This window comes from Fibrobacter sp. UWR2, assembly GCF_002210285.1.
In the GTDB taxonomy this organism is placed as follows: Bacteria; Fibrobacterota; Fibrobacteria; order Fibrobacterales; family Fibrobacteraceae; genus Fibrobacter.
Window position 1 is genome coordinate 1 of sequence record NZ_MWQE01000006.1, and the last position, 57,671, is coordinate 57,671.

The window sequence follows — 57,671 nt, forward strand, 5'->3', positions numbered from 1 at the left end:
CTTCGCCGATGGTACCTGGCCCCCGGGCCCGGGAGAGTAGGGCGCCGCTGGATTCACGCCCCGCTTGCCGTAAACGGCGAGCGGGGCTTTTTTTTTATACCCCCGACAATCCCGCGGGCTTTTTGTCCATTAATGTCCACACTAGCGTGATTATTCCTGTCTTTTTACTTCGTAAAAAGGTAGTTTCGATGCATGGCTATTGCGTTCTCATCAACGCTTTTGGCTACAGTCCCGCTTTTCTGGGGGTATTTCAATTAACATTATATATATTAACTTTAGTTAATTGATGTCTGCGCTAAAGGAGTTGGTATGAAGCGCGTGTGTTTGGGTGTTTTGGCTGTTTTTTTGCTCGGTTCCATCGCATGGGCCGACCTTACGTTGCATTTCCAGTCGCCTTGGCGGGACGATGCGACAAGAAGTGACTATGTGCCGCATGTTCTGGGTGGTGCGGGCGGCGATTACAACCCGCATTTCGATGCAACTTCCACGACGATGATGAAGGCCGATGGCGACGGTTGGTTCACCTACACGTGGGTTGGCAAGTCGCTGGCAGATTTCCAGGAATGGATGAGCTTCAATATCAAGGGGTGCCCGAATACTGCCGACTACAACTACAACCAGAACAATTGCGTTCCATGGGGTTCTAATGAGTTCAGGATGGGCGAGTTCTTCGGCACCGAAACGGAACTATGGCTCTATACGAAGGCGGATGGATCTTACGAGAAGTCGTTCATGGCTCCAGGCTCGAAAATCGTGTGGTTCAAGAGTCCGTGGGGCAACAAGTCGCTGCCGCAGATGATTTTCGGTGCGGATTCCGTGCTGATGCGCTTTATTCCCGGCGAAGCTTCCAAGTGCGGCTGGTTCTACGGTTCTGTGACTCCGACGATGATGTCGTCGAATCCGGTCCAGAGCGCTTACTTTATTCGGTATAAGTCTCCGTGGTATGCCGTGCCTGCAGATTCCGATGCGGCCATAGACCTCTCGGTGGCGCTTGCTGCAAGTGATACTATCTATGTGGATGGTACTTCGGCTGCTCCCGAGGCCTCGCTCACGATGGGCACGAAGGGTGAATGCTTCGACCCGACGCGCGTGCTCCATGTTTACCACCCGTGGCGTAGCAACACGAGTTACCGTGACAGCGCCTTCTACATCACGATTGGCAACAACATCCTGAACCAGCCGACGCCGCTTGCTGCCGATGGAAAGTACAAGTACTGGCGCGAGATTAGCTTTGACGATACGCTAGTGAGTTCCCCGAAGTGGAATTCCACCATGGCTCAAGTCCAGCTTTTGCGTGGCCAGAACGAATGGCCTCAGCACCCGTACTTCGAGGAGGCTGACCGTCCGCTCGCATCGGACCTTTTCCCTGCCGGCATTTACGAGACATGGATGTTCGCGAGCACGTCGATGGGCGTGAAGGATTTTGTCTACTATCCGCTTGAACCGAAGGTTGTCCGCCTGCTTTCGCCGTGGGACGACATGTCGCCCTCGATGCTGATTGTATCGATGGACGATACGGTAAAGATGGGCCCCCTGCCGATGGACCGCCAGAAGGATACCTGCGGCTGGTACGAAGGAACCTACTACAAGCATACTGACGAGTGGAAAGTGTATTTCAAGCAGACGTTCGGCATGGATTACTACTCGATGTCGGGTATAGTGGGCGAGAACAAGCCCGCGGGTGAGGCCGTGTATCTGGATTCCGTGCTCAAGGTGCGCGATACGGTGTGGGTGCATCCTTATCCTGTCTCGAGCAGTGCGCCCCTCCTGGATGTCGCGTTCCCGAATCACCTGGGGCGTTGCCCGGAGATGAAGATTTCGGCGATGGTGCTGGACTGGGCCGGCGAATCGTACCCGGACAATATCGACGTAGACTTTGGCGGCATCTATAACGGCAATCCGTATACGACCATCTGGGGGAAGAACCAGAATGGCGAAATGGATTCGCTCAAAACTTGTGGTGGGCATGTGCTGGGAATGGTGCTGCCGACGCTCGTAAACGGGCTCCCTGCTCGCGTGGATTCGCTGGATTATCCGTGGTACCAGTGTTCTGCCGCGCACGAGATTGAGAAGTGGTTTGTGCCGCAGGTTGTGGCGACCGATGCCGCGGGCAAGGAATACACGAACGCTACATGCCGCGATATCGATCTCACGCTTGACGAGGAAGGTTTCTGGCTCGCGGATTTCACGAACGAGGACGACTGTAACGACACGATTAATCCGGGATTCTACCCGGTGGACGATTTCGAGTACCTGGATTCGGCGAAGACGGTGAAGAACCCGAAGTTCGACTGGAACGTGAACGGGTGTAGGCACAACTACAGCTTCGCGATGAAGATCTCGGCACAGTTCCAGTACATTCCCGGCCAGTACTTCGAGTTCCGCGGTGACGATGACGTATGGGTGTTTATCGACAACCGCCTTGCGGTAGATATCGGCGGGTGCCATAGTCCGGTGGAAGGTGCGGTGAACCTTGATACGATGGGGCTCGAGGAAGGAAAGATATACCCGTTCCACATATTCTTCTCTGAACGCAACGCGACGGGTTCGAACTTCAAGATGCGAACCTCCATCAACCTGCAGACGGAAAAGCGCTACTTCCCGGTCGAGGAACCGACGAGCGATGGTACGATTGAGTATACGATTCTGCAGATTCTTACGGAAGAGAACCTGACCTGCGACATATCGAGCGTGGGCAAGGTGGATACGACGCTTGCGGAATCCGTGTTCATTCTGTACGGGCAGAACGCGGTGAAGGACGGCGAGACGCTCAAGCCTGGGCTGAACTACGGTGGTATCAATATCAGCGAGAACATGGCGGGCTTCGTTATCGATACGGCTGCAATAGTGCGTGCGCGTGCGCTGCCGCCGGGAATGTATGTGCTGCGGTTCTACCTTGTGGCGGACCCGAGCCAGAGTTCGGAAGTCTACTTTGAGGTGCCTGAGTACCCGTTGCCCGATATCGCGTTTGCCGATGCGGCTGGCGAACCGTTTGACCCGACTGGATACAACCTGCTCCTGGAACGGATGGGGCTCCCCGAGAACAACGGCTCGAAGGATACGCTCATGGCGTTTGTATCTTACCCGGTGACGATAATGGTGACATACATCGGGCAGGTCTGCGCGGATTGTATTATCACGGTAGACCTCTCTACGACGGATTCGCTTTCGTTCCTGGATGCGAACGGTCAGCCGATTACAAGTGTCACGACCGATTCAACAGGGTATGCGACATTCTACGTGATGGGATATGCGGCGGTGAATGATGCCTCGTTCACGGTTTCGGGTAGCGAGGTTGCGAACAAGCTTGTGTGGGGCGGCATCAACATGATGGAACCGCCGGTACCCTATGCGGGCAAGGGCTACATGTACGACCGCGATGGCGACGGCATTGCCGACAGCCTGTACATACCGTTCAGCGAGCCGTTCGATACCGATATTCCCGATACGCTGGCGTGGTCGTTCGGGGATTCCGCATGGCATGTGACAACGCCGGTAGAGAACGTGAGGAGCCTGATCCAGAATGGGTCGGACCTCGTAATCACGGCGGACAATCTTGTGGAAAAGGTATTTACTGGCGGCAACAAGGACGTGTACCAGGGTGGCCTGCATTACCATTACACCTATTGGGACGAGGACAAGGGCGACTCGATTTCGCTTTCGATGAACGGCACCGTCGAGGACCGCATCGGGCCTGTGCTGCTCAGCGCCATTGTTACGCCGGGTAAGGATAAATTGACGACACTGACCCTGTTGCTGAGCGAGGCGACGCTAGATACGAGCCTGGGTGCTATTGACATGTTCGACTTTACGATTTGGCGCATGGGTGAGGAAGTCTCCCAGCAGATGGTTGTCCCGCGCATGACGAGGATGCAGAACGGTGTTCGCTACGACTTGTATTTCTATGGCGATGAGACGGCGGTGTTGCCTGCCGTGGGTGATTCCGTGAGGCTTATGCCGGGCGTGATTCGCGACCTGAACGGGAACGTTCCGCACATCGCGAACCCCTGGGTGAGGATTATCGGTGGGCAGCGTCTGTTGGTAGATGTGCCGGGGCTCGTGACCTTGACCGAGGAGCGCGCCATAGAGACGGCCCAGTGGGAAAGCAGCGTGACTCCTATGGCGATTCCTCCGGAGCAGTCGCTGAAGGACGCTATCGAACAGACGGGACTTCCTGGCCAGATGCTCAATTACGACTTGCAGGAACTTGGCCTTACGGCGAGCGATACGGTCTCCATCGATTCCATAAGGATTGTATGGAACGTGAGCTACTTCTCGACGCTCGGGCAGTTCGTGAACAAGGCCAAGGGTTCGATCGCCTGCTCGGATCCCGTGATATTTAACGGGGACTGCCGCACTAACCCTGCTAAGGTGTTCCTGGCATGGAATGGCCGCAGCGACAAGGGAAGGCTCGTCGGGACGGGCGCATACATCTCGAAGCTTGACTGGAAGGTGATGGCGGGCCGCAAGGCGGTCGGCAAGCGCGACGACACCTTCACGATGGGCGTGCGCCGCGGAAAATAGCCGATTATTGCGTGTAAAATAAAGTTTACGCAGTGCTGAATTCTGCATTAATTCTAAATGCAGAATTTTTCTGTATACTACATGCTTGACATTGCAACCTTATTTCTGTAGGTTTAGGGTAACATTTTTGTAACAACGTCAAAAAGGACGGCTTTCCATGAAAAAGGGTTTTCATGTGTTTTCGTGTTTATGCTTATCGCCGTGTTCGCCGCGATAGCAAACGCCGGTCAAGTTTCGCTGCAGACGGGCGATGATGGCCAGTACATCAATATGCCGACCTCCGGGACGGATACACTCGTTATCCCCTCGGGCGTGACGTCGTTCAAGGTGTATGATGATGGCCTTGGCGAGGACGATAATGGTAATCTAGGAAATTATAGCAATAGTGCGAACGGGTATCTTGTGCTGAAGGCCCCTGCTGGAAATCTTCTGAAGATTACGGGTTCCATAAGCACAGAAAGCGGATGGGACTATCTGTATGTTTACGATGGAGATGTTGGTAGTGATATTCTTTTGAATGGGGAGAGTGGTGTATATAATTTAGATGAACTATCAAGCACGAATGCTTTTGCTACGCTGTATTTCCATTCGGATGAGAGTGTGACTAATTCCGGTCTGGAATTGACTATATCGCTTATTGAAGCGTCTACTCAACATACAATATCGTTAAATAGCGTTTCGGGAGGATCCGTTAGCAGCGATAAGTTGACAGCGAAAGTTGGTGAAACAGTGACGTTGTCGCTGACTCCAGGCGAAAACAATGTGTCAAACGGCGCTATGGTTGTTGCTGAGGGCGGAAAATCTGTGCCGGTTTCTGGAGGTGTTTGGTACGCAGGTAACACGGCGACATTTGTTATGCCCAATAGTAGTGTTGAGGTAACGCCTTCGTTTGTCGGTAAAGACGATGCCTTTATCAATATGCCAGTATCGGGAATAGCATCTTTCAAAATTCCTGCGGGCGTAACTTCGTTCAAAGTGTATGATGATGGTGGTTCGGATGGAAACTACGGTAATGGTGCTTGGGGATATCTTGTTTTGCAGGCTCCGGAAGGATTGTCTTTGATGGTATCTGGGAAAGTGAAAACAGAACAGGGGTATGACTATCTTACGGTATACAGCGGTTATATGGATGCGGCTTCTTCATGCGACCAGGGTTGTTACAAACTGATCGAGAGAGTGGAGGGTGCGAATATTTCCGTTGGGCCTGTTGTCAGTTTTGGAAATGTTATGACACTTTACTTTCATTCGGATGGTGGCGTTTCTGATGACGGTCTTGACTTGACCGTATCTATTGTTGATGCGTCGACTCCGCATGCGGTATCGGTTAGCGATGCATCGGGTGGATCTGTCAGCAGTGATAAGGCGACAGCTTATGTTGGGGATCTTGTGACATTGACTTTGACTCCAGATGAAAACAAATTTATAAGTGGCGTTTCCGTTGTCGATGAGGATGGAAAACCAGTGGAGGTAACGGGAGGAACTTGGTATTCTGGAAATACAGTAACATTTGTGATGCCTTTAAGCAATGTTACGGTGAATGCCGTATTTGCCGAAAGTATCACGGCGGAAAGCGGAGCTTTTATCAATATGCCGGTATCGGGGAAAGAGTATCTCTCCATTCCTGCAGGCGTAACTTCGTTCAAGGTTTATGATGATGGTGGTAAGAATGGAAATCACAGCGATTATACAGACGGATATTTGGAACTTTCCGCTCCGATGGGGTATTCTTTGGCTGTGTCGGGGACTGTGAATTCTAGTGACGGATGTGGTTATGTTACGGTGTATGATGGCGTTAGTGCCAATTACATAATTTTGGATGAAAAGACAGGCTTGAATGAGGATGTTGGGCCGGTTGTCAGCACGGAAAATGTGATGACAATTAGATTCTCTTCAAGTTATTGCTCTGTACAAGCGGGCCTTGACTTGACAGTCACTCTTGTGGACAAGACTGCTCCTCATACGATTACTCTGAATACTGCTGAAGCAGGGACTATTGCTAGCGACAAGGAATCTGCGGCCTTAGGGGAAGAAGTTACGTTGACATTAACGCCAAACAGCGGCAAGTTTATAGGAGGTGTTTCTGTTGTTGATGAAAACGGAAATGCTGTGAAAACATCGGATGTCGTGTGGTACGCTAATGACAATACGGTGAAGTTTATTATGCCTTATAGTAATGTTGTTGTAACGCCGATATTTGTAGATCTCATTACAGCAGAGGGTGGGGCGTATGTTAATATGCCTGTTGACGGAACTATGGAAATAACAATTCCTGCGGGTGTTGCTTCATTCAATGTTTATGACGATGGTGGTAAAAATGAGAATTATAGCGATGGTGCCAATGGTTCTATTGTACTGACTGCGCCAGAAAACTACACGTTCTTGGTTACAGGGACGATTAATACAGAACGTGGTTGGGATTATCTGAATATTTATGAAGACAAAAATACTCTTTTAGATGATTTGAGCGGAAGTACTGATATTGGAAACATTGCTAGTGAAGAACGTACCATAACTATTAATTTCCGTTCCGATGGAGGTTCTAATTATTCCGGTCTTGATTTGAAAGTTTCATTGGTAAACTATTCTACACAACATAATATTGATATCGCGAATTTGCAAGGCGGAACGGTTACTAGCAATAAGGCTACAGCCATGTTGGGAGAAACCGTTGAACTGGACGTGGACTTGAATGCGAATACTTGGCTGAACAGAATCGATGTTGCTGATGAGAATGGATCCGCAATCAGTGTCCAAGGTGGAACATGGTATACAAGCAGCGCTGCCACATTTACAATGCCTTATTCAGATGTGACTGTTACGCCTGATTATGCGACAACACCTTCTGCGGCGGGAGGGCTTTATGTCAATATGCCCGCAAATGGTTCAGAACAAATAACGATTCCGAGTGGGGTTTCTTCGTTCAAATTATACGATGATGGCGGTAGAGATGGAAATTATACTGGTGCCAGCGGATGGTTGGAATTGATTGCGCCCGAAGGAAAAGTTCTCCAAGTAATGGGTTATGGGCAAATGTATGATAATGGAAAGGATGGCGATGGTTAACTTACCATTTACAATGGCGACGATAGCGGTGAAAGACTTTTGGACAGATGGTATCGTTCGACATGGACTGCTATTGACCCCGTTCAAAGCATCGGAAATGTAGTGACAATAGAGTTTGAAGCCAATTATGGAACTGCCGCGGGCTTTGAATTGACTGTGTCTGTCCTTGATGCTCCGCCACCTCTTACGATAACATATCTCCCGACAACGGGAGGAACATTGACTGGGCCGACATCTGCGCAATATCGTGAAACTGTGGAAATGGATGTGTCGACTGAAACGGGTTATCTGTTGAGCCGTGTTGATGTTGTTGGAACAGATGACAATTCCCCGGTTGAAGTAAATGGTGGACATTGGTATTCTGGCAACGAGGTTAGTTTTGTTATGCCTAACAAGGATGTCTCCGTGACGGCGCGATTTACAGATAACCTCACTGTGGCGGGGGGACTTTATGTGGTTATGCCAACGGACAACAGCAGATTAAAAGTGTTTGTCCCCAATGGAGTGTCGTCATTCAAGATATATCGTGATAATTTTAACGACTATTGGGGTCGCGGCTGGATAGAATTGCAGGCCCCAGATGGGTATGTCCTTCAAGTAAGTGGGTTGACGGATGACCTTTCTGGGATTTTGTCAATAGAAGAAAACGGTGAGTATGGAGATTATTGTGCCTGGGGTTATTGCGGTACAGACAAGGAAACGATTGTCTCTCAATATTCACAGATTAAACTGAGATATGAATCTGATGATCCCAACGATGATCTTGATTTAACAGTGACGCTTATAGATGCAACTACGTCGCATTCTGTTAGAATTGCAGAAAATATTGTTGGCGGAACTATTGAAAGCGATCCTACATCTGCTACCGTTCGGGAATGGATTCATTTGACGGCAACGCCTAACGATGGTTATTTGCTTTCGTCCGTTGATGTGACGGATTCACTTGGAAATTCTGTAGAGGTCGAAAATGGCAAGTGGTATTCGGAAAATCAGGCCGGATTCTATATGCCTGCCATGTATGTGACGGTTTCTCCGACATTTACAAATGACTTTACCGGATTGTCGGTAAACATGCCTGTATGGAATGACTTAAATGTCGTTGTTCCTGCCGGCGTGACCTCATTCAAGGTTTACGATGATGGCGGTGCGGACGGCGAATATACTAAAGAGGGTGGAACCGGATATCTTGTGATGACTGCTCCCGAAGGATATGTATTCCGTGTGTCGGGTACGGTATCTACTGGTTCGGACAATGATTATCTGCGTATTATTGACGGAGATAAATCTGGTGAAATCCTTTTGAATAGCTTGAGCGGGTACGAGAAAGATGTAGGAACGTATTATAGCACGGGCCGTGTCATGACATTGATGTTCAATACAAGTTATAGTGGAACTGCGTTTGAAGGTTTAGACTTGACTGTAGAACTTGTGGATGCCTCTATAGAGCATGCAATAGCACTTACCTATAATAACCTAAGGGGAACCGTTTCTTCGGATAAGTCAACTGCGGCTACGGGTGAAACTGTTACATTGACCGCGGTTCCAAGGAGCGACTATTTGCTAAAGGAAATACGTGTTACGGATGCAAATGGAAATTCCAAGAAGGTGACCGGCGGTACATGGGCGACATCGAATACGGCGACATTTACGATGCCTTATTCGGATGTTAATGCGGAGGCTATCTTTACAGATAACTGGACCTCGTCTGTGCTGTTTGTCAATATGCCTGCGTCGGGGGATATGACCGTAGATATACCTGAAGGTGTATCCTCGTTCAAGGTCTATGATGATGGTGGATTGAATGCGAGCAGTGTCTTGGGTGCGGATGGACATCTTGTATTGAGGGCGCCCATTGGGTATAGATTGCAGGCTTTGGGTTCAATAACTGGTCGTTATATGGCGATAGCGAGACTGTCTATTCACGATGGCGATGCTTCTGCATCTGTAATTAGTGCGGTTAATTCTGAATATATGGGCGGAACGAAGAATGTTACGACTGTGACGAGTTCTGGAAATGTGATGACTCTAGATTTTTCATGTAGCTCTATGATGGGAAAGGACTTTGGAAATCCGGCAGATATGCAGTTGGTTGTGACGCTTGTTGCGGCTGAGGCACACGAGGTCGCTTTGGGCAATTATGCTGGTGGAACAGCCTCCATCGACAAGGCAACAGCTTATCCTGGTGAAACGGTGACATTGACGGCTCATTCGGCGACGGGCTACATTCTTACCGGAGTCAATGTTGTGGACTCGGAAAATAGTCCTGTAAAGACGAGCGAGCCAACGTGGGATGCGGATAATACCGTAACGTTTGTCATGCCGAACGATGCTGTTACGGTGACGCCCCAGTTTACGGATAACCTGACTGCCGAAGGCGGGCTTTATATAAGGATGCCGTCTGGCGGAAATGCGATGCAGTTTACTGTGCCCGAAGGGGTGACTTCGTTCAAGCTCTATGCAGCCGATGTGGATGAATATCATTGCACAAGCGATTATAGTGATAATATCATTGAACTTGCTTCTACTAACGGAAGTGGATTCTTGATTGCGGGAAGTATTTCTTCGGATTCGTACTTGAATATCCATGACGGACAGATAGAATGGACGGAATATCCTCCGCAGGATAGATACTATTGGGGCTATCAGTCAACAGATATAGGGCAGTATCAGAGTACCGGCGACACGGTAACGATATCCTACAACCGCTGCGAAGATCTTGATTTGAAGGTGACTGTTGGCGGTGTTGCTACGAAATATACGGTTACGATTGCTGATGCTGTTGGAGGAACTGTTTCTAGCGATAAGGAAGAAGCTATTGCCGGGCAGACCATTGGCCTTGAAATTCGCCCCGATGCGACCCACATTTTGGAAGGCATCCGTGTTGAGGATACTGATGGCAATTCCGTTGTAGAGCTTGGAGCGACATGGTACAATTACGGTAATCCGTCGTTTACCATGCCTTCGACCAATATTACGGTTATCCCGGCATTTACGGATAATCTTACTGCAGAGGATGGCTTGTTTATCAATATGCCGCGCAACGAATGGAATAGCTTGTATGCATCAATTCCTGGTAATGTCAAGTCGTTCAAGATATACGATGATGGTGGTAGTGATGGCAATTATATTACGCCTGTTAACGGAGAACTCTATATGCATGCTCCCGATGGATACGCCTTTAAGCTGACGGGTTCCATGACGGCATCAGCGGGTGGTCGCCTTGTAGTTGAAGTTGGAAGTAATGGAGATTATACTACTCATGAGATAGCCAGTGCGGGAGAAGGCCTCGCAACTGATGTCGGTACCATTATGGGCGATTACATGCAATTGAGGTTCCGGGGATGCGATAATGATAAGGAGTGCTATAGCGCCTAGACATACTCCGGTCTCGATTTGACTATGTCGCTCGTGAAGTCGGTTCATTATGCGGCTGTCGGCGTCAAAGAAGACGAAGAGGGTAAAATGGTGGCGACAATTGACGGCAACTATGATGATTATGACGATATTGACATCCCGATGGAGATTCCGGTCGATACGGTCGTGCTGAATCGCGAGTTCCGCGTCAGTGGCAATTCCGCGTATTCGACGCTTACCCTGCCCTTCGGCATTGCTCGCAACAAGATTGATGGCTTGGCCGATGTAGCTGAGTTTGGCGGTATTGAAATTAATCCGGAAACAGGCAAGAAACAGGTTGTGATGTATCGAGTGGATGATGAACTACAGGCGAATACTCCCTATCTTGTGCAGCTGTCTGCAACGTCACTTGTATTCCATGGCGCTGTAGTGCTACAGCCGACTGTGGAACCCGTTACCAAGGTCGGAGAATGGGAATTCCGTGGAACCTTGGGTAGGATAGAGTGGTACGATGGCCATGAGGATCTTGGCAAGGTTTACGGATTTGCTGCGGGTAGCGGCGAAGGGGTCTCTCCGGGGCAGTTTGTGAAGGTCGCGTCGGGTGCGTGGATTAGGGCCTTGCGTGCCTATATCATCAAGAATCCTGCATCGTATGCAAGGGGCCTGGGTGCGGCTGCAACGCCTGCTGCCGTAGATGCGTCTATTCCGAACGAGATGGAAGTTGTGATTGTCGACCGTCCGAAGGATGGTGGCGAAGAACAGACAACGGTTATTGGCCGCATAAATACCCGCACGGGCGAATTTACGATGGAACGTAATTACGACCTGAAGGGCCGCAAGCTGAATGGCAAGCCGGCTGCACGCGGCATGTACTACGGTAAAAAGAAGATTGTAAAGTAAGGGAGGATTGAAAATGGAAAACGAAATGAAACAGAAAAAAGAATATGTGGCTCCAGAAATGGAAGAAATCCGTCTTAATTTTGGCGCATGCCTGTTGCAAAATAGCGAAGAATCGGACGAGCCGAATTCGTGGGGTGGCGAGTTGGACTAGCATAATCTGACTTGCAAAAGAAAGGCGCCTCGTGTAAACGGGGCGCTTTTTGTATAAAAAATATTTAATCTATATCGGGTATTTATCTTTCGCGGCTTCGAGTTCGGCGCTGGGGACCCTGTCTTCATAATCATCGAGAGTGTCTAGGAGGCTCTCGATGGTTTCTTATTTGAAAATAAATGTTGACGGATACTTGACTTTCCTTTTTGATTGCTATAGATTTATTATGATGTTTGCAAAAGCAGCCTATTTAAAAAAGGTAGGTCGGACATGAAAACAAGATTTCATGTGTTTTTCCTGTTATGCCTGTTTTTTGCTCTCGTTGTGACGGCGAGTGCAAGGCAACTGACTTTACTGACGGATTCGGAGTCCGGCAAAAAGTATGTCAAAATGCCTGTAACAGGGACCGACACTCTTATTCTCGATGAAGCCGTCTCGTTCCAGGTGTACGACGACGGTGGAAAAGACGAAGAGTACAGTAATGATGCGGACGCTTATCTTGTCTTGATTGCTCCTACAGGGAAGAAGTTCGAGTTAAACGGTTCGCTTACATCGGAGAGCGGCTATGACTACCTGACTATTTACGAAGGCGACCTGGAAACGGGAAACCGTCTTCTGGACAGTGCGGACGGTTTCGTGGAGTTTGGGCCGCTTTCCAGTACGGGTAACGAGATAAAGCTGTATTTTCATTCGGACGGGGGCAGTACCAATTCGGGTATAGATATTGTTGTCGATTTTCCGGATCCGAGCGTGCCGCATTCCCTGGAGGTTCTTGCTGCCGACGGGGGAAGCCTAGTTAGCAACAAGAGTTCGGCTCTACGGGGTGATACCGTCCTGTTGACTGCGACTCCGGATTCGAGATATGTCCTTTGGAATGTGAATGCAACTAATGCGTGGGGAAAATCCGTAAAGGTCAATGGCGGAAAATGGTATTCGGGCAACACTGCTACTTTGACGATGCCCTATTCGGATGTTTCCGTGACGCCGGAGTTTGCACTAATAAACGATGTCGCGTACGACCTCTCTCTAAACATGCCTAAAGAAGGAACGTTCACGGCCTTTATCCCGGCAGAAGTAGATTCGTTCTGGGTCTACGACGATGGTGGCGAGTACGATTACTACTCTGAGGATGCAAACGGAAATATCGTATTGAAGGCTCCCGAAAATCACGCCCTGCTGCTGACGGGTTATGTCTGGCTCAATCCGAACTGTGCCGGGTTCACGGTATACGATGGTGCTGCTTTGGTGGGAAAGGTCTTGTTTGAGTCTAATACGAGCTATTCCTATGATATAGAGGCGTTGGCAAGTTCTTCAAACTCGATGACGATCCATTTCCATTCGGGTGAATGCTGGACAGATGGTGGATTGAATTTTAGAATCCTGAATCTGAATTTGAAAAAGAAGTTTGCGGTTCAGGTCAACGAGGCCGAAAATGGAACTGTCTCGACGAACAAGGCTACCGCGGCATTCAGCGAGAGCGTTACCCTGACGGCGACACCGGAAACGGGCTATCTCCTATGGAACATGGAGGTGACAGGCGCATCGGAATTCCCGGTCAAGATGGATGGTGGAAAGTGGTACTCGAATAATTCCGCGACAGTCTCGATGCCCTATGCCGATATTGAGGTTTCGCCCGAGTTCGTGAGCAAGACTACGGCCGAAGACGGGCTCTTTATAAATATGCCGAAGAATGGAACCCTCCAGGCGACTATCCCGAATGGCGTGACCTCGTTCAAGGTTTTTGGCGATAAAGGCGAAGATAATTACACTTCTAGGGACGCGAACGGCAATCTCGTTTTGAAAGCTCCCGAAAACCACGTGCTGCTGGTGACCGGTTCTGCGTATCTCAGTTCGGAATGCGGCGAGTTGCTCTTCTACGAGGGCGAAGGGACGGGTGGCAAGATTCTGGAGAGCCAGGAGGAGGGCTCCGGGATAGGAACCGTAGCCAGTTCTGCAAACGTGATGACGGTGCATTTCGATGCGGGCTCGTGCTATGACTATTCTGAACTCAACTTGCTGGTGAGGAGCATTAACCTTGCCTTGCCGCATACTATCCTGGCGATTGAAGTTGAAGGCGGGACTATAAGCACGAACAAGGCAAGCGCAAAGCATGGCGAGGTGGTAACCTTGACAGCAAGGCCGGAGTCGGGCTACATATTCAGCGGGTTGAGTGCTGTCGACAGTTACGGGTCAAAGGTGAAGTTCTCGTTTGACGGGAACATAGCGACGTTCGAGATGCCGCTTTCCGATGTGACCATCCAGCCGATATTCTCTGACAAGCTCTCTGCTGGCGATGGGCTCTTTATCAATATGCCCACGCTGGGAACGAAGACCGTTACCATTCCTGACGCAGTGACGTCTTTCCGCGTGTATGACGATGGCGGCGAAAGCAACAACTACAGCAATTCTTCCGCTGGATACCTTACCATAACGGTTCCCGAAAATCGTATACTGCGCATGTCGGGCGATTTCATTGCAGAGGCGATGAAGGATTCGCTGTTTATCTATGATGGGGAAAGAACCGGCAAGCTCCTGTGGAAAAATTACGTGGAGGAAAATGCCCGTATAAGGGAAATTGCTACTTCGGGCAATACGGTCACGCTCTACTTCAGGTCGAACGAAAGAAAAACGCATAGTGGACTCAGCTTGTATGTCGAAATCGTTGACGCGAAGGAATTGCGCGAGATATCTGTTTCTGATGACGAGAATGGAACTATCTCTAGCGACAAGACTGAGGCTAGGTATGGCGAGACCGTTACGCTGACTGCGACGCCGCAGGCGGGCTATTTTGTATGGTATACGAATGTCACGAACTGGTCGACGGACGAGTACTTGGATGTCTCCATGAATGGAAACAAGGCGACCTTCAAGATGCCCTATTCTGATGTGTATGCGTGGCCGACATTCACGAACAAGCGCTCGATACAGGAAGGTCTCTATGTCGATATGCCGAATTTTGGAATGAGGACAATAAGTATTCCTGACGGCGTGACGTCTTTCAAGGTGTATGACGATGGCGGGAAGGACAGTGACTATGGCTATAACGCCGATGGATATCTGGCCTTGACTGCCCCGCAGGGCTATGTCCTGTTGGTGAAGGGCACGATTGATGCCTATGGCCCGTACGATGCTTTGACAATCTTGGACGGAGCGGGTAGAGATGGCGAGGCCCTTCTGTATAGGGCCAGCGGGAACGGCACGGAGATCGATCCGGTTGCCAGCACCGGCAGGAGCATGACGCTTTACTTCCACTCGGACGGCTCTTCGGTGACATCCGGATTGGATTTGGATGTGGAAGTCTTCGAGGCGACTACGGAGCATACGATAACGGTTGCTACGGTAGAGGGCGGAACAATGGTGGCCAGCGCCAAGAAGTCCGTCGCGGGCAAGACGATTACGTTGACCGCTTCTCCGGCAGACAATTATCTTCTGGATAGGGTGGCGGTTGTCGATGCGGACGGTGATTCTGTCTGGATGAGTGGCGGCCGGTGGTATCTGGGCAATGTCGCTACGATGGTGATGCCTTCCAAGAATGTCTCGGTGACGCCCGTGTTCACGGACAAGCTGACGAGCGAAGGGAACCTCCATATCGATATGCCTAGGAAGGGTATGGTCAAGGCGACCATCCCGGCCAATGTCTCGTCGTTCAAGGTCTATGATGACGGCGGTAAAGACGGGCCGTATAGCATCGGTGCCAAAGGAACTCTCGAATTGACGGCTCCCGAAGGTAAGGTCTTTGCGTTGACGGGAACCGTGACAAAGGACCACTATTGTTACCTTGGCGTTTTTGACGGGGATACCAATAAGACGGTGCTTATATATGACTCGGAGCGGAATCAGGCGGTTAGTGTCGGGCCGGTTGTATCTACGGGCAACGTGCTGACTGTCCAGTTCCAGGTCGATAGCGAAGTCGCCCTGGATGGCCTTGACCTGACTGTTTCCGTCATCGATCCTCCGGTAGAACATTCCATAATGGTTGCCTCCGCAGAAGGGGGTGTCCTGGAATGTTACGAGGAAAAGGCCCTGATGGGCGAAAAAATACATCTCTATGCGTATCCCCAGGAAGGGTATGTTCTGGATAGCATCAAGGTGGAAGGCTCTAGCGGAGGTCTCGTAGAGGCGGAAAATGACTACTGGTATTCGGACAACAATTCCACCCGTTTCACGATGCCGGATGAAAATGTTGTGCTGACTCCGGTGTTCTCGAAGAAGACTTCTGCGGAAGACGGGCTGTATATCAACCTGCCGCTGGAGGGGGGGTTGGAGGCGGTAATTCCCTATAGCGTGACTTCGTTCATGGTATATGACGATGGCGGCAAGAGCGGCAACTATGGAGACCGGGCTTACGGTTCTCTTGTCATGGTAGCATATGGCAGGCTGTTTGAAATCTCCGGTTCCATGGATACCCAGGCCTCTCACGATTCCGTGAAGATCTGCGATGCGGAATACGATTATAACTGTATTTTTGAAGGCTCTGGCAAACAGACCGATATCGGAACGTATTTCGGGACCAATTATTACATGAAGGTTGCCTTCCGTTCCGATGAAAGCGAAAACCGTTCGGGCTTCGCTTTCAGGGTGAACGTCCATGACGCCTCGGTTATGCATGCGATAACGGTGGTCAACACGACTGGCGGTAGCGTAGAGTGCGATGTTGACAGTTCCCTGCAGAATACGGATATTGCCCTGTCCATAGTTCCCGAGGACGGATATATCCTGGATAGCCTTGCGGTTGTAAGCGGCTTGGGGGATACATTGCAATTGCAGGGAGGGCACTGGTATTCTGGCGATACGGCCTGGTTCAGGATGCCCTATGCCGATGTGACGGTCACGCCGAGTTTCAAGAAGAAACATACCGCGGAAGACGGCCTTTTCATCGATATGGTTGAAAATATGTGGACGGAGGTCATTATTCCCAAGTGTGTCACCTCGTTCAAGGTTTATGACCATGGCGGCAAGGATGGCGATTATGGTAATTTGAGTTATTCGACTTTCGACGCCCTTAGGTTGATTGCCGCCGAAGGATATGTCATGCAGGTGACGGGAAGCATGAATACCGCGCAGAACAGTGACTACCTGTACATTTACGATGGCGGTGACAATGTCGAGGAGAATCTCTTGCTGCAAACGAGCGGTGAATCTACCGATATCGGTTCATATTCGACGACAAATCATACCATGCTCATTACTATTGAATCGCAATATTCAGTTAAGCCCGGTTTTGAACTGACGGTGAATGTCGAAGAAGCGAAGAAGCATTCCATAACCATTGCCGGTGTTACTGGAGGCTCGGTGGAGAGCGACAAGGCCGAGGCCATAATTGGGGATACGATTCATTTGACGGCCTCGCCGCTTGAGGGTTACCTGCTGAACAGGATAAGCGTGGTGGACGCCCAAGGGAAAAGGATAAATGTGACCGGAGGTTCCTGGATTACGGACATGACGGCTTCGTTTGTCATGCCTGCAGAAGATGTGGTGGTGACCTGTGATTATACCAACAAGTGGACTGCCGCGGGCGGGCTCTTCGCCGAGATGCCGTTAAAGGGCGAAGTGTCCTTTGAAATTCCGGAAGGCGTGACATCGTTCAAGCTCTACGACAATGGCGGCAAGGATTGGGATTACAGCAGGAGTGTCGACGGAACGTTAGAATTGATTGCACCTGAAGGCTATGTGTTTAAGGTGTCCGGTTCCTGGTCCCTGGGATACTATTCCAGCTTCTATATCGAGGATGATGGCTATACCATTATGTATGGAAACTTCTATGCCGATGAGAATGAAGGGGCGCAGACCACCTTGTCCAATAAACTCAAGGTGCATTTCTATGCGGGTTCGTCTGTCGGCGAGGGCCTGGACTTTACCGTATCGGTCCTTCCGCAGAACGTGATAATAGCGAGATCTTATGACGGGATGGTTGATTGCGACAATGTCTCTGCTACAGAGGGTGCCGAGGTATCCCTGACGGCGGAACCGGATGGCGACTATATACTCCACCATATCAGTGTGACGGGCCTGGATGGGGAAACTATAGAAATGAATGGTGGCAACTGGTATTCCAATAATTTTGCTACCTTCGCCATGCCTTCGCAGAAGGTGAATGTCGTGCCGAGCTTCGCTTATATCTATGACGATGATGTCGTCTATGAGATTGTAATGCCCAAGACCGGTACGATCAATGCTACGATACCCGATGGGATAAAGTCGTTCAAGGTCTATGACGACGGTGGCAGGGATGGCGATTACAGCAACGGTGCTGCAGGATTCCTTGTAATGAGTGCTCCGGAGGGCTATGTTTTCGAGGTGACGGGAAGCGTGGTCACGGAGCGTGACGGGGATGTCTTTGTCGCCTATGATGGCGACCGCGACGGAAAGGAACTTTTCAGGGCGAGCGGGGAACAGTCGGATGTGGGTTTCCATATCAGCAGCGGCAATGTCATGACATTCTCGTTTGCTTCCAATACGAGCGAGAGCCTCGAGGGACTTAACCTGAATGTGGCGGTAGTCAAGGCAAGCACGATTACAAAGTATGCCGCGGTTACTGTTGTCCAGACGATTGATTCGACTATCGCTATTATCGATGGTGCATACCTTGGTGATGATACTATTGCAATTCCTGATGATATCGATGTCGATGCGGTCGTGTACAATCGTTCGTTCTCGACCAGCGGGTATTCCACTATCACCCTGCCGTTCGATATTGATGGGTATAATGTCGGTGGCTGGAGTGCGGTGCTTGAGTTTGTGGGCATTGGCCTTGACGAAAGGGGTAACAAGATGGTGCGCATGAAGTATGCGTGGTGCGATACGTGCTATTCACTTGATGGCTCGCTCAAGGCTTACACTCCCTACATAGTCCGTCTAACCGGTGAAAATCTTTCGTTCTATGGTTCGACAACCCTGAAAGCGACCGAGGAGCCGATTGTCCGTCAAGGCGATTGGGAATTCCGCGGCACACTGTCGAAGACGCAGTGGAATGTGGGCGATCCCGAACTTGGGTATATCTGGGGATTCTCGGCAGACAAGACGCAGTCTATCAATATAGGCGACTTTGTACGGGCTGTTGATGGAACGATGGTTCGCCCGCTACGTGGCTATCTAGTTGAGAAAGCCTCCAACAAGTCTAGAAGATACGCGATTGATATGTATCGCGACCTGGGCGCGAAACCTGTAGAAGATACGCCTTACGAGCGGATGAAGGTTGTGCTTGTGGAAGATGGCGATGATGGCGTGGAACGCACGACTGTCATCGGGCATATCAATACCCGTACCGGCGAATTCAAGACGGAGCACACCTACGACCTCAAGGGGCGTAAGGTGAATGGCAGGCCGACGGCCCGCGGTGCTTATTACGGGAAAAGGCGCTAGCGCAGTTTACGGCTCTGGAATTCTTTGGGCATGGTCTCGAGTACCCACTCGCCGCCCTGACAGATCTCGTAGCCGACTGAAGGTACGACCCTGGTTGCACCTTCATTTTCTGCAGTGCATTCCAGCACGGCTTCTTGCCAGCCGTTGCTGGTGCATTGTAGGGGGATTGTCCAGCCGATTATTACGCCGATATTGTCGGCGGAACATTCCATAATGTTCTCGAGCATCCATAGGCCTTTTGAGCAATTCAGAAGCTCGATGACGTTTTCCGAGATGTACTCGACCTTATGGGCGTTTTCTGTACAAACGGGTTGCGCGCTGGAACTGGACGACTCGATGCTGCTGGATGATTTTGCGCTGGAACTTGACTTCGCGGAGCTGGAGGAAAGTACGATGCTGGACGAGGAGGGTGTCTTTGAACTGGAAGAAAGTGCCTTGCTAGACGACGACTTGGCGCTGGACGAGGATTTCGCACTACTCGAAGACCTTGCGCTGGAACTAGATTTTGCCTTGCTGGAGCTGGAAACGGATTTTTTTGAACTGGAGGAAATCGTCTTTGTGGAACTGGAAGAACCCTTCCTTGAACTGGAGGACGATACCTTGCTGGAACTGGATGAGACCTTTTGGGAGGAGGAGGTTAATCCTTCGTGTTCGTCGGGGCCGGCGCCCGTGCTGCTGTCATCGCAGGCAGAGAATGTAAGCCCCAATAGGGCGGACATGGTCAAGGCAGTTACGATTTTCTTGATATGCATGGGGACACCTTTGGGGTTGATATCAATAAATATATATTAATCGCCCCAAAAAGCAAAGAAAATAGTGATAGAGTTTTTTTTGCGAAAAAGCGTGTGTCCCAGATGACGAACGAACGGTCTACAGTGAGCAAAAAGCGCCTCGTCTTAACGAGGCGTGTTTGCGAGAGTGAGCGCATGCCGGAGTAATTTAACACCGGGGTGTAGCGCGAACGGTCTAAATCGGGTATTTATCCTTGGCGGCTTCGAGTTCGGCACTAGTCCGCTCCCATTCCGCATAGAGGCTGTCAACAAGGTTCTTGTTGTCGTCCATCTCTTTGGCGATGGAGGTGATGGCGTTCCCGTCGCCGGATTCCGAGGCGGTCACGAGTTTTGCTTCGAGTTCGCCGCCGAGGGCTTCTGCCTTCGCGATGTCTTCTTCGAGTTTTGCAAGTTTCTTTTCGAGGGGCTTGATGACCTTGCTGCGCTCGGCGATGTAGTCGGCGCGTGCCTTGCGGTCTTCCTTGGCGCGGGGCGCAGCATTCTCTGCGTCAGTTTTCACGTCGATATTCGAGACCTTGATGTTTGCGGATTCGCTACCGCCGGGCTTCTTTTCGGATGCCCAACCCACCTTCTCGAGGAAGTCCGCGTAGGTGCCTTCGAATATGCGGCACTTTCCGCCATCGAATACCACAAGCCTGGTGGCGAACGCGTGCAGGAGTTCTTCGTCGTGGGTCACCACCATCGCGGTGCCTTCGTAATCTTCCAGCGCGTCGATGAGGCTCTCGATGCTTTCCATGTCCAGGTGGTTCGTCGGTTCGTCGAGTAGCAGCATGTTGCAGGCGCTTGCGAGAATCTTCCCGAGGAGCACGCGGCTCCGCTCGCCACCACTGAGTACCTTCACCTTCTTGAGGGCGGCATCGCCGCTGAACATCATGAGGCCGGCAAGCCCGCGGGCACGGCTCTTTTGCGAGACTTCCGCGATGGCGGTTGCGATTTCTTCTTCGACGGTGTTGTCGAGGTTCAGTCGGTTGATATTTGTCTGCCCGAAATAGTTTATCTGTAGGTTAGGGTTGTGGCTGATTTCGCCGGCGGTGGGTTGCAGTTCTTTTGCAATCAGGTTCAAGAGCGTCGTTTTACCGCGGCCGTTCGGGCCTATGACGGCAATGCGGTCACCCTTGAAAACTTCCATCGTCAAATCGGTGATGAGTTCCGGACCGCCATCATACGCAAACGAGAGTCCCTTGATCTGCAGCATTCTCTTGCCAGGGAAGGGTGCTTCGGTAAAGCTGAAATCCAGGTTGCGTTCGTGGGTGAGGCGCTCGCCGTTCGCAAGCTTTGCGGCGGCCTTGATCTTGGACTGCACCATGGCGGCCTTTGCTGCCTTGTAGCGGAATCGCTCGATAACCTTCTCGAGCTGTTCCTTCTTCTTTGCCTCGTTCTCTTGCGTGCGCTGCGCGACTTCCTCTTCTTCGGCAATCGTCTCGCGCAGCTTTTCTACTGTACCCTTCACCTTGCGGATTTTGTGGCGGTGAATGCCGGCGGTGTGCGTGCAGACCTCGTCCATAAAGTGATGGTCGTGCGTAATCAACAGCACTTCGCCCTTCCAGTTGCGCAGGAACCTGCTGAGCCAGCGCATCGACACGATATCGAGGTAGTTCGTCGGTTCGTCGAGCAACAGCATGTCGGGCTCGCTCGCCAAGACTTTTGCGAGGTTCAGGCGGATCTGGAAACCGCCCGAAAGGAGCATCGGGCTCTTGTGCATGGATTCCTCGTCGAACCCGAGGCCGAACAGAATCGCTTCTACCTTGTGTTCTTCCAGCCAGCCGTCTTCGTTGGGCTTCAGTACACTGCAGGCCTCCTCGTGCACGGTCGCGTGCGTGAAGTTCAGGTGCTGCTGCAAGTAGCCGAGTGTGTATTTCTTGGGAATATCGATGGAACCGCCGTCGAGGCATTCCTGCCCGAGAATCATCTTGAACAGCGTAGACTTGCCGCAGCCGTTACGACCCACGAGACCCACGCGCTCATGGTCGCCCACGAGCAGGCTCGCACCGTCCAAAAGGACTTGCACGCCGAATGATTTGGAGACGTTCTGGATTTGAATCACGGATGCAAAGATAGAAAAATGCCGGAACCGTTGCCGGGGTATTTTTTTATTATTCTTGCAGTATGATTTGCAAGAAGTGTGGCCAGGAATTTCCGGATGATATGTCCAATTGCCTCTGGTGCGGTGCACCAAACGAGGATTTTGGAAAGGAACCTGTTCCCCCTGACTGGGGCGAAGAAAAAGACGACGATGATCCGGATGCTCTCGGAGGCGACCAACACCCTGCCGGCAACTTCATGTGGAGCGCGGCTCTCGGCGGACCCATTTTTTCGACCATTGTGCATTACAGGAAATTGAAGAGCCTTCGCTTCTTTTTAGAATTGGCTCTCGCCAATGTCGCGATAAAGTTCTTGTTTAGAGTCCTGGATAATAGCATTGATTGGACTGAGTTCCCTCTTTTGGCTCCACCTGCGGTTATCTTCTCATGGGTGATACATGTTTGCGTCATGGGGAAACTCGGTGCCTGGAGAATAAAGGCCTATATACCCAAATACAATGTAAACGAATACCGCCGTCGCGAAAAGATAGGCGTCATTCTCGGCTTGATCTTTTTTATTGTTATGGTCACCCTGGAAATTTTGTTTACCCTGTGGAAGTTGCGATGAAGTTTGTATGTGTGCTTGCGCTTCTGGCCTCGCTCGCGATGGCGCAGAGTGAGGATCCGCTTCTCGGACAACCTTTTACAATCTATTCCTTCGAGGCGGGAGACAGCGCGCAGTACCATGCGACGGTTGTGCGATATGTAGGCCCGCAGACGGAAAATGTTCGCAAGGCGGCCGTGCTTTATATCCATGGATTCAATGATTATTTCTTCCAGCGAAACCTTGCCGAAAAGATGGATTCGGCGGGCTATGCCTTCTATGCAATAGACCTGCACAAGTACGGACGCTCGTATCGCGATGGTGAAGTGATGGGAGAACTTCGCGATATCCGGGAATACTATGCTGAGCTTGATACGGCAATTGCGTTTGTTCGTAATACAGAGGGGGATTCGGTACCGCTCGTGATGCTGGGGCACAGTACCGGCGGACTTATCGCGTGCCTTTACGCGGCAGACCGCGACAACGGTGCTGGCCTTGCGGCCATCGTGCTCAACAGTCCGTTTCTGGAGATGAACTACGGCTGGCCGATGCGTAAGATTGTCGTTCCCGTGTTTTCTGCAGTGGGCGCGTTGCTGCCGGGTTTGGGAATCCCGCGAAGCGTTAACGAGAACTACGACAAGAGTCTTCTGAAATCTGATTTTGGCGAGTGGGAGTACGACTCGAAATTGAAAGTGCGCGGGAGCCTCCCGATAGACTTTGGCTGGCTCCGTGCCATCCATCAGGGGCATGCGCGTGTGCAGGCCGGCTTGCGGCTTGTGCCTCCGGTGCTAGTGATGCATAGCGGCTGCAGTTACCGCGATGACGACTGGAGTGAAGAATACTCCCATTGCGATGGCGTGCTGAACGTGGAGCATATCCGCGAATATGGCCGGAATCTCGGGTCGAGCGTGCAGCTCGAAGAAATCGAGGGCGGCCTTCACGACCTGTTCCTTTCGCATTTGCCGGCCCGCGACAATGCCTACACGAAGATGTTCGAATTCTTGGATAGCAGGCTCTGATTTGCGTACTTTGAAATGCTATAATTCATAGTGCTTTCAGGTGAAAGACGAGGTTACGATGATTATCGATTTGAAAGGCATGGAAACGACGGTGCTGCCGAACTTCAAGGGCGGCGAGAAGGAATACAAGGCAAAGATGTACTTTGACGGGACGACTCGCATTATGCACGGGACGCTCGAGCAGGGTGCATCCATCGGTTTCCACAAGCACGAGACCAACAGCGAGATTATGTTCTTTGTAAGCGGCAAGGGCAAGGTGCTCTTTGACGACGGCGTGGAATATGTGGAAGCGGGCCAGTGCCATTTTTGCCCGAAGGGCCATAGCCACAGTCTGATTAACGAGAGCGAGGAACCGCTCGTGTTCTACGCGTGCGTCCCGGAACTCGGATAGGTTTAAAAACGGAGTATACAAGATGTCAAAACTGATGCGTTCTATTTCGGGTATCCGCGGTATCGTGGGCGATACCCTCACCCCGCAGGTGCTCAAGAGCCATGTGCGCGCCTTCCTCGAGATTACAAAGGCGAAGCGTGTCGTTATCGGGCGCGACAGCCGCCCCACCGGCGATGCCATCGTGCAGTTTGTCGCGGGCATCTGCCGCCTCTCTGGCGTAGATGTTGTGGACGTGGGCCTTTCGACGACGCCTTCGGTGGAACTCCTGACGGTGCATTTCAAGGCGGATGCGGGTATCATCATTACCGCAAGCCACAACCCGCTCGAATGGAACGCACTCAAGTTCCTCAACAGCAAGGGGCTTTTCCTCGGGCCCGACGACGTGAAGAAACTTTTTGAACTCGCCGATGCGGACAACTTCAGCTATCCCGACTACCGCACGATGGGCAAGTACGAGGTGGCGCCCGATGCCGACGGCATCCACATCGACGGGACGCTCAAGATTCCGTTCGTGGACGTGGAGGCGATTCGCGCGAAGAAATTCAAGGTGGCCGTAGATGCCGTGAACGGTGCGGGTAGCTACATTGTGCCGCGCCTCTTGGAACAGCTCGGCTGCGAGGTGGTGCGTGTGCATTGCGAACCCGATGGCACGTTCCCGCGCGGTGCGGAACCGATTCCGGAAAACTTGGGTGACCTGCGTGAAGCCGTGAAGAAGAATGGCTGTGCTCTCGGTTTTGCGGTGGATCCGGATGCGGACCGCTGCGCCCTCGTGGACGGTTTAGGACAAAGTATTGGCGAGGAGTATACGCTCGCGATTGCAACTGAAGAAGTGCTTAGCCAGAAGAAGGGTAGCGTCTGCGTGAACCTTTCGACGAGCCGCATGAACGAAGATGTTGCCACGAAGTACGGTTGTGCTTTCAGCCGCGCGAAGGTGGGCGAGATCAACGTGAGCCTGCAGATGATTGAAAACGGTTGCATCATCGGCGGCGAAGGCAACGGCGGCGTGATTCTGCCGGCGCTCCACTACGGGCGTGATTCCCTGGTGGCAGCGGCTCTCGTGCTCAGTTGGATGGCGCACCATGACGGCGGCCCCGAGAAGTTCGTGGCCGAAAACCCCGCCTACGTGATGCCGAAGAAGAAGTTCGAACTCGGCGACAAGAAGGTGGCGGACATTTTGCCTAAGGTGAAGGCTGAATTTGCCGGCTGGAAGAGCGACGAACGCGACGGCCTGTGGCTCGGGAGCGAAAAGTCCTGGGTGCACGTACGCGCGAGCAATACTGAGCCTGTTATTCGCGTAATCGCTGAGGCGCCTACAGCGGAAGAAGCAGAAACATTGTGCAGTAAAGTCGAAAAACTTATTTAGCGACCGCTCAATATTGTGTATATAAAAAAGCCCGCCGCAAACGCAGCGGGCTTCTTGCTTTCTTTTTAGGTAGAAATCAGCAGTATGGCGAGTACCTGGCCGCTCAATATGCGTAGCAGCATGGTGAGCGGGTAGACGGAGGCGTATCCGATGTTGACGGCTTCGCTGTCGGCCTGGCCGTTTGCGAAGGCGAGTGCGGGCGGGTCCGTGGTGGCGCCCGCAAGCACGCCGCAGAGCGAGAGGTAATTCACCTTGAATACCAGGTGCCCGACGGTTGCGACAATGGCGAGCGGCACGAAGGTGATGAGCGCGGCGAGGCCCATGTAGTAAATTCCGTCGCCGTTCAGCAGCACATCGAAGAACTTGATGCCCGCATTGAGCCCTACGCAGCTGAGGAACAGCGTGAGCCCGAATTCGCGGAGCATGAGGTTCGCGCTGTTCGCCATAAAGAAGTTGAGCGGTCCGATTTTGCGCTTGCGGCTCAGGAGAATCGATACGATGAGCGGCCCACCTGCAAGCCCGAGTTTTAGCGGGGTAGGCATTCCCGGGATGGCGATAGGGATGCTGCCTGCGACGACCCCGAGGAAAATCCCGAGGAATGCGGGCAGGATTTCGGGGTGGTCAAGTGCAGTGAGCGAATTGCCGAGTTCCTTTGCGGCGGCCTCGATGCCTTCGGCGGTACCGACGAGCAGGAACTTGTCGGCGAATTTTATGCGCATGTCCAGCCGGCCAGTGAACTTGAAACCGCTGCGGACAACGCGGCTCACGTTCACGCCGTAGCGATCGGCAAGGGCGAGCGCACCGATGGTCTTGCCGAGCACCTTCTTGTTTGTGACGAGAACCGTCTTGACCAAGATGGTGCGGCCGCTATCTGCTGCGGTTTCCTTAGTAATGGGGGTCTCGAGGCGCTTGCCAATAATCTTTTCCATGATGGCGACGGCCTCGGGCATGCCCACGATATGCAGCTTGTCGCCTTCCTGTATTACGGTCTTCCCGTTCGGGGTGAAGATATCGTTACCGCGCATCAGTCGCGTGACGACGGCTCCGCTCGAAATCAGGTCGGGAATATCTTTCAGCAAGGTCCCGAAGAGGTTTTTGTTTTCGACAGTGAGGCTGCACGATTCGATTTCCTTTGTGCTTGCCGCGATATCGGCGGCGTAATCCTTGGCGGCCTTGTCTGGGTTCTGCCTAAAGAAAATGCGCACGAGGAGCATCACGAGTATAATCCCGATGACGCCGAATGGATATGCAACAGCGTACCCGATGCCCGTAAGGGACGTGTCCACCCCAGCCGCGGCAAAGGCTGAATTCGCGGCTCCAAGGGATGGCGTGTTCGTGACTGCGCCACAGAGCATCCCGATGAGCACGGGTACGTTGTTATGCATATCTGTAAAGAAGTACAGGCAGAGCGTTACCGCCACGCCGAGGAGCACGATGCTTGTCGAAAGTATGTTGAGCACGAGCCCGTGGCGGCGTATGGAATCCATGAATCCGGGCCCTACCTGCATGCCGATGGTGTACACGAACAGGATGAGCCCGAATTCTTGGATAAAGTGGAGTACGCTTCCGTCGACGCGCAGGCCAATGTGCCCAAGGGCAATGCCCACGAAGAGCGCGCCCGCCCCGCCGAGGCTGATTCCCTTGACCTTGACTTTCCCGAGCATGAGCCCGAGTGCCGCGGTGAGCGCGATGGCAATGACCTGTTGTGCGACAGAGGGTTTTGTGAATAAGTCAATGAGCCATTCCATGGCTGTACCCTACTTCTTGATGCACCTGACCGAGGCGTCGATATTCTTGTTGAAGTGTTCGAAGGTGTAAGCCGAATCGGTCACGCGGACCATGTAGGCCCTGGAATCGTCGAAGGCGTCTGCGGTCCAGAAGCTTGCGGTTTGCCCGCGGTCGGCGAACTTTCCGTCGTAGTACTTGAATCCGGCAAACTGCAGGTTGAAGGAATCCTTGTTCTTGAGTTCGGTGATGGCCTTGCCTTCGAAGGCGGCCTTGAAATCTTCGCGGGTCGGCAGCCCCCAGCCCAAGGGGCAAGCGGAACTCATGGCTGCATCGAAGGAATACAGGCGCCCGTCCGTTTCGCAGTTTTGGTGATTGTTGTCGTAGCAGATGCTGGAATCGGGCGTGAAGACGGCGAGATTTTCGGCCATCCAGGTGTTGCCACCCATGACGATGGTGGAGTAGGTCTTTTCGGGGCATTCGAGCTTATTGGCGGCCTGGTCAAAGGTGCAACCGCGGTTGTCCTGGCAGGCGATAAATGCTGTGGCGGCAAGGATGGTGATGGTGGCAAAAGCCGTGTTCTTGATGTGCTTCATAAATAACTCCTGTGTTTTTCGGCCGTAAAGGTAGCAATGGTAATTGATAATGACTAATGCATTATTTATATTTAATTCATCACTTTTAGTTATGAATTGCGCGAGGTAATAAAATAGTATGGAACTGACACATCTCAAATATTTTCTAGAAGTCGCCCGTACGCAGCACGTGACGCAGAGCGCGCATAACCTGTGTATTGTGCAGCCGGCGCTTACCAAGGCCATCCACAAGCTCGAAGAAGAAATCGGTGTTCCGCTGTTCAAGACGAAGGGCCGAAACATCGTGTTGACAGAATATGGTAAGTATTTCCACGAACGTGTGCAGCCCCTTTACGAAGAAATTGGCCGGCTCCCGCAGGAGTTGCGTGACATGGCCAGCGATGATGCGGTAAAGATTCGCCTGAACGTGCTGGCGGCATCTTCGTTGATAACTTCTGCAGTGATTGCCTACAAGCGCCTCCATCCGGAAATCAGTTTCGACTTGAGCCAGAACGAAAGTTCGACCATGTACGATATGCGCGTTTCTACGTTTGCGCATGCGCGCCTTGCAACTACCGACGACGATGCAGCTTGCAGTTTCGAGGAAGAAATTTTCCTTGCCGTCCCGAATGTGGATCAGTACAGGAAAATGGATGCGATTTCACTTTCACAGATGAAGGGCGAAAAGTTTATCGGGCTTGCGGGTACAAAGCAACTGCGCAATATATGTAACGAGTTCTGCCACGATATCGGCGTGCAGATGGACGTTTCGTTCGAGAGCGACAACACATCGGCCATCAAGGACGCAGTGGCATCGGGCATAGGCGTGTGCTTTTGGCCAGAATACACTTGGGGCCGTGTCGAAAAGCGCAAGATTCGCCTGCTAAAGATTGTGGATGCCCCGTTCCGGCGCGAACTTCTCGTGACCATGCGGAAGAACAAGGCCGACAACCGCAATACGGAACATTTCTACAAGTTCCTAGTCATGTACCTGAAGAAACACTTCCGCCACCATCGGTAAACGGCACCGTTTATTGCTGAAGTGTCATCCCCGCGTAGGCGGGGATCTTATCTACAACTCAATTCCCGTATCGCGCTCGATGACTGTTTCGCAGGCGGCCTTGAACGTCTCGGATGTCGCGACGATGGTCACGGAATGCTTGGCGCGGGTAATGCCGGTGTAGAGGATTTGACGGTTGAGGAGCGGGTGCTCGGGCCTCGTCGGTATAAACATCAATACATTGTCGTATTCGGAGCCCTGCGCCTTGTGGATGGTAATGGCAAATGCTGTCTCAAGTACATTGGGCGCAAACTGGTATTCCGGATAAAAAACGAACCCTCTGTTGGTTTTGAACAGGATGAATTTTTCCCCGTTACCATTGGTAAAGAGAATACCCGTGTCTCCGTTGTAAAGCTTGAAACTGCTCTGGTTGCGGTTGAGCATTATAATCTTGCTGATGGGCGCTCCCTTCGCTTTTGAAAGCAGGAGGCGTTCTATTGCATCGTTGATGTTCTGGACGCCCGCAGGCCCCGACCGCTCTGCGGAAAGGATGCGTGCCTGTGTGCAGAAGTTCCAGACGCGCTCCAGCAATTCATCTTGGTTAGGCTTGTTGGGGGTAACTTGTGCGGCAAGCTCCACGAAGGAATCTAGGTACTCGCTGGCCCATTTTTCGAGGATTCGCTGTAGCTGTGTGGATTTTTCGCGGGTATCCAGGTTCAGCAATTGCACTTCGCTGTGCATGTCCCATTCGCTTGGCAGAACAAATGTGCATGGAGACTGGCTAAAATCGAGTTTAGCCAATTGCCCGATGGCCGAGTTTTCGTTGAAGCGCCTTGAGACGGTAAGCTTGACAGTTGAATCGGCCTTGGATTCCAGAAGTTCGCCGAGTACGGCGCCTGCATCGACGGAAGGCAGCTGGTGTGCATCGCCCAGGAGGAAGATTCGTGCGCTATGCGGTAGGGCTTGCAAGAAATTTGCAAAAAGCGTCAGGTCGATCATGCTCGATTCATCGATAACGAAAACGGAATTTTCCGGGAAGCGGTTTTCGGAGTTATAGATGAATTTATTGTCGTCGGGCTTGTAGCCCAGCAGCCTATGGAGCGTATAGGAATCTGCGTTCGACATCTTGTTATAAATGACGAGGTTCGTTTCGAATTCGTCGGCGCCAATCAGGTTCACGGACTGCTCGATGCTTTCCTTCATGCGGTCGGCGGCCTTGCCGCTGGGAGCCGCAAGATAGAGTGGCGCCTGCAGGTGCTTTTCGGAATTCAGGTAGAGTTCGCGGAGCAAGAAGAAGGTGACCGTCGTCTTGCCGGTGCCGGGCCCGCCTGTGATAATCAGGTTTTCTTGCCTGCCGCGGATTACGGCCAGCGCCTGTTCTTTTTCCAGCGTGATTCCGCCCCCTTGCGGGCCACGCGTGATAGATTCGATGGTCCGGATGCATTGCGGGATTTCGGATTCATCGGAAGGAATGTGGTTGAAAAATTCCTTGACCTTGTCTTCGACGATGACTTTCGCAAAATAGTATTTGGAAGGGTACAGGAATCCGTTCTGCAGTATGAAGGGTTTCTGGTAGAAGGAACTGGCGTCCGGTGCGCTGTCAATAATATTCCCGTAGGCGCCCTGCTTGATAGATGATGCCCCGTTCACGATGGATTCCGAGAACTGCTCGAAATCTGCAATGCCCAGGTTCTGCATTTTCCTGCTGATTGCCTTGCGCAATGGGGCTTCTTCGACGGAAATTCGCGTGTCGCCGTCGCTTTGCTTTGCAAGCAACAGAGCAAACAGGTTTAGCGCATCCTGGTTCAAATTCTTCTGGAGGCCGGTCAGGAACTTGAGTAACCGCGCCTGGAGCGAAGATATTCCGCCGCATTCGAGCAATGTGTTGATGAACGTATCACGCATCAGGCGATAATCTCCCTGTAAAGTTTTTCCAGTTCTTCGAAGGAGCCGAATGTACTTGCCACTATGCCGCTATTTTCGTTTGCGCGGCAACCCCTGAAGAACACGTAGTAGATGCCGCCAAAATAGTTGTCGAATATTTCCTGCTCGCTCATTTGCGGGTAGAACGATTTTAGCCAGCGGATTAGTACGTAGGAATAGAGAATCTGTTGCACGTTGTAACGGCGCAGGAGCATCTGGTTCTTCATGGCTGGTTCATCGTATGTATCGATATAGTCCGATTTCCAGTCCAGAATGCAGTAACGCCCGTTCCGCTTGAACAGAAGGTCCATGAAACCCTTGCAGTAAAGGTTTATCACTTCCTTTTCGCGCGCGGATTTTAAATCCATAAAGAAGAGCATTTCGCTTCGGCGAGAATCGTTGGCGATTTCATTAAGGCTAAAGGAATCTTGCCCTATGGAATTGCCTTCGATAACGGCAAGGCTGGCGTTGAGCGTATTCCAGACAAAGCTGATAGTTGTATCGAGCCAATCGGGGTGGGAATCGATATCCAGCGATTCGTGCAAGAACGAAGAGACGATCAGTTCCTTGAATGCGGAGTCCTGTTTTAGTGTTTGCAAGTCTGCCTGGCCTATCTTTTGGAAATCGACGAGTTCAAAAATCTTGTGCAGCGCGTTACCGAGTTCTGCGCCGCGCGGGTATGTGCTTGTATCCTTCACGGTGCGAGCGGCACCATCGCCTTCGTCTTTTTGCAGGCGGCCTTCGTCTGTTTCTTGTTCCTGCTTGCCGTGTGCAATTTGCGAGTACGACGTGGAATGCGGGAAACGCCCCCAGACCTTCCAGGCGGCCATCTTTTCTGCCAGTTTTGTGGCGTCAATTAGGCTAGTGTCTTTTTCGCCGTTGCCCATGCCACCTAGAATCTGGGAGATTCGCGCCTTTACGTTCTCGACAGGCTTTTCAACAAGGCGTTCGTAATACAGTTCCTGGTTGGTGCTGTTCTGGCAAAAATCATCCATGGTTACAGAAAGCCAGGTCATCTCTTTCTTGCGTTCTTGCAGTTTGCCGTCCGCCCTCTTTTTCATCTTTGCAAAGCGGGGCATGATAAGCATGTGCGTTGCGCGAGTAAATGCGACATAGAACAGGCGGCGCCATTCTGCTTCTGTTTCGCGCCTTGAAAGGTCCTTTGCGTCGTCGTCAAAGCTCAGGTTCCGTTTGGAATCCGTTTCGGAATGCACCAGATAGGGCCCTGAAGAACCGATATGCCCGCGTTCGCCTGCGACAGAAATGACAATCGGGTATTCAAGCCCTTTTGATGCATGGATTGTCATGGTTTGGATGACATCGAGGTCAGTTCCCTTCGCGACGATGCTGGAATCCTTCAGTGCGCTTTCGGAATTAGTGACAAGGGCGTCCAGGTGGCGGACCAGTTCTTCAAGCGAACAATTGGTCGTGTAGAGGTATTCGACGGCGTAATCCCCGATTTGACGAATCTTGTTTAGACTCTGGAGATTTTCTGGCTGATAGAGTTCACCCATGTTTGGGGAATCTGCGTAAATACTTTCTTGCAGTTCGGCCCACCGGCGTGATTCTGCAAGCGCATGCCACTTGGCAAACGTGGAAATCTCGTCGATGCTCTTTTCGCCGGCTGTGAGGGCGTTTATGTAATCTAGGTCCCTACCCCAGAAGTCTGTCAGCAATGCGGCGTATAGGAGGTTGCGGTTCCTTTCGGAGTAATTGTCGACGTCGATTGCCTTGAGTAATGCGCTCCATTCGGCGCATTCCCTGCTGGTAAACAGGTTTTCGTCTTTGTAGCGCAAGAAGGGTAGGCCGACTTTGCGCAACTTGTATTCAACGTGCTCGAGTTCGGAACGCGTACGTGCCAGAATCGCGAAATCCGAGAATTTAACGTTTCGCAGTTCGTGTGTTTGCTTGTCGGGAACTTGTAACCGGGTCTTGTCGCCGTCGAAGGTGCAGAAATCGATGATGTTGTTGACGACGATTTCGGCATATTCCTTTGGCTCGATGTCTTCGGCACTAATCCAGAAAGGCTTTACGGGTTTCCCCTTGTATTCCGCATTGGGTTTCGGTTCTGGCGGGCAGTCGGACGGCGTGAAATTGAGATGGAAATGCGGGCTCGTTTCGAATAGCGTGTTGCAGGCTTCTATCATCACGTCGCTGGAACGCCAGTTGGTGGCAAGTGCCTTCCCGTGCCCGATTTCGGAGATGGCCTTTTCGTAGACGCTGAGGTCTGCGCCCTGGAACGAATAGATGGATTGCTTGGGGTCGCCTACCACCAGAATGTGGTGTTGGCCGTCGTCGGCTTCTACAAAAATCTTCTTGAAGATATCCCACTGGAGCGCGTTCGTGTCCTGGAACTCATCGATGATGGCGTACCTGAACTTTTGCCGGATGGAGCGAACCAGGGGAGAATTTTCGACCATGACGGCGTTGCGCACGTTTCGGATCATGTCGTTGAACGACTGGATCTTCTTGGTGCGTTTTTCCTTTTCCCATTCCCTGTACAGTCGTGGAATATAGGTGAACAGGCATTTCTGCAAAAGAAGGGTGTCAATTCCCTTTTTGGAGTCGAGCAGGCTCTTGAAATCGACGATAATCTTCAGCGCGGTTTCAAAGTCGCCTTGTGGCTCTTCGATATTGATGCGGAATACGGTCCCGCTATAAAGGGCCTTTCCCTTGCGCCATTCCTTGATGGCGTTTAGCAAATCCTTGGCAGTCTTGCTCTTGGTGACATGCTGGTCTGCGTTACTTTGCAGAACATGGACCGCTGCTGCAAAAATTTCTACGAGCAGCAGGTCTTCGTAGTTCTTGGCTTCGCTTATCTTGCCCAGTTCGCTGTAAGCAAGTGGGGCGCCGCCTGCAGTGATATCGGAATCGGGCGGGAGCGAAATAGTTTCGGGAATGTATGTCTGTATGGCACTCTTTAGGAGTGCAGAAAGGCTAGCTACGTTTCCGCCGCTCTTTAGGAACGTGATAAAGAGTTCTTCGTGAATCCAGTTGTCGCGAATCAGTTTCTCTATCAGGTCCTCGACGGCGCTCTCGTCAATCATCTCTTGTTCAAATGGGACGCTTGCTTCGTATGCAAATTCGGCAGAGACTTTTTCGCAGAAGGAATGGATGGTGCCGATGGGGGCGCTATGGATATCACGGAGCGCCTGTTGCAGCATGGCGTTCCCCGGAGCCTTCAGGGACTCCTCTTCGATTTTTTTGCGGATGCGGTCCTTTAGTTCGCCTGCCGCTTTTTCGGTATAGGTGACGATAAGGATCTGGTCGAGCGTGAGGCCGTTTAGAACAAGCCGCGCGACAACCTGCTGGATGGTGTACGTCTTGCCGGTTCCTGCAGAAGCGGCAATGAACAGGTTTTCATCTTCCTTGAACTCATTGATGTTGAAATTATCCATTTTCACCACTCCAGATGGGCGCAAGAAGTTGAGTCTGTTCCTTGATGGCGGTAATCCATTCTTCCTTGAAATTGTCTATCGAGAATCCCGAGAATTTTTCCGGGGCAAACAGGTTTTTCCCGTCAAAGTATTCCCATGGGCCATTTTGCGATGTCAGTTTGTTGCGGTAGTCTGCAAAAGACAGGATTTGGGGTTCATCGAAAAGTTGTAGCGGAGCGCATTTCCCGTATTTCTGGATGAAGGCGCGGTCGAACATTTCTTCCAGTAACTGCGAAGCGTCTGTGGGCAGTATCGCAAATGAAATCTCTTGCGGGGAATCGCTGGAGCACAGGTAAATACGGAGGATGAATGTTTCTGCAGTGTCTTTTGTGGAACTCGATGCTGCCATAAGGAGCGCATCGAGATACATCTTGACGAAATCTGCGGTGGAACCGCCGTTCTTCTTTACCGTGAAAAGGATATGCTTGTGTTCGTCTAGCTGCGAATACCAATCCAGCGTGGTCGTAAGCGTCCAGAGGTGGGCTCCGTTATTCAAGATGGCTTCGCGCTTTTCCTGGTATGTTGCGGGAATCAAGAAGTCTCCGCTCTGGATTTTTTGCGAAACATCCATTGCGAGGTCGTTGTACTTTTGCTGGACCATTTCCCCGAAGATTCCGTTCGGGAACTTCCTCTTTAGAATCCATTCCTGTTCTGTCTTCGTGTACCCGCTAAAGTCTTCGCTCAAAATGGAATGGACAAATTCCTTGAGCAGTTTTGACTTGTCGTAGGCCTTCAGGTCTATGGGTTCAAAGAGTTCCTTTTCCGGGTTTTCTTCGATAGAGGGCAGGCGTACGGATTTCGCCAGCTGGAAACGGAAGGGGTCGTCAAAGAACAGCTTGAGTTCCCGTACGGTAACCTTGTCCGGGAGTATTATGGGCTTGCCTTCGATTTCAATTTTCGGCGGGTTGTTCACGTTGCCGTCAATATGCAGGCTCTTCCTGTTCCGCAGGGAGCGCTGCGTAAATAGTTCGTCGGCCGGTCGCGTCTCGTCGAGCGGGATTTTCTTTTCGTCAAATTCCTTCGCGCCCGGCACGCCCGAAGAGGCGATGAAGAATTGCAGGTCGCGTACCACCGATGCGGGGAAAAGCTCTTCGTCTTTCTGCAGGTTCCTGTTGATGTAACTGATGTGGAAACCTTCCGTGGCGCTCATCAGCTGGCAAAGGAACGTATAGCAGTTGCGGTCAATGACGGAATCGTCGCCGGGCCAGCGCGCCGCCTGCGAGCGCAAATCTATCGTGTTCTGCCTCTTGCGGCCAGGGAATACGCTCGCGTTTGCCCCGATGAAGAAGATGTGCTTTGCAGGGATGGTGCGGTTGACGGAGAACTTCATGAATGTGAGTCCGCCGCTGAACAGCCGGTTGTTGCCCCCGCGGGAATTCTTGCATGCGCATTGGATGGTCTGTTGGACAATTTTCCAGGAGATGTATTCGGCTCCGGCATCAAACTGGATGTTCAGTAAGTCGATGGCGTTCTGGACTTTGTGCCAGATGCTTTTCTCGTTAATGAATTCATCTTCGTTTGCCGGGATGGAGACCCAGTGCGAAAGCATCTTTTCGAATTGCTGGATGCCGTTTTTGTCGCTAACGTCGAGGCCTTCCCGCGCAAATGCAATCCATTTGCGGAGTCCGTCGATACAATCGATGAATTTCTGTACGGAATCTGAATTACCGGATTCAATATCTGAATAGGGCACGTACCCGTCGCTTTCGGAACGGAACGGGCTTGCGCTCACCTGCGAGAGTAGGAGCTGGTTGACGCAATGCTCCCAGTCGTCTTCACGGATTTTGCCCCCGTGACGGAACACGTTCATGTTCACAATCCATTGTTCCCATGCGGAGATGTAGTCGGGATTTATGGAAAGCGAGGACTGGACTACCGGATTCTTTACAAGACTGAAAAATGCCGGCCTGGAAATGTAACCCTGCTGGTGAATTTCGAACAGGTTGTTTATGGCGTTTTCAATCAGGGAATCCTTTTCGGGATAATCTGTAATGGTGAACGGAATGTAGAACGGGGAATCCTTTTTCGCCGCATTGAAGACCTGTTCGATGGGGGTCCTGTACTGGTCGAGATTCGGGGACACTACAACCATTTCGTCGAGGCGTGTTCCGCTTTGCAGAAGCTGGCAGACTTCCGTATGGAGGGCTTCTATCTCGCGCAATGCCGATGGCGCCGCTGTCAGGGAAAGCGTATGGTCTGCCGCCTTGCCGGCATTGTCTTGCAGGAGATCTGCGTCGAAAACATTCTTGCGGTGCGCTACCAGGTATTGCACCTGGTGCAGCAGCGTGTCGGGGCAGAAATCTGCATCGACAAAATCGAACGTGTAGTCGCTGGAGAGGCACCAGAGCCTTATGTTTTCACGGCCGGTGCGGCCCCAGTTTTTCAGCAGCAGGTTTTCGTTTTCGTCCAGGTTCTGCTCGGCATCGTCATCTGCCGTTTTGGGCAGGGCGATTCCCGCAGGCGCATTGGACTTATTCCAGTGCTTTACATGCTTTACGTCGATATCTTCCCAGAATTCCATGCACGGGTTCTGGATATAGGCGTAAACCTCTTTCTGGTTTGCGATTTCTTGCAGGATGACCCGGTAGAATTGGCCCATTCCGGAGAGCCCGAAAATAAAGATGGGCCTGTCGCAGTCAAAATTGTTGTTGCATTGCGAAAACAGGTAAGGCAGTGTCAGGAATTCTGTTTCTTGGTTGGTGCGCTTTACCGTTGCCTTGAAAGTCTTGGTCAACAGGGATTCGCCGCCATCGTTGTGGAAAAGCTTGGCGTAGATATGGCGCTGCCATTTTTCCTTGGGGACGGGCCTGTCCTTGGTCGAGAAGAAGTCTCGCAGGTCGCCCTGTTTCCAGTAGGCGAGCAGGCCTTCGTGATGGTCACTTTGCAGTGGCGAAATGAAGTTGCCCGGGCGGCTCGTTTCGTATTCCAGGAAGAGTCCCGCGAGCGTGTTGGCAAAATCAAAAAGTTTGGCGTCGTCAATCTCGCCGGTTTCGCCATCCAGGTAAGAATGGAGTTCCCGAAGGATGGGTGTGTTCTGCTTTAGGGCGTTGCCCTTGAGGTATGCGAGTAGCACGTTCCGGAGGATATCGGTCGAAATTTTCTGTTTCGAAGAATCCCCATGCGAAAGGACGCGGAACAGGAACTTGTCAATCGTCGTGACTTCAAGATTCGCAATGACACCTTTCTTTTGCACCCAGCGCAGGCGGAACCACTGTTCCAGTTTCGGGTCCGGGAAAATCACCATGGGCGCCTCAAACGGGTTTTCCCAGCACCACGAAATCTCGTCAATCATTTGGTCGACGAGGTTTGTCAGGTTCAGTGCAAAATTCAGGTGCAGCATAGTGAGAATATAGTTATATGTTGGTATCTAAACCTTCTGCTTCCCTGGCCCACTGGTCATCCAGATCGGGGTGTTCCTTGCGGAAGCGCCTTAGGGCTTTATGGATTTCCCAATCCAGGTTCCGGTTTTCGGCTTGGCACTTGGGCTTCAGCTCGTTGTAGAGTTCTTTTACTTTTTCTTCGAGTGTCATGGTTTGCTCCTTTTCTCTGTTTTAAATTTAATCAATGCAAGTGTCAAATATTGACATCTGCTTATTTTTGTGAATTTACGGATTCTTCGAATTCCTTCATCCTCAATTCGTTAATCAATGTTTCGAGATTGCACGGCGTGCCGTCACCGTGGAAATCGTCGCCTGGCTTGGGGTCTTTGTATTTCCCTTCGGCGACCTTCTTTTCGTGATCCGTTTCGGCGAGCGTCCATTTGGCGATAAAATCCCTTGCGACGGTCTCGACGTCTTTGGAAAGTTTTTTCTGCAAGTACCAGAAATATCCACCGAAACTGCGGTTAGCGACATGTGCTTCCTGCTTGCACTCGGGGCAATATGCGGTCGCCCGTGAACTGCCCGAAAGCGGAGAACCCGTAAAGCTGCGGATGACTGCCGTTCCGCCGCACTTGCATTCGACTTTGAACTGGTCGGTTTCCCAGATGCGCAGGAGTGTGGCGAGCCTGAGATTGACCCTGACAATGCTGCCTGCGATGTTGAACGCCCTTGAAGTGCTCAGGGGGCCTACGTAGAGTCCGCCGCCCTTGATGGCGTAATGCGTGTCGATGTTCGCGTATCGCGGGGTGGCGAGGATTTCGTCACGGTGGCGCAGTATCAGGTCCAGGTTGTCGAACAGCAGTTTCTTTTTGCGTTCAAAGCTCTTTTCCTGGAGCTTGCGCATTTCCTCCTGCTCCCTGGTTTCTTGTTCCATTTCGTCACTGATCAGTTTAAGGCCAGCCGCTTGCCGTTTGAAGAACTCCAGGGCTGATTCGTGTCTATTGTCCGGTTGTTCGGGAATAACGGGGAAAGGCTTGGAATCGTCGATGAAGATTGTTGCCATAGGGAACCTCCTGTATAAGGGTTTTGTTTGTGCTGCTCAAGGCGCGTACTTTTTTGTTTATGCATATATATAAATACATGCATAACTATAGACCAATATACAAATTACCTGCGACAAAAACTGTCATTTTGAAAAAAAATCTATATTTGACCGCATGAAACTTGTCTTAGCGGTTTTGTTGTTGAGTGTGTCGCTTGGCTTTGCCCAACTTGTGCAGAAGAAAAATCCTGCGCCGACAGCGGTCGATTCGATTGACCTTTCAGGCGGTACGAAAAAGCGCCCGCTTGTTTATTCGGATAGCGCTACCCAACGGAACGACAAGGCGGCATCCGATGCCGTATCGGCGATGGATCTTGAATACTCGAATGATTCCCTTACGGGGACGCTCATTGGTATTGGTGCGGAATACGTCGGCCAGACCATGAAGAATATGCTCTCTCCGAATTCTGCCGAGGCAGACGCCGTCGAGCTAGAACGCACAAGGCGTTAGATTATTTAGTTATCCGAAATAATTTTACTTTATTTACAATTCTCTTGTTGCACATTTAATATAAAATGCCTATATTAAGTTGTATGAACAAGAAAAAACTTATTACTCTTCTTTTAGTTGTCGTCGGTATCCTCATGGTGACGTTCTTCGTGAGGGACTGGCTCGTGTTCTACCGCTGTGGTGCTGTCGAACAGTGCCTTATTGAAAGCAGTAACTACCAGAATATCGCCAAGTTCGCGGTTACCGCCATCATGACGGTCGTCGTGTTCTTCATCGGTGGTAATTGCCTTTGTCGGAGGGATCGCAATTTCTTGCAGGCCGGCTTTGCGATGGCCCTGTGTGCAGATTTCTGCCTCAAGATTATGCACAACTATACCCGTTGCTCGAGTTTCCGCAACGACTACACGTTGCTTGGCATCTGCTTCTTCATGGTGGTGCAGGCCCTGTTCATCTACCGCCATACGCGCACGAGCGACACGGACAAGAGTTTCCCGTGGATTCTATGTATCCCGTTCACGGTGATGTTCATTGCGAACGCGCTGCACCTGTTCCGCATTTTCGATGGCCCGACGGTCCCGATTGTCGCTACCTACGGCGCATTCCTCATCTGCTCGCTAATTGTCGCCTGCAAGGTGCCCAAGATGGGGTATTTCCCCGAAAAGAATGCCCGGAACATCAAGCGCGGCATGATCCTGTTCTTCTGCTGCGATGCCTGTGTCGGGATTTCCCTGGCTACGGGCGACAACCATACCGTCCGCGAAATCGTCGCTACGGTCGCAAATAACTTTGTGTGGTACTTCTACACGCCGGCGCTGATCCTGCTCGGCCTCAGCGGCTACAAGGGAAAAGAGTCGGCGTGAGCCTCCTCTTGGTATGGCTTGTGAGGTCTGTGCTTATCCGAGGTATTTTTCGCCGCTTTCCACGCTCTGGTAGATGAGCGTGTTGATGGTCATGGGGCCCACGCCACCCGGAACCGGTGTGTAGGCGCTGGCTACGTCGTCGAGACCCTTCTCGATATCACCGACGCCACCCGGATGGTAGCCGGCGTCCACGACGACGGCGCCCTGCTTGATCCATTCCTTCTTGATGAACTCGGGCTTGCCGACGGCACCCACGAGGATGTCCGCCTGCTTTACGAATTCGGGGAGGTTCTGCGTTTTGCTGTGGCAGATAGTCACGGTGCAGTCGGCGTTCAGGAGCATGAGTGCCATGGGCTTGCCGAGGATGGCGCTACGACCCACGACTACGGCGTGCTTGCCTGCGAGCGGGATATTGTAGGCCTTCAGCAGGCGCATGATGCCGGCGGGAGTCGCGCATCCGTAGGCGGGTTCGCCCATCGCCATGCGGCCAAAGCCGAGACAGGTCACGCCGTCCACGTCCTTGCGGGCGTCGATGGCCTCGAAGGCGGCGCGTTCGTTGATGTGGCGCGGTACCGGGTGCTGCAGCAAAATTCCGTGCACATCGTTGTTGTCATTGAGTTCCTGGATTTTGTTGAGGAGTTCCTCGGTGGTGGTGTTCTTGGGGAGCACCACGCGGATGCTTTCCATGCCCACGCGTGCGCAGGCGTTGCCCTTCATCTTCACGTACGTGGCGCTGGCCGGATCGTCGCCCACCAGGATGGTCGCGAGGATGGGGGTCTTGCCCGTCTTTTCCTTGAGATTCGCCACGCGGGCGCTGAGTTCTTCTTCAGTGGTCTTGGCGAGTGCCTTGCCGTCGAGGATGAGTGCTGACATAATGTCTCCGGAGCGCATATTGCGCGATTGATTCGCCGACAAAGATAAAAAAAAGCCGCAGCAACGGATGCCGCGGGAATTAAAAAGGCTGCTCGGGGACTTATAGCAGAGTGTCGAGTATGGCGGGGATTACGGCGGTCACGATGACCCACGGGTAGGAGAGTGCGCCGCGGAGCCAGCCGGTCGTCTGGAGGGGAACGCGGCGGGCATGGCCGACCCACGCCTTGCGCGAGGCTGCCCTGATGGATGTGTCGAGAGCGCTGGCGATTTCTTCGACAGAAGAATCGAACCGGCTCTTGTTGGCCGAGGCCTTCGACACGATGTCCATGAAACGATGCTCCATAGTTCCTCTCTGTCCTTGGGTAAAAAAATAAAAACATCTTACGCCGTCTGCAACCCTTTTTGTTTACAGAAGTTTACATTACGGGTTTTGCGTGAAATGCGTCACTGGATTTCAAAGTGTGCAATTTTTGCAGGAAATGGCAGTTTTTGCATAATTTATTCGAAAAAAGGCAATTGCGGCTGACCGAGGTGGTCTTTTTGGGGCAAAAATCCTATTTTTGTCAAAGTGCCCCAGGTCACACGAAAAATGAGGTTTTTTCTATGAAGTTTACTTATATTGCGCTCGCCGCTGTCTCTTGCACTGCCTTGGTTGCCTGTGGCGGGAACAAGAACGCCACTCCTGCGACCGACCCGACCCCAGCCCCGGCGCCCGCCGCGGTGTCTGATTCCGGGAAGGTTTCCCTGGACAGTGCGGTCGACCGTTACAGCTATGCGCTCGGCATGGACCTGGGCAAGGCAATCGCGAACATCAGCGTGCCGCTCAAGCTTGACGTCATCATCTCGGCCATCAGGGACGAGGTGGATTCGGGCCGCACCGTGCTTATGACGGATTCCGCTTCCGAGGTTGCCCTGCAGGACTTGCTCCTGAAGATGCAGCAGAAGAAGGAAGCCGACGAGAAGGCCGCCGCGAAGAAGGCGCTTGACGAACAGGCTGCGTTCCTCGCCAAGAACATCACGGATTCTACCGTGAAGGTCACGACGAAGGGCGTGCAGTACAAGGTTATCAAGGACGGTGCGGGTGCTATGCCCAAGGTGGGCGACAAGGTGCAGGTGCACTACATCGGTTCCCTCCTCGACGGTACCGAGTTCGACAACAGCGTGAAGCGCGGCGAACCGCTGGAATTCCCGGTGAGTGCCGTCATCGAAGGCTGGCAGGACCTGCTCCAGGTGATGAAGGAAGGCATGAAGGTCAAGGCCTGGATCCCGAGTGCCCTTGCCTACGGCGAGGCCGGCGTGCCGCCGATGATTCCGGCGAATGCGCTCCTCGTGTTCGAAGTCGAACTCCTGAAGGTCTATACCGAGACTCCGGCAGTGGATACCACCGCCGTGGCGCCTGCCGCCCCGGCAGATGCAGCCAAGACGGGCGAGGTCACTTCTGTTGAACCTGCTGCTCCGGAAACCGCGAAGCCTGCCGAACCTGCCAAGCCCGCAAAGGAAGAAAAGAAGCCTGCGAAGGGCAAGAAGAAGTAATCCTTAAAGTGTAAGGACTAGTTTTTTGCAGAACGGCGCCCCAGGGGTGCCGTTTTTTATTAAGTTTTGTACCATGAACAAGTCTGCGTCTGATTTTTACTCTCAGCACTTCGAAGTCGCCGGGTTCATCCGGGAAGTCTTCGGTTACATGGACCGGTTCAAGGGCCAGCTCTTCATTTTGAAGATTGACGACAGCCTTATGGACCACCCCCTGTTCCCGGTGCTCATGCGAGATATCGCCCTGTTGCACAAGGCGGGTATCCGCATTATTATCGTGCCCGGGACGCGTAAGAGTATCGACGCACAGCTCAAGGCTTGGGAAATCGAGTCCAAGTTCCACGATGGCGTGCGGCTTACGAGCGAAGAGGCCCTGCCCCTCATAGAGCAGGCGTCTCTGGGCGTTGCCCAGCGCATCATGAGCCACCTCACGGCGAGCGGCCTGAGCGGTATCCAGGGCAACTGGGTGCTGGCGCGGAGCCTCGGCGTCATCGACGGCGTGGACTACATGAGGACGGGCCGGATCGAAAGGATCCAGCGTGATATCCTCGACCAGCTTTTGAACGAAAAGTTTGTGCCTATCATTCCGCCGATTGGCTGGAACAAGCTCGGGCATGCCTACAACATCAGCTCCACCGAACTTGCGACCGAAATCTGCAAGTACATGAAGGTGGGCAAGCTGTTCTTCATTGGTAACGAGAACGGTATCAAGCTCAAGGGGCTTGTGACCGGCAAGAACACCAAGTACCTGGAACCCACCGAGTCGGGCGTGATTTCGGCTTTGGACGTGGACCAGGCAAAGGAACTGTTGGAACTCAATTCCGACGTGTTGAACTTTGCGCAGATGGACTACCTGATGAACGCCATCCATGCTTGCGAGGCGGGCGCGAACCGTGTCCACTTGCTGAGCGGTGAATTCCAGGGTAGCGTGCTGCAGGAAGTCTTCAGTGCACGCGGTGACGGTACCATGGTGTACGCGAACCAGTACTCGAGTATCAGGCCCGCGAACATCGAAGATATTCCGGATATCCTCCGGATTATGCAGGACTACATCGCGAAGGGCTACCTGGTGCCGCGTACGCAGGAAAGCATTTCCGAAAAGCTCAAGGACTACGTGGTGTACAGCATCGACAACAGCATTCACGGTTGCGGTGCGTTGCACGCCTTCGAAGACGGCATGGCCGAAATTGCGGGCATTGCCGTGGGTGCGAACTACCGCAAGTCGGGAATTGGCGACGCCATCGTGCGGCACCTGATTTCGATTGGCCAGATGAAGGGCTACAAGAAATTGTTCCTGCTCACGACGCAGGCACTCGACTGGTTCTACCCGTTCGGATTCGAAGACGGGACGGTCGAGGACTTGCCCAAGAGCAAGCGGGACAACTACAACCAGAAGCGCAACTCGCGTATCCTGGTGTTGCCGCTGGAAAAGTAGTATGAACACACTCGAAGCAATACGCACACGTCGCAGTACCCGTAAGTTCAAGGCACAGCCTGTTGAACTCGAGAAGTTGAAGCAGATTGTCGAGGCGGGCCAGTTCGGGCCTACCGGCGGCAACGCGCAGAGCAACCACTTCTTCGTGATTTCGGATGCTTCGGTGATTGCGAAGCTCAAGGAACTCGTGCAGTCCGCCTTTGCCGCGATGGAACTCCGCGAAGACCTGTACAAGAGCCTCAAGAATTCCATCACGCTCGCCCGCAAGGGCAGCTACTCGTTCTGCTATACGGCTCCCGTGCTGATCGTGGTCGCGAACAGGAAGGAATACGGCAACAACATGGCCGATGTCGCCTGCGCTGTGGAGAACATGATGCTTGCGGCGAACGAACTCGACCTGGGCAGTTGCTACATCAACCAGCTCAAGTGGCTGAACGAAGACCCGACGCTCCTCGAATACCTGCGCGGTTTTGGCTTGCGTGAGGACGAGCGCGTGTACGCCTCCGTTGCCATCGGCTACGCCGACACCGAGAGTGGCCTCCCGAACCGCGCGGAATCCCCGCGCGTCGGCAACGAAGTCGTGTTCGTGTAATTAGTGCCGGGCTATTTCCCGAGCATTTCTTTCACTTTCTTCTTGACTTCTGTCAAGTCGCTGCTCGTGAGTACCGGGATAAGCGAGTTTATTTCTTCGATGGGCTTGTCCCACCAGCGCCATTCGAGCATCAGGTTCGTGAGTTCTTCGTCGAAGCGCTTGCGTATAAACTGCGCCGGGTTGCCCGCGACAATCGTGTAGGGCTCCACGTCGCTACCGACGACGCTGTTTGCGCCGATGATTGCACCGTCGCCGATATGCACTCCGGGGAGTATCGTTACGTTCTGGCCAATCCACACGTCGTTCCCGATAACGGTATCGCCCTTGAACGGTAAATCGCTTTTTGCAGGCGCCTTCATGTCCCAGCCTGTGAGCGTGTAGAACGGGAATGTTGATGCCGCATTCATCTGGTGGTTTGCCCCGTTCATCACGAACTCCACTCCCGCCGCAATCTGGCAGAATTTGCCGATAACCAGCTTGTCGTTGTTCCACGGATATAGGTGAGTCACGTGGCTCTCGAATTCGCTGTCGGCAATGTAGGTGAAGTCGCCCACGACTATATTCGGGTTCTTGAGCGTCGGCTTCACGTAGATTTCCTTGTCGTAGCCCGCAATCGGGTGTACTGCCGTCGGGTCGGGAATGTTTTGCGGCGTTGTCATGGTATCAAAATACATTATTTGCGAACGTGGTTGACATCTTGTCAACGGAAAAAGTGCCGGAAGGGTGCCCGCGGGCCATAAATCCATATATATTTCAGGTGTTGTTTGAAATGGGGGTGCCTTTGGCATCCTAAAGGGATGTTATGTCTAAAAATAAACTCTGGACTGCGGCGGTGGCCGCTTCCTTCTCCGTGGCGTCGCTTGCTGTGCTCGCGAATGCCGAAACGCTCCCGACTGCGGGCGAAATGTTCAACAAGATGGGCTTCGGCATCAACATCGGCAACACGATGGAAGTTCCGGGTAACCCGACGGGTTGGGGAAACAAGTTCCCGACAGAGGCCTACATCGATTCGGTGAAGGCGGCGGGGTTCAGCACCATACGCATTCCCTGCGCCTGGGACAGCCACGCGAGTAACGGCGTCATCAACGAAAGCTGGATGGACTCGGTGCAGACGGTGGTGGACATGTGCATGCGCGCAGGCCTCGTGACGGTCCTGAACATCCACTGGGATGGCGGCTGGCTCGAAGAGAACCTGAAGGACGAAAAGAAGGACGAGGTGAACGCGAAGCAGAAGGCCTACTGGACGCAGATTGCGACGCGGTTCAAGGACTATAACGAGAACCTGCTCTTTGCGAGCGCGAACGAGCCTGCGACAACCGATGATAACTACAAGCATGAGACGGAAATCCTGATGGTATACCACCAGACATTCGTGGATGCAGTGCGCGCTACGGGCGGGAACAACGCGAGCCGTACGCTCGTAATTCAGGGGCCTTCCACGAGTATCGACCGCACGACCGAGGTGATGCCGGTTTCTAAACTCCCGAAGGACGTGATTGAAAACCGCCTGATGGTCGAGGTGCATTTTTATGACCCGTACACCTACACACTCTTGAACGATATTGTTGACTGGGGCGCGCAAGTTTATCCGCAATACTACTGGGGCGACGACCTCGCGACTGGTGCAGACATCGTGCACAACTGCGGTTACAACGCCTGGGCGGGCGCCATGGGCGACAAGTGCACCAGCGCACAGATTCAGGACCAGTTCGGCAAGATGAAGACGAACTTTGTGGACAAGGGCGTGCCTGTGATTATCGGCGAGTTCGGCGCGAACGACCGCGTGGGCGTGCTGACGGGCGACAACTACGCGAAGCACCGCAAGGGTCGCCTTGCCTATTACGATGCCGTGATGAAACTCGCGAAACAGAACAAGGTGGTGCCTATCGCCTGGGATACCGGTCACGAGGGCGAAAACAACATGACCATTATCCGCAGGCAGTCCGCGCCGGACGGCTCCGTGTTCGACATGGACGTGCTGAAGATTATGCGTAGCGCCTACGGGCTCGGCGACTACGTGAATAACGGCATCACGCATGTGGAAGGGTTTGACGGCGGCACGACGAAGATTGCAACCGGCGCACAGCTGGGCGAGCGTCTTGGAAAGCGGGTGGGCAGTCTTGCGAACCTGGGGATTGTCCGCATGGGCAACCGCCTTGAATCTGCGGGTGAAATTAGGCTGTTCAACGTGAACGGCACGCTTGTCCGCAAGGCGGTAAACAGCATGTCTCTCGAAAATCTCCCGCTTGGCATCTACATAGCCAAGGGCGTTGACGCCTCGGTGAAGGTCAATATCCAGTAGGTGATTATTTGGCCCGGCGTTGTGCCGGGCTTTTCCTTTTCTATCTTTGTGTACATGATGGATATGCAAAAGATGGCTGCCGGCTTTCGGATGATTCTGGAAGGCATGGGCGAAAATCCGGACCGCGAAGGTCTTGTCGATACGCCGAAGCGCGTCGCGAAAATGTATGCTGAACTCATGACGGGCCTTTCGGGCGAAACCCGCGCCGAAGATATCTTGAAGACGCGTTTCCATGAAAAATATGACGAGATGATTGTCGTCCCGAACATTGAGTTTGCGAGCATGTGCGAACATCATTTTCTGCCGTTTACGGGCAAGGCGCACGTGGCCTACATTCCGGGCGACTGCGTCGTGGGGCTTTCCAAGATTCCGCGTGTTGTGGAATACTATGCGCGCTTCCCGCAAATCCAGGAACGCATGACCCGCCAGATTGCGGAACTCATCCAGAAGGAATTGAACCCGAGGGGTGTCGCCGTGGTGCTCGAGGCGTCGCACATGTGCATGACGATGCGCGGCGTGAAAAAACCGGGCGCTACGATGGTCACGACCCAGCTTCTGGGCCGATTCAAGACCGACGAGAAGACCCGCGCGGAATTCATGGCGACCATCAATTCCTCGAAAAAGTAAATTTAATGGTGTAACCGGAGATTTGTTGTATGAACGCTGCTATTCTTACCAATGAGTTTCCGCCGGAAATTTACGGCGGCGCTGGCATCCATGTGAAGTTCTTGACGCAGGAACTTGCAAAGCTCTGCCATGTCGAGGCACGTTGCTTTGGCGACCAGGATGTCGACGAGGACAATATTCGCGCCATCGGTTTTTCGCGCAAGCTGGGCCTTGACCCTAAGGACGACCGCTTCCAGAAAATTTTCAAGCCGCTCGATATCAATATCCAGTGGGCTGCCGAACTCGACGACATCGACATCATTCACTGTCATACCTGGTACAGCCACTTTGGCGGCGTGCTGGCGAGCAGGCTTCTGCAGTGCCCGCTGATCCTCACGACGCATTCGCTGGAACCGCACCGCCCGTGGAAGGCGGAACAGCTCGGCGACGGCGGCTATGCGATGAGCTGCTGGATTGAACGCACTGCCTACGAGGCTGCCGACGGCGTGATTGCAGTGAGCCAAGGCATGAAGCGCGACGTGATGAAGCTTTACGGCGTGCCCGAGGACCGCGTGAAGGTTATCTACAACGGTATCGATCCGGACTTTTACGCGCCGACATTCGACGAAAACATTTTGACAAAGTGGGGCGTGGACCCGAAGCGCCCCTACGTGCTTTTCGTGGGCCGCATTACGCGCCAGAAGGGAATCAGCCAGCTGATCCAGGCGATTCCGCAAATCGACAAGAGTGCCCAGGTGGTGCTCTGCGCCGGCGCCCCCGACACGGTTGAACTTGCCGATGAATGCAAGTCGCTTATCGAGAAGGTCCAGGCCACCCGCGATGGCGTGGTGTGGATTCAGGAGGCTGTACCGCATGAGGAACTGCGCGTGCTCTACAGCCATGCGACCGTGTTTGCCACGCCCTCGCTCTACGAACCGTTCGGCATCATCAACCTCGAAGCGATGAGCTGCGGTACTCCGGTGGTGGGTTCTGCGGTGGGCGGAATTCCCGAGATTATCGTGGACGGCGAGACCGGATTCCTGGTGCCGCTCAAGGCCAAGTCCGAGACGGATTTTGAGCCGGCCGACCCGAAGGCCTTTCAGACCGACTTTGCGAACAAGTTAAACAAGATTCTAGAAAATCCGGAACTTGCCAAGAAGATGGGCGAAGTGAGCCGCAAGCGCGCCATTGACGTGTTTAGCTGGAAGTCCATTGCCAAGCAGACGTACGACTTCTACCAGGAATGCATTGAACGCTACAAGCGCGAAGGCAAGCGGTAGATAGCCGCGACTGTCATTCTGGAGAGGGATTTTTACAAAAAAGAAGGAGAATAGCATGAATAATTTTAAGATTCTGGCAATATCGCTTGTCGTTGTAGCGACGGCGGCTTTTGCTGCGCCCAAGGTGTGGACGGGCAAACTAGCCGAAGGCTTTGACGGCGGTACCGGCAAGCAAGACGACCCGTATTTGGTTTCGACCGCAGAGCAGTTCGCCTTGATGGCCGCCAGGGGTGATTCCGCCACTTTCTACAAACTGACCGAAGACATTATCCTGAATGAGGGCGATGCCTCGGAATGGGCGGAAAATCCGCCGGCAAACAAGTGGACCGCCTATGGTTCGCTGGAAAACCCGGTTCTCATATTTATCGATGGTGACTCGCACAAGGTGAGTGGCCTGTATGTGAATTCGACCGACACGCTACAGGGATTGTTTGGCGCCTTTAACGGGACCATTCGTAATCTGAATCTGGTGAATGGCTACGTAAAGGGAGGCGACCTTACGGGAGCCCTGGCTGGCGTGTATTATTGCAACATCTACAAAACTTATGGTTACGATATTTGCGGATTCGTGCACGACACGGTCGATGTCTACGTGGAAGGGGGCGACATGGTAGGCGGTGTTGCGGGTGTGATAGGCAACGTGAGACGCACGGACCCCATATTCGGCACGATGAATACCGAATGGCTTTACACTGCAAGCCGTGTATCGCGTTTTACCAACTATCACGATGTCGTCTTTAAAGGAACCACGGTCGGAAATCGTATTGTAGGCGGCCTTTTCGGGTTATACACAGGAAGTGAAAATGGAGTCTACGCGGACATGCTTGTCAATCATGGGGATGTTTCCGGAAAGAGTTTCGTGGGAGGGGTGATGGGCATGAACTTTGTCAGCACGTCCTGTTACAGCATGGTATGGGAAACAAAGAATTTCGGCTCTGTCAGGGGTGATTCTGCTGTTGGCGGTGTAATCGGTATGTTTAGGACGGAGAGTCTGGGTAAGGAGCCGGTCAGTTTCGGCTTGAATAATGGAGGCCTTTTCAATTTTGGCGATGTGACCGGGGGCGTCAAGGTTGGGGGCGTTGTCGGCGCAATGGCGCAGAGCACGAAATATGCCAAGCTTCGCCACAGCTACAATGCAGGAACCGTTACCGGGACAAATCTTGTCGGGGGAGTCTATGGAACAGCCGAGTGCTTTCGCGATAACTCCTGCAAAGATGACGTTTTGACCGAGCCTGCTGTTGCATGCCTCAATTTTGGTGCAGTCGTCAACGCCGGAGACACGCTTTCGAAAAAGAAGTCTATAGAAGAAGCCAACGCCATGCTTTCTCCGATGGATTACAACTTCGTTGCCGATGAAAAAGGAAGCGGCGAAAATCTCGGTTACCCGTTATACATTCCCACGCACAAGGAGCTTGTCTTGCCCGAAGGTTCGGGAACGAAGGACGACCCCTACCTCATCGCCAGCGAAAAGGACCTGTTTGGTTTCGAGGTCTTGTTTAGGCAGGAATCGGATTTCTTGCGCCTGGACACGCTCTATTTCAAGCAGACCGCCGACATCGCCTGGTCTGGCAAATACGGGAAATGGTTCGTCGATTCCCTGTTCAGGGTCGATTACAACGGATTGAATCATACGATTTCGGGCATAAAGGTTGACCGTCCCGGTGAATATAGGGTTGGCTTTGCACGCTTGATTACCTCCTTCAGAATTTACAACTTGACCTTGAAGGATTTCGAAGTTGTTGGCGGCAATAATGTCGGCATGCTGGGCGGAGGTATGTTCAAAGGCTACTTGCACAATGTGCGTCTATATGGAACCGTCAGTGGGGATTCCATTGTAGGTGGAATCGCAGGCTATACCGGGAACGTGTCTTTTACAAATATTCAAGACTTTGCGGACGTGACCGGCAAATCTGTGGTCGGGGGCGTGGCCGGTAATGGATACACTTCGGATCTTTCATGCTCCGCCGTCCACTCCCATGTTGTCGGCGATAGTGTTGTTGGTGGACTTTACGGATTGACCGATACCCCGAGATTTATGACGCTCTTCAATGTCTATATGGCTGGCGATGTCGAAGCTAGGGTCAGGGGTGATATGCTTGTGAACGATTCGCTGGCAAAGAATTCCGAGGCTCCCAAGAAAGTTTACCACAAGAAGAGCGAACTTGGAGAATCTTACTGGGGAACTGCCCTGGACGATGAATTCATGAAGTCGGATGCCTTCCTCGATTCCTTGCCGCTAACCTTCGTAAAGGATACGGCCGCAAACAGCAAGGGGTATCCGGTTCCGTACCTGTATAAGGGCCTCGGCAGTGAGGAATCCCCATACCTTATCGAAAATGCAGATGACCTGACCGTTCTTGACATGCGCCTTTCTCGCGGAAACATAACGGCTGCAAATACATTGGATTTCAGGGATTACCTTGCCTCGAGCCATCTCAAGCTGACTGCGGATATCGACATGAAGAAAAACGAGAAGTATGGATGGGAGGCGATAACCCGTTTCGATGGCTACCTGGATGGCGACTTCCATGCCGTGAGCAACATGAAGGTTGTCGCGGAAGATACCATCGCGGCCTTTTTCCATACTCTTAACGGAAGTGTCAAGAATATGGGAATCGAAAATTCCGTGTTCCAGGGTAAAGGCGCTGCTGCCTTTGCGTTTTTTTTTGAAGGCCAGATGGAAAAGTGCTGGAACGGCAACAGCAAGGTCACGGCGAAAAAACTCTCTGCGGGTGGCCTGATTGGCGTTATCGATCTTGACGAATCTTCGTCTAAGGCCATCCGCGGCGTCCCGCGCATAGACAGGGTTTACAACACCGGGAATGTAAGCAGTACAGACGATGCTGCTGGCGGAATTGTCGGGACTATTTATATAGACTCGTATTCCCAAATCGACACAAGTCAATACCTGATAAGCAATGTCTACAATCGCGGGGACCTTCCATCTGGCAGCGGAGTAGGAACCATCTATGGAAATCTCCGTGAACGCAAAGTGACGGGAAACTGGCGGTTCCTTTCAAGTGCTTACGGGACAAACTCGTTAGCCTGTATCTCCAGTGGAAGCGCATCGCTCCGCCAGGAAATAGTCAACTCCTACAATGTATACAATGAGGGTTGTATAGAGATCAGTTATGAATATCGCCCGAAGGGAAGCGTCTTGGAAGCTGATTCCATGAAAACGTCCTGGTTTGTAGATACTCTGGGCGCCGCGTTCGAAATGGACAAGGCCTACGTGAACGACGGTTTTCCGATTCTTAAGGGGTTGAGTCCTAAGTCCAGGGATACCTTGACAACGCATGTCGATGTTGCAAAAATCCGCCACGACATGCCTGCGCTCCGCGTGACGGCTACGGGCCGCGATTTGAATGTTTCGGGACTTGTGCCCGGCACGATGGTGAAACTCTACGACATCTCGGGCGCTCTGTTGCAGACGACCCGTGCGACAGGCAATTCGATGCTCCTGCCCGTTCGCAGGGCGGGGCTGTTCATTGTCCGTAATGAAGGGAAAACCCGGACCGTCAAGGTGAAATAGGGATTATTTCCCCCAGGGGCTCTTTTTGCCGAAGCGGGTCTTCTTCTTGGGCCCGTAATTGAACGCGGGGTCCTTTGCCCTGCGCTGGCGTTCGGCGCGTTCTTCGCGCTCCCTGCGGAACTTTTCGCGTTCTTCCTCGGTCCAGCGGGGCTTTTCCTTTTTCGGGATGAGCGCATTGGCGCGCTCGCTGCGCATGTGCTGTTCGCGCTCGCGGTAATCGGCGTTGCTTTCGCGTTCCTTGCTGGGGAAGAACTCCTTTCCTTCCGCCTTCGCGCTACGGCTCAATAGCAGGCGCCCGATTTTGCCCAATTTCAGGCGTTCCAAGGTTGCGCGAATTTGCGGGCGGTTCTCCGGGATATACCAGAAGAAGAACTGCCTCTGGCTCTTTTTTTGCTCGGGTGTCTTTGCCACGTAAAGCGGCTTTCCGTCGGGCGTGAGTTCGCTGTAGAACATCTCGGTCGCAATCGTCATCGGCGTGGGGGTGAAATCTTGCACCTGCTCCAGCTGGAATCCGAGTTGCTTTGTCTCGAGGGCGAGTTCCGCCATGTCGGCTTCGGTACACCCGGGGTGGCTACTGATAAAGTAAGGTATTATCTGCTGGCGCTTGCCGATGCGCTTGCATTCGTCGTCGAAGAATTCCTTGAACTTGTGGAACAGCGTAAAGCTCGGCTTGCGCATGAGTTTCAGGACTTCGTCGCTCGTGTGTTCCGGTGCGACCTTCAGGCGTCCGCTTACATGGTAGTCGATAAGTTCGCGGGCGTATTCCTCGTGGTCCTTGCGCAGTTCCTCGTCGCTTGTCTCCTGCAGCAACATGTCGTAACGCACGCCACTCCCGATGAACAGGTGCTTCACCTTCGGGTGGTTGCGCACTTCGCGGTAGAGCTCAAGGATTTCCTTGTGGTGCGTGTCCATGTTGTCGCAAATCTTGGGCGTGAGGCAACTGGCTCGTGCGCACTTTTGGCAACGGCTCGGGTCGCGGCCACGCATGTTGTACATGTTGGCGCTAGGGCCGCCCAAGTCCGTGATGGTGCCGGCAAAGCCGTCCATCTTGGTAATCAAATCGACTTCGCGTAAAATGCTTTCGCGGCTGCGGCTCGCGATAAACTTTCCCTGGTGTGCGTTGATGGCGCAGAAACTGCACCCGCCAAAACACCCGCGGTGCGTATTGATACTGAACTTGATCATGTCGAACGCGGGCACGTTTCCGCGTTTTTTGTAGCGCGGGTGCGGTTCGCGTGCGTACGGGTATTCAAAACTTTCGTCGAGCTCGCCGTATTCGAGCGGCGGGTACGCGGGGTTGATGACGATGGTCTGTTCCGCGACATCCTGCAGAATGCGACGCTGGAACCACTTGTTGCATTCGATGTCCACCTTGCGGCAGTTTTCCATCTGCGTGCGCTTGCTTGCGAGGCATTCCTCGTAGCTTGCGAGGCGCAAGTCTTCCCACTGGTTGCTCTTCGGGACGTTCCCCTTGGGTGCTAAGTAGGCCGTCTGCGGTATGGAATGCAGGCTCGAGAACGGTACACCCTTCTTCAAAAGGCGCACCATCTCTTTCAGTGGCTTTTCGCCCATGCCGTAGACGAGGAGGTCGGCCTGCGTGTCGAACAGAATGCTCGGCTTTAATCTGTCGCTCCAGTAGTCGTAATGTGTCACGCGGCGCAGGCTCGATTCCAGCCCGCCAATCATCAGCGGCACATCGGGGTAGAGCTGCTTCAGGATTTTTGCGTAAGTGTACGTCGCGTAGTCGGGGCGGAAACCCGCCTTGTTGCCGGGCGTGAAGGCATCGTCGCTGCGCAGGCGTTTTGCGGCGGTGTAGTGGTTCACCATGCTGTCCATGCCGCTACTGATCGCGAAGAACATTCGCGGGCGCCCGAGCTTCTTGAAATCGCGTAAGTCGTCGCGCCAGTTGGGCTGCGGCAAAATCGCGACCCGTAAACCTTCGTGTTCAAAGAGCCTTGCCACCACGGCGTGCCCGAAGCACGGGTGGTCCACATAGGCGTCGGCGCTGATGATGATTACGTCCACGTAATCCCAGCCGAGTTCGTCTAGGTCTTCCTTGCATATGGGGAGGAATCGCGGATCGTACATGGGGCAAAATTTAGTAAATAGCGGTTGCCCTCGGCGGGCGATACCCTTCCATATGAAACAGGGTGTTTCATAAAATATAGGAAAATGGATAAATGTTTGAAAATATTCGCGAAATTGTTGAAATTTTGCAAATAATGTTTCATGGAAAACGTATATTTATCCATGAACAATGAAGCCGATAACGGAATACGAAGATTACCGCGCTTATCTGCGGGATTTCTACGAGGAACGGAAGAAGACTTCTGTTTTCTCGTGGCGCGAGTTCGCGAAGCTTGCGGGTTTTTCGTCGTCGGGATACCTTAAGCTCGTTTGTGACGGAAAGACCAGGCTCTCCAAGACGGGGGCCATCAAGGTCGCTCCGGCGATGGGGCTCGCAGGGTTCCAGGCGGAATATTTCTGCCTAATGGTGGAATTCTGCGATGCGCCGGATGACAAAGTCCGCATGAACGCTTATTCCCGGATGCGGGCCCTGGCGAAGGAGAACGGGGTCCGCATCTTGGGAACTGAGGCCTTTAGCTATTTCACTTCGTGGGTGAACCCGGTGGTCCGTGAGCTTGCACCGGTCATGGCTGGCGCGAAGCCTTCGGATATCGGGAAAATGTGCGTGCCCGAGGTCAGTGCCGGGGAGGTGCGCAACTCGCTTGAACTCATGGTGCGCATGGGCTTGCTCGAACGCAGGCCCGATGGCAGTTACGTGCAGACGGACAAGGGTGTTTCTGGAAAATCTACGGCGATTCCCTCGGCGGTGCGTACCATGCAGAAGCAGTATGCCTACCTTGCCGCCGATGCGGTCGACTCGTTCCCGCCCGAATCCCGACATATTTCCGGATTGACTGTGGGTATTGATGCCCGCGCCTTTGAACGACTCCTTGTCGAGCTACATGAATTTCGCCGTAAAATAGCCTCCATTGTCTCCGATGTCGAAAACTACGACCGCGTATATCGATTAAATTTACATCTGTTCCCTCTTAGCAACCCCATTGGAGAAAAAGATGTATAGCGAGAAGTTTGTCCAGAATAAAGCATCTTTGTTCGGCATGTTGGTCACCCTGTGCCTCGTTCTCTCCGGTTGCGTCGGCTTTACCGAGGACTGGTTTACCTGCAGCGATGCCGATGCCGCCATATCGGGCCATACCGAAGAGGCTCCTAAAATAGACAGCCCCGATTCCTTTAGTGCGTTGCAGAAAATGATTGCGGGCTCGTTGCAGGTTGATTCTGCCTCGAACACGCTTATGATGATTGTTGATTTTCGGGATACATGTGTTGAATCCGGATCGTCGTTTGCACTGGGCTTGGATGATACCTTCCCGGATACCTTGATAGCGGAATTCGGTATCGAAGACTACAACTTGGTGCTTTCGCCAGTGTCGAAGGTCTATCGGATTGTCTTTGCGGACGGAGAGGACTATAAATTGTATGCTATCTGGCGCCAGCTGTATTTCGATACTTATCCTGCATACTGGAAGTTCGATGAAGACAGGTTCGAAATCCGGATACTGGGAAATTTCAATTCCTGCCCCGTTTACAGGAACTGATTAGAACAGTCGTAAAAAAAAGGAAGGAGAAAAATGAGGAAGGGAGTATTGTCTGTTTTTATATTGGTATTAGTTTGTCTGCCATTGCTGGTCGGCGCTGCTGAAAAAAAGGACAACGGTCCTTTTGATGTTGGTGTCCGCCTGGGAGCGCAGATTTCAAACCTTCATACTGACGCGCAATGGGGCCCGTATCCCGATATATCGGGGCCGGGCGGAGTGCTTTCGGTTGATTTCTCGCATGGGTTTACGGATAACTTTTACCTGCATACGGCGCTAGGGTTGGACTTCCGTACATACTCCACATATGTCGAGATGAGCATCGCTTGCGATGGAGATTGTGGTGGAGCATGGGAAGGTGACGAGATATATTCCTACCTCTACCTAGAAGTTCCCGTAATGGCGCAGTGGCGCACGTCGGTGCTGTTTGTCGAGGCGGGGCCGGTTGTCGACGTGATGCTCTTCTCCGACAAGGAACATGTCGTACCGGAGAGGTATCGCGGCCAGAGTGATGGCTGTTACGAGGACAAGCGCTTCGGTGCTGGTGTCGTCGCGGGTGTCGGTCATGTGTTCGGTTTTGGCCTTTCGATAGATGCGCGCGTGTCGTTCCAGTTTACGGATGTGGTGTCCGGCGACAAAAAATGCCTCACGGCGCATTCCGAGGAATCCCAATTACAGATGGACGTGGAGACGGGTGAGGCAACGGTCACGAAACTCTGGGAATCCGACGAGTACATGGGCGGATCCTACTACAAGGTGCTGAAATACCAGATTGGTATCGGGTACTGGTTCTAGGGCGTGCTGCCCTCGTTTTTCTTGGCTTCCCGCTCTTCGGCTTCGCGCTTTGAGTACGCGCAGCCGCAGTAGTTTTGACGGTAGAGGTTGTATTCGGCAGAGAGTTCTATGGAACGCTTGTTTCCGCCCTTGCGCTTGAAGTCGCTGGGGAGCGCCTTGACGCCGTAGATTTCGCCCTGTTCCTTGGCCACCACGTTTAGCACCTGTTCGTCTTTCTTGGGGCTGATGGTGAGCGTGGTGGTGAAGTAGTCGAATCCCATTTCCTTCGCGAGTTTTGCCGTTTCGCCGAGACGCAGTTCAAAACACTTGCGGCAGCGCTTGCCGCCTTCCTTCTCTTCTTCGAGCCCGCGCGCGATGTCGTAGAACTTCTTGGGGTCGTATTCGCCCTCGATAAATTTCACCGGATACTTTGTCTTGAATGTAGAGACGAAACGCTTGATTTCGGCGACGCGGTGGGCGTATTCCTCGGAAGGGGCGATATTCGGGTTGTAGTAGAAAATCGTGATGTGGAAGAACTGCGAGAGGTACTCGATGCAGTAGGTGCTGCAGGGCCCGCAGCAGGCGTGCATTAGGAGCGTAGGGACAATTCCCTTGCGCTGGTTCCAGCGGATGATGTAGCCGAGGTCGCGCTGGTAGTTGTGATAGGCTTCGCCCATAAATCTAGTCCTAGGTTCTCTCGTCTAGAAATCGAGTGTGCCGAATGCCGTTATCCAGAAGCAGATCGTGGCGACGACGGCGAAGCTGCCCATGACCATGCGTTCCCTGTAGGCCGTGCTGAACAGGACTGTCGCTGTGTAGAACGTAAGGTAGACCGCGAAGAAGAACGCGAGGATGCGCGTAATCATGAACGGGATAATCTCGGGGACGATGTGGCCTGCGCTGAGGAGTACGAACATCGCGAAAAACTGCATGCAGATGGGAATGATGAACGCCTTGCGCGCTTCCTTGGGAACCACCTTGTTACGACCGTTCATGGCGTACAGGCCGAGTGGGGCGCCGAATGCGAGAGCCACGTTCAGGGCGATGGACGGCAAGAAGAAAATGGCTCCGATGATGGTCGCGATAGTCATGGCGTAAAGATAAAAAATAACCCCCTCAGGTAAAGGAGGAGACCTGAAGGGGTTTGGGAGTGTTTGGGTATCTATAAGATACCTATTTGCAGGGGCTTGG

Annotated in this window: 38 protein-coding genes; 23 read left to right on the forward strand and 15 right to left on the reverse strand. The window is 52.6% G+C overall.

Translation table 11 applies throughout. The features are described 5' to 3' along the window. Positions 1 to 309: 309 nt before the first annotated feature. From B7994_RS09170 to B7994_RS09190, 6 genes are all read left to right on the forward strand, one after another. Complete coding sequence (locus B7994_RS09170) at positions 310 to 4,524, forward strand: fibro-slime domain-containing protein (RefSeq protein ID WP_088638163.1); 4,215 nt, start codon at positions 310 to 312, stop codon at positions 4,522 to 4,524. Positions 4,525 to 4,713: 189 nt separating this feature from the next. Continuing rightward, complete coding sequence (locus tag B7994_RS09175) at positions 4,714 to 7,587, forward strand: hypothetical protein (protein ID WP_088638164.1); 2,874 nt, start codon at positions 4,714 to 4,716, stop codon at positions 7,585 to 7,587. 102 nt (positions 7,588 to 7,689) lie between these two features. Next, positions 7,690 to 10,962 (forward strand): hypothetical protein, encoded by a 3,273-nt coding sequence (locus B7994_RS09180; RefSeq protein ID WP_144063820.1) that lies wholly within the window; start codon positions 7,690 to 7,692, stop codon positions 10,960 to 10,962. 24 nt (positions 10,963 to 10,986) lie between these two features. Next, complete coding sequence (locus B7994_RS09185; RefSeq protein ID WP_088638166.1) at positions 10,987 to 11,841, forward strand: hypothetical protein; 855 nt, start codon at positions 10,987 to 10,989, stop codon at positions 11,839 to 11,841. A gap of 25 nt (positions 11,842 to 11,866) precedes the next feature. After that, on the forward strand, positions 11,867 to 11,992 hold the full coding sequence (locus B7994_RS14355) for a hypothetical protein (RefSeq protein ID WP_255396912.1): 126 nt from the start codon (positions 11,867 to 11,869) through the stop codon (positions 11,990 to 11,992). A gap of 390 nt (positions 11,993 to 12,382) precedes the next feature. After that, positions 12,383 to 19,354 (forward strand): hypothetical protein, encoded by a 6,972-nt coding sequence (locus B7994_RS09190; RefSeq protein ID WP_088638167.1) that lies wholly within the window; start codon positions 12,383 to 12,385, stop codon positions 19,352 to 19,354. On the opposite strand, the gene B7994_RS13930 is transcribed toward B7994_RS09190, so the two are convergent. Next, positions 19,351 to 20,106 (reverse strand): hypothetical protein, encoded by a 756-nt coding sequence (locus B7994_RS13930; RefSeq protein ID WP_144063821.1) that lies wholly within the window; start codon positions 20,104 to 20,106, stop codon positions 19,351 to 19,353. The two genes, B7994_RS09190 and B7994_RS13930, sit on opposite strands and share 4 nt — an antisense overlap. Positions 20,107 to 20,320: 214 nt before the next feature. Continuing rightward, positions 20,321 to 22,189, reverse strand: coding sequence for an ABC-F family ATP-binding cassette domain-containing protein (locus tag B7994_RS09205; RefSeq protein ID WP_088638170.1), 1,869 nt, complete (start codon positions 22,187 to 22,189; stop codon positions 20,321 to 20,323). 62 nt (positions 22,190 to 22,251) lie between these two features. Here B7994_RS09205 and B7994_RS14100 point away from each other — a divergent pair, with 62 nt between their 5' ends. Genes B7994_RS14100 through glmM form a run of 4 tightly spaced genes read left to right on the forward strand, consistent with a single transcriptional unit; the run spans position 22,252 to position 25,543 of the window. Continuing rightward, entirely contained in the window at positions 22,252 to 22,794 is a 543-nt protein-coding gene (locus tag B7994_RS14100) for a hypothetical protein (RefSeq protein ID WP_158213118.1), read from the forward strand. Next, entirely contained in the window at positions 22,791 to 23,789 is a 999-nt protein-coding gene (locus tag B7994_RS09215; protein WP_158213119.1) for an alpha/beta hydrolase, read from the forward strand. Before B7994_RS14100 ends, B7994_RS09215 begins: the two co-directional genes overlap by 4 nt. 58 nt (positions 23,790 to 23,847) lie before the next feature. Further along, complete coding sequence (locus tag B7994_RS09220; protein WP_088638173.1) at positions 23,848 to 24,180, forward strand: cupin domain-containing protein; 333 nt, start codon at positions 23,848 to 23,850, stop codon at positions 24,178 to 24,180. Between the two features lie 22 nt (positions 24,181 to 24,202). After that, positions 24,203 to 25,543: a phosphoglucosamine mutase gene (glmM, locus tag B7994_RS09225; RefSeq protein ID WP_088638174.1), complete on the forward strand. Its 1,341-nt coding sequence runs from the start codon at positions 24,203 to 24,205 to the stop codon at positions 25,541 to 25,543. A 65-nt stretch (positions 25,544 to 25,608) separates the two neighbouring features. Here glmM and B7994_RS09230 read toward each other — a convergent pair whose 3' ends face one another. Both B7994_RS09230 and B7994_RS09235 read right to left on the reverse strand, forming a co-directional pair. Then, positions 25,609 to 27,291: a putative transporter gene (locus B7994_RS09230; RefSeq protein ID WP_088638175.1), complete on the reverse strand. Its 1,683-nt coding sequence runs from the start codon at positions 27,289 to 27,291 to the stop codon at positions 25,609 to 25,611. Between the two features lie 9 nt (positions 27,292 to 27,300). Beyond that, the gene (locus tag B7994_RS09235) at positions 27,301 to 27,864 is read right to left on the reverse strand and encodes an FISUMP domain-containing protein (RefSeq protein ID WP_088638176.1); all 564 of its coding nucleotides are present in this window, start codon (positions 27,862 to 27,864) and stop codon (positions 27,301 to 27,303) included. A gap of 118 nt (positions 27,865 to 27,982) precedes the next feature. Between B7994_RS09235 and B7994_RS09240 the strand changes: the two genes are divergently transcribed. After that, the gene (locus B7994_RS09240; RefSeq protein ID WP_088638177.1) at positions 27,983 to 28,864 is read left to right on the forward strand and encodes a LysR family transcriptional regulator; all 882 of its coding nucleotides are present in this window, start codon (positions 27,983 to 27,985) and stop codon (positions 28,862 to 28,864) included. A 51-nt stretch (positions 28,865 to 28,915) separates the two neighbouring features. On the opposite strand, the gene recD is transcribed toward B7994_RS09240, so the two are convergent. From recD to B7994_RS09260, 5 genes are all read right to left on the reverse strand, one after another. Further along, complete coding sequence (recD, locus tag B7994_RS09245) at positions 28,916 to 30,748, reverse strand: exodeoxyribonuclease V subunit alpha (protein ID WP_088638178.1); 1,833 nt, start codon at positions 30,746 to 30,748, stop codon at positions 28,916 to 28,918. Further along, positions 30,748 to 34,164, reverse strand: a complete 3,417-nt coding sequence (locus B7994_RS09250) for an exodeoxyribonuclease V subunit beta (RefSeq protein WP_088638179.1) — start codon at positions 34,162 to 34,164, stop codon at positions 30,748 to 30,750. Before B7994_RS09250 ends, recD begins: the two co-directional genes overlap by 1 nt. Next, positions 34,157 to 37,543, reverse strand: coding sequence for an exodeoxyribonuclease V subunit gamma (locus B7994_RS09255; protein WP_088638180.1), 3,387 nt, complete (start codon positions 37,541 to 37,543; stop codon positions 34,157 to 34,159). Before B7994_RS09255 ends, B7994_RS09250 begins: the two co-directional genes overlap by 8 nt. A 13-nt stretch (positions 37,544 to 37,556) precedes the next feature. Continuing rightward, on the reverse strand, positions 37,557 to 37,733 hold the full coding sequence (locus B7994_RS14105; RefSeq protein WP_158213120.1) for a hypothetical protein: 177 nt from the start codon (positions 37,731 to 37,733) through the stop codon (positions 37,557 to 37,559). 61 nt (positions 37,734 to 37,794) lie between these two features. After that, complete coding sequence (locus tag B7994_RS09260; RefSeq protein WP_088638181.1) at positions 37,795 to 38,586, reverse strand: hypothetical protein; 792 nt, start codon at positions 38,584 to 38,586, stop codon at positions 37,795 to 37,797. 154 nt (positions 38,587 to 38,740) lie between these two features. Between B7994_RS09260 and B7994_RS09265 the strand changes: the two genes are divergently transcribed. Further along, positions 38,741 to 39,076, forward strand: coding sequence for a hypothetical protein (locus B7994_RS09265; protein ID WP_088638182.1), 336 nt, complete (start codon positions 38,741 to 38,743; stop codon positions 39,074 to 39,076). 83 nt (positions 39,077 to 39,159) lie between these two features. After that, the gene (locus tag B7994_RS09270; RefSeq protein WP_088638183.1) at positions 39,160 to 39,936 is read left to right on the forward strand and encodes a lysoplasmalogenase family protein; all 777 of its coding nucleotides are present in this window, start codon (positions 39,160 to 39,162) and stop codon (positions 39,934 to 39,936) included. Between the two features lie 33 nt (positions 39,937 to 39,969). Here the strand turns inward: B7994_RS09270 and folD are convergent, their stop codons facing one another. Together folD and B7994_RS09280 are read right to left on the reverse strand one after the other, a co-directional pair. Continuing rightward, the gene (folD, locus tag B7994_RS09275) at positions 39,970 to 40,809 is read right to left on the reverse strand and encodes a bifunctional methylenetetrahydrofolate dehydrogenase/methenyltetrahydrofolate cyclohydrolase FolD (protein WP_088638184.1); all 840 of its coding nucleotides are present in this window, start codon (positions 40,807 to 40,809) and stop codon (positions 39,970 to 39,972) included. A gap of 100 nt (positions 40,810 to 40,909) precedes the next feature. Beyond that, entirely contained in the window at positions 40,910 to 41,152 is a 243-nt protein-coding gene (locus B7994_RS09280; protein ID WP_144063822.1) for a hypothetical protein, read from the reverse strand. Between the two features lie 260 nt (positions 41,153 to 41,412). On the opposite strand from B7994_RS09280, the gene B7994_RS09285 reads away from it, so the two are divergent. From B7994_RS09285 to B7994_RS09295, 3 genes are all read left to right on the forward strand, one after another. Continuing rightward, the gene (locus tag B7994_RS09285; RefSeq protein WP_088638186.1) at positions 41,413 to 42,342 is read left to right on the forward strand and encodes an FKBP-type peptidyl-prolyl cis-trans isomerase; all 930 of its coding nucleotides are present in this window, start codon (positions 41,413 to 41,415) and stop codon (positions 42,340 to 42,342) included. Positions 42,343 to 42,415: 73 nt separating this feature from the next. Further along, the gene (argA, locus tag B7994_RS09290; protein WP_088638289.1) at positions 42,416 to 43,774 is read left to right on the forward strand and encodes an amino-acid N-acetyltransferase; all 1,359 of its coding nucleotides are present in this window, start codon (positions 42,416 to 42,418) and stop codon (positions 43,772 to 43,774) included. 1 nt (position 43,775) lies between these two features. Continuing rightward, positions 43,776 to 44,366: a nitroreductase gene (locus B7994_RS09295; RefSeq protein ID WP_088638187.1), complete on the forward strand. Its 591-nt coding sequence runs from the start codon at positions 43,776 to 43,778 to the stop codon at positions 44,364 to 44,366. Between the two features lie 11 nt (positions 44,367 to 44,377). Here the strand turns inward: B7994_RS09295 and B7994_RS09300 are convergent, their stop codons facing one another. Next, positions 44,378 to 45,025 carry a CatB-related O-acetyltransferase gene (locus B7994_RS09300; RefSeq protein WP_088638290.1) on the reverse strand — a complete coding sequence of 216 codons (648 nt, stop codon included), beginning with the start codon at positions 45,023 to 45,025 and terminating at the stop codon, positions 44,378 to 44,380. A 143-nt stretch (positions 45,026 to 45,168) separates the two neighbouring features. On the opposite strand from B7994_RS09300, the gene B7994_RS09305 reads away from it, so the two are divergent. From B7994_RS09305 to B7994_RS09320, 4 genes are read left to right on the forward strand one after another with little or no spacing between them, the layout of a single operon-like run. Next, complete coding sequence (locus B7994_RS09305) at positions 45,169 to 46,668, forward strand: glycoside hydrolase family 5 protein (protein WP_233143145.1); 1,500 nt, start codon at positions 45,169 to 45,171, stop codon at positions 46,666 to 46,668. A gap of 54 nt (positions 46,669 to 46,722) precedes the next feature. Further along, complete coding sequence (gene folE / locus B7994_RS09310) at positions 46,723 to 47,295, forward strand: GTP cyclohydrolase I FolE (RefSeq protein WP_088638292.1); 573 nt, start codon at positions 46,723 to 46,725, stop codon at positions 47,293 to 47,295. A gap of 29 nt (positions 47,296 to 47,324) precedes the next feature. Continuing rightward, positions 47,325 to 48,554: a glycogen synthase gene (gene glgA, locus B7994_RS09315; RefSeq protein WP_088638188.1), complete on the forward strand. Its 1,230-nt coding sequence runs from the start codon at positions 47,325 to 47,327 to the stop codon at positions 48,552 to 48,554. 55 nt (positions 48,555 to 48,609) lie between these two features. After that, positions 48,610 to 52,086, forward strand: a complete 3,477-nt coding sequence (locus B7994_RS09320; RefSeq protein ID WP_088638189.1) for a hypothetical protein — start codon at positions 48,610 to 48,612, stop codon at positions 52,084 to 52,086. 3 nt (positions 52,087 to 52,089) lie between these two features. Here B7994_RS09320 and B7994_RS09325 read toward each other — a convergent pair whose 3' ends face one another. Continuing rightward, positions 52,090 to 54,174, reverse strand: coding sequence for a YgiQ family radical SAM protein (locus B7994_RS09325; protein ID WP_088638190.1), 2,085 nt, complete (start codon positions 54,172 to 54,174; stop codon positions 52,090 to 52,092). Between the two features lie 169 nt (positions 54,175 to 54,343). Here B7994_RS09325 and B7994_RS09330 point away from each other — a divergent pair, with 169 nt between their 5' ends. From B7994_RS09330 to B7994_RS09340, 3 genes are read left to right on the forward strand one after another with little or no spacing between them, the layout of a single operon-like run. Further along, on the forward strand, positions 54,344 to 55,174 hold the full coding sequence (locus B7994_RS09330) for a TIGR02147 family protein (protein ID WP_088638191.1): 831 nt from the start codon (positions 54,344 to 54,346) through the stop codon (positions 55,172 to 55,174). Positions 55,175 to 55,211: 37 nt separating this feature from the next. Continuing rightward, positions 55,212 to 55,709: a hypothetical protein gene (locus B7994_RS09335; RefSeq protein WP_144063823.1), complete on the forward strand. Its 498-nt coding sequence runs from the start codon at positions 55,212 to 55,214 to the stop codon at positions 55,707 to 55,709. Positions 55,710 to 55,742: 33 nt separating this feature from the next. Beyond that, on the forward strand, positions 55,743 to 56,501 hold the full coding sequence (locus tag B7994_RS09340; protein WP_088638193.1) for an outer membrane beta-barrel protein: 759 nt from the start codon (positions 55,743 to 55,745) through the stop codon (positions 56,499 to 56,501). Here B7994_RS09340 and B7994_RS09345 read toward each other — a convergent pair. Both B7994_RS09345 and B7994_RS09350 read right to left on the reverse strand, forming a co-directional pair. After that, entirely contained in the window at positions 56,498 to 57,157 is a 660-nt protein-coding gene (locus B7994_RS09345; protein ID WP_088638194.1) for an epoxyqueuosine reductase QueH, read from the reverse strand. The two genes, B7994_RS09340 and B7994_RS09345, sit on opposite strands and share 4 nt — an antisense overlap. Positions 57,158 to 57,181: 24 nt before the next feature. Beyond that, positions 57,182 to 57,571, reverse strand: a complete 390-nt coding sequence (locus B7994_RS09350) for a hypothetical protein (protein ID WP_088638195.1) — start codon at positions 57,569 to 57,571, stop codon at positions 57,182 to 57,184. Positions 57,572 to 57,671 lie beyond the last annotated feature (100 nt).

Excerpts from the sequence above, each read along its gene's own strand:
- B7994_RS09170 (WP_088638163.1), top strand. The coding sequence starts at position 310 with ATGAAGCGCGTGTGTTTGGGTGTTTTGGCTGTTTTTTTGCTCGGTTCC.
- B7994_RS09175 (WP_088638164.1), top strand. The coding sequence starts at position 4,714 with ATGCTTATCGCCGTGTTCGCCGCGATAGCAAACGCCGGTCAAGTTTCG.
- B7994_RS09185 (WP_088638166.1), top strand. The coding sequence starts at position 10,987 with ATGTCGCTCGTGAAGTCGGTTCATTATGCGGCTGTCGGCGTCAAAGAA.
- B7994_RS14355 (WP_255396912.1), top strand. The coding sequence starts at position 11,867 with ATGAAACAGAAAAAAGAATATGTGGCTCCAGAAATGGAAGAAATCCGT.
- B7994_RS09190 (WP_088638167.1), top strand. The coding sequence starts at position 12,383 with ATGCCTGTAACAGGGACCGACACTCTTATTCTCGATGAAGCCGTCTCG.
- B7994_RS13930 (WP_144063821.1), bottom strand. The coding sequence starts at position 20,106 with ATGCATATCAAGAAAATCGTAACTGCCTTGACCATGTCCGCCCTATTG.
- B7994_RS14100 (WP_158213118.1), top strand. The coding sequence starts at position 22,252 with ATGATTTGCAAGAAGTGTGGCCAGGAATTTCCGGATGATATGTCCAAT.
- B7994_RS09215 (WP_158213119.1), top strand. The coding sequence starts at position 22,791 with ATGAAGTTTGTATGTGTGCTTGCGCTTCTGGCCTCGCTCGCGATGGCG.
- B7994_RS09220 (WP_088638173.1), top strand. The coding sequence starts at position 23,848 with ATGATTATCGATTTGAAAGGCATGGAAACGACGGTGCTGCCGAACTTC.
- glmM (WP_088638174.1), top strand. The coding sequence starts at position 24,203 with ATGTCAAAACTGATGCGTTCTATTTCGGGTATCCGCGGTATCGTGGGC.
- B7994_RS09230 (WP_088638175.1), bottom strand. The coding sequence starts at position 27,291 with ATGGAATGGCTCATTGACTTATTCACAAAACCCTCTGTCGCACAACAG.
- B7994_RS09235 (WP_088638176.1), bottom strand. The coding sequence starts at position 27,864 with ATGAAGCACATCAAGAACACGGCTTTTGCCACCATCACCATCCTTGCC.
- B7994_RS09240 (WP_088638177.1), top strand. The coding sequence starts at position 27,983 with ATGGAACTGACACATCTCAAATATTTTCTAGAAGTCGCCCGTACGCAG.
- recD (WP_088638178.1), bottom strand. The coding sequence starts at position 30,748 with ATGCGTGATACGTTCATCAACACATTGCTCGAATGCGGCGGAATATCT.
- B7994_RS09250 (WP_088638179.1), bottom strand. The coding sequence starts at position 34,164 with ATGGATAATTTCAACATCAATGAGTTCAAGGAAGATGAAAACCTGTTC.
- B7994_RS09255 (WP_088638180.1), bottom strand. The coding sequence starts at position 37,543 with ATGCTGCACCTGAATTTTGCACTGAACCTGACAAACCTCGTCGACCAA.
- B7994_RS14105 (WP_158213120.1), bottom strand. The coding sequence starts at position 37,733 with ATGACACTCGAAGAAAAAGTAAAAGAACTCTACAACGAGCTGAAGCCC.
- B7994_RS09260 (WP_088638181.1), bottom strand. The coding sequence starts at position 38,586 with ATGGCAACAATCTTCATCGACGATTCCAAGCCTTTCCCCGTTATTCCC.
- B7994_RS09265 (WP_088638182.1), top strand. The coding sequence starts at position 38,741 with ATGAAACTTGTCTTAGCGGTTTTGTTGTTGAGTGTGTCGCTTGGCTTT.
- B7994_RS09270 (WP_088638183.1), top strand. The coding sequence starts at position 39,160 with ATGAACAAGAAAAAACTTATTACTCTTCTTTTAGTTGTCGTCGGTATC.
- folD (WP_088638184.1), bottom strand. The coding sequence starts at position 40,809 with ATGTCAGCACTCATCCTCGACGGCAAGGCACTCGCCAAGACCACTGAA.
- B7994_RS09280 (WP_144063822.1), bottom strand. The coding sequence starts at position 41,152 with ATGGAGCATCGTTTCATGGACATCGTGTCGAAGGCCTCGGCCAACAAG.
- B7994_RS09285 (WP_088638186.1), top strand. The coding sequence starts at position 41,413 with ATGAAGTTTACTTATATTGCGCTCGCCGCTGTCTCTTGCACTGCCTTG.
- argA (WP_088638289.1), top strand. The coding sequence starts at position 42,416 with ATGAACAAGTCTGCGTCTGATTTTTACTCTCAGCACTTCGAAGTCGCC.
- B7994_RS09295 (WP_088638187.1), top strand. The coding sequence starts at position 43,776 with ATGAACACACTCGAAGCAATACGCACACGTCGCAGTACCCGTAAGTTC.
- B7994_RS09300 (WP_088638290.1), bottom strand. The coding sequence starts at position 45,025 with ATGACAACGCCGCAAAACATTCCCGACCCGACGGCAGTACACCCGATT.
- B7994_RS09305 (WP_233143145.1), top strand. The coding sequence starts at position 45,169 with ATGTCTAAAAATAAACTCTGGACTGCGGCGGTGGCCGCTTCCTTCTCC.
- folE (WP_088638292.1), top strand. The coding sequence starts at position 46,723 with ATGATGGATATGCAAAAGATGGCTGCCGGCTTTCGGATGATTCTGGAA.
- glgA (WP_088638188.1), top strand. The coding sequence starts at position 47,325 with ATGAACGCTGCTATTCTTACCAATGAGTTTCCGCCGGAAATTTACGGC.
- B7994_RS09320 (WP_088638189.1), top strand. The coding sequence starts at position 48,610 with ATGAATAATTTTAAGATTCTGGCAATATCGCTTGTCGTTGTAGCGACG.
- B7994_RS09325 (WP_088638190.1), bottom strand. The coding sequence starts at position 54,174 with ATGTACGATCCGCGATTCCTCCCCATATGCAAGGAAGACCTAGACGAA.
- B7994_RS09330 (WP_088638191.1), top strand. The coding sequence starts at position 54,344 with ATGAAGCCGATAACGGAATACGAAGATTACCGCGCTTATCTGCGGGAT.
- B7994_RS09335 (WP_144063823.1), top strand. The coding sequence starts at position 55,212 with ATGTTGGTCACCCTGTGCCTCGTTCTCTCCGGTTGCGTCGGCTTTACC.
- B7994_RS09340 (WP_088638193.1), top strand. The coding sequence starts at position 55,743 with ATGAGGAAGGGAGTATTGTCTGTTTTTATATTGGTATTAGTTTGTCTG.
- B7994_RS09345 (WP_088638194.1), bottom strand. The coding sequence starts at position 57,157 with ATGGGCGAAGCCTATCACAACTACCAGCGCGACCTCGGCTACATCATC.
- B7994_RS09350 (WP_088638195.1), bottom strand. The coding sequence starts at position 57,571 with ATGACTATCGCGACCATCATCGGAGCCATTTTCTTCTTGCCGTCCATC.